Consider the following 51,441-nt stretch of genomic DNA (forward strand, 5'->3'; position numbering starts at 1 on the left):
CAGCTTGACGGTCGCGATGTTGGTGTAGGCGTCGGTCACTCGCCCGGTCATGAGCGCGCGCGCGTCGGCCTGCGCCTTGCCGACCTTGCCCAGGCGCGGCACGAAGTACACCAGCGAGGCGATGTACAGCGCCAGCCAGATGACGAAGGGCCACACCAGCTGCGCGTCGAGCACGCCCACCAGGATGATCATGGTGGCCACGTACACGCCCATGGCCACGAGCACGTCGGCCAGCACGAACACGGTCTCGCGCACGGCCAGCGCGGTCTGCATCACCTTGGCCGTGATGCGGCCCGCGAACTCGTCCTGGTAGAAGGCCATGCTCTGGCCCAGCATCAGGCGGTGGAAGTTCCAGCGCAGGCGCATCGGCAGGTTCACTGCCAGCGTCTGGTGCTTCACGATGGTCTGCAGTGCCACCACGCCGATGCTGATCACCAGGAACGCGGCCAGCCACAGCAGCGTGTCGCCGCGCTCGGCCCACAGCTTGGACGGCACCTGGCCGCCGAGCCAGTCCACGATGCGCCCGAGGATCGCGAACAGCGCGGCCTCGAAGGTCGACATCACCGCGGTGAGCACCGCCATCGCGGCGATCTTGCCGCGCACGCCGTGCGTGCAGGCCCACAGGAAGGCAAAGAAGCCCTGGGGCGGCAGCGTCGGTTCGGCGGCGGGGTACGGGGGAAGGAGTTTTTCGAAAAAGCGGAACAAGGAATCGGTCTCCAGCAGAGCCTTCGAATGTAGCCCTGCAGGCATGACCTTGCCCCGAAAAGGTGCGTTCGTGGCCGGTGCCTTCAGCAAGCCTTCAGCTGCGTCGTGTCTTGGTGTCGTCGGCCCGTGCTGCCTTTGTTTCCATGCCTCCCAGCCGCTCGCTCAGGAAGTCGATGAAAGTTCGCAGCTTGGGCGACATGTACTGCCGGCTCGTGTACACGGCGAACAGCGTGACCGGCGTGGCTTCGAACGCGGGCAGCAGCCGCACCAGCCGGCCCTGCGCCAGGTCGTCGTCGATGAGCCACACGGGCAGGTACGCGATGCCCATGTCGGCGCGCACCGCGTGCAGCGTGAGCGTGGTGTCGTCCGAACGCATCGCGGGCGTGAGCCGCAGCGGGAACATGCGCCCGCCCGGCCCCTTGAGCGCGAGGTTGTCCAGGTTCACGTAGCTGGGCACGATCGCGCCCAGCTTCGCGAGGTCGGCCGGCACCGCGGGCAGGGCGCCGTGGCGCTTCAGGTAGGCCGGCGTGCCCGTGAGATGAAAGGGCACGCGGCACAGCGGCCGCGCGATGAGCGCGGGCGAGGGCTCCTGCGTGGCGCGCAAGGCCAGGTCGTAGCCGTCGGCCGCAAGATCGACCTTGCGGTTTTCCAGGTGCATGTCGACCAGCACCTCGGGGTACGCCGCGCGGTAGTCGGCCAGCACGCGCGCAAAGCGCGGCGTGGCGCACCACACCGGCGCGCTCACCTTGAGCTGGCCGCGCGGTGTGTCGCTGGTCTGGCCGATGGCGGCCTCGGCCGCATCGAGCAGGTCGAGCGCGCGGCGGCTCTGCTCGTACCAGGCGGTGCCGGCCTCGGTCAGGCTCAGGTGGCGGCTGGAGCGGTGCAGCAGCCGCGCGCCCAGCGATTTCTCGAGTTGCGCCACGTGCTTGCTGGCCATCGGCGCCGACAGGCCCAGGCGCTCGGCCGCCGCCACGAAACTGCCGGCCTCGACGACCTCGCGGAACACGCGCAGGCTGGTCATGCGGTCCATCGATGATTTCCTGTGAAGAAAGGATTCGATGCATCGTAGCCTGTCGATTTCCTGAAAGGAAATGTCTACAGTCGATCCAACGCCTTCAAGGAGCATCGACTTGACCCACGACAACACCCCGCTTTCCCGCCTGCCCACGTACTTCATCTCGCACGGCGGCGGCCCCTGGCCCTGGATGAAGAAGGAGATGGGCGCCACCTACGACCAGCTCGCCGCTTCGCTGGCCGACATGCCGCACCAGATCGGCCGCACGCCGGCCGCGATCCTCATGATTTCGGCGCACTGGGAGTCGCCCGTGTTCACGGTGCAGGGCAACCCGCGCCCGCCCATGATCTACGACTACGGCGGCTTTCCGGCCCACACCTACGAGGTGCGCTATGCATCGCCCGGCTCGCCCGAACTCGCGCAGCGCGTGCAATCGCTGATCGCCGCCGCCGGCCTGCCGGCGCAGATCGACCCCGAGCGCGGCTACGACCACGGCATGTTCTCGCCGATGGCCGCGATCTACCCGAACGCCGACGTGCCGGTGGTGCAGCTGTCGCTGCGGCGTGGGCTCGACCCGGCCGAACACCTGGCGCTGGGCCGCGCGATCGCACCGCTGCGCGACGAGAACGTGCTCATCGTCGGCAGCGGCCTGAGCTATCACAACCTGCGCAACTTCGGCCCGCAGGCGCACGGCGTGTCCAAGACCTTCGGCGACTGGCTCGACGAGACGGCTGTGCAGGCCACGCCGCAAGCGCGCGTGCAACGCCTGCAGGACTGGGCCTCGGCCCCGTCGGCGCGCGTGGCGCACCCGCGCGAGGAGCACCTGATTCCGCTGATGGTCGCGGTGGGTGCGGCCGAGGGCGACGTCGGCGAGCGCGTCTACCACGAGGACGCCTTCATGGGCGGGCTCGTGGTGTCGAGCTACCGCTTCGGCGCGGCCTGAAGGCACGCGGGCCGCGCGGCAGAATGAAGCCATGCCCACGCCCGCTCTTCCCACCCCCGACGAATCCGCCGAAGCCCGGCGCCAGATCGCCCGCATCGAAGCCCTGTCCACCTCGCACGACCCGGTGCACGACGGCGTGCGCGTGCGCTGGCGCCGCTTCGGCACCGACACGACGCAGCCGCCCATCGTGCTGCTGCATGGCGGCCACGGCAGCTGGATGCACTGGCTGCGCAATGCCGAAGCGCTGTCGGCGCAGCGCACGCTGCTCCTGCCCGACATGCCCGGCTTTCATGATTCCGACGCGCTGCCGCGCGTGGCGCCCGGCGACGACGCGCTGGTGCCGCTGCTGGCCGCGCTCGGCGGCACGCTCGATGCGCTCGTCGGCGCCGGCACGCCCATCGACCTGGGCGGTTTCTCGTTCGGCGGGCTCACCGCCGCGCGCTTCGCGGTGCGGCGCGGCGCGATCCGCCGGCTGGCGCTGATGGGCAGCGGCGGCCACGGCACCTTGCGCCGCATGACGGTCGAGATGATCAACTGGCGCGCCGCCCCCGACCGCGAGACCGAGCGCGCCGCGCTCATGCACAACCTGGGCGCGCTGATGCTGCACGCGCCCGCCGCCATCGACCCGCTGGCCTTCGAGATCCACGACCTCTCGTGCCACGGCACGCGCTTTCGCAGCAAGGAGGTGTCCCTCTCGGGCGGCCTGCAGGCCGCGATCGACGCGCTGGGCGTGCCGACGCTGCTGCTGTGGGGCGAGTTCGACGTCACCGCCGATTCGCGCCCGCTGGTGGCGAAACTGGCCAGCGAAGGTCCTGGCCGCGAAGGCGTGGTGATCGACGGCGCGGGGCACTGGGTGCAGTACGAACGCGCCGACGAGACCAATGCGCGGCTGCTGAAGTTCTTCGGCTGAACTTCGCCGCCGCGACCCGTTACTGCTTCGTGAGGCCGAGCTTGCGGATGGTCTCGGCCCACTGGTCGTAGGTCGTGCGCGTCAGGTCGGCCAGTTGCTGCGGGGTCGACGATTCGGCTTCGTAGGCACCCTGGCGGAAGAAGTCGCGCGTGGCCGGCATCGCCAGCACCTGTGCCAGCGCGGCATTGAGCTTCGCGACCACCGGCGCCGGCATGCGCGCCGGGCCGTAGAAGCCGAGCCAGCTCGCCATGTCGACGCCGCTCACGCCTTGCTCGCTCATCGTGGGCACGTCGGGCAGCATCGCGCTGCGTTTGGGGGCCGCCACCGCGAGCATGCGCACCTTGCCGGTGGCCGTGTTCTGGATGGCGTTGGGCGCCGCGTCGAAGTAGTACTGCACGCGGCCCGCGAGGAAATCCTTCGCCGCATCGGCGCCGCCCTTGTAAGGCACGTGCACCACGTCTAGTCCGGCCTGCCGCGCGAAGGCCTCGCCGTAGATGTGCGACGAGGTGCCGGTGCCGAACGAGGCGTAGCTCATCTTCCCCGGGTTGGCCTTGATGTACGCCACCAGCTCCTGCACGTTGCGCGCCGGCACGCTCGCGTGCACCGTCAGCACCAACGGGCCGCGCGCGCCGAGCGAGATCGGCGTCAAGTCCTTGAACGGGTCGTAGCGCACCTGTGCCAGCGTCTGCGGGTTCTGCGCGACCACGGAAGAGGGCGCGTACATGAAGGTGTAGCCGTCGGGCGCCGCGCGGATCACCTCCTCGGTCGCGAGGATGAAGCTCGCGCCCGGTCGGTTCTCCACGATCACCGGTGTCTGCAGCACCTCGCCGAGCTTGTTTGCGACGAAGCGCGCCTGCGCGTCGGAGGCGCCGCCGGCCGCCAGGCCGAGCACGATGCGGATGCTGCGGCCCTTGACCGGAAAGTCCGCGGGTGAGGCGGCGAATGAAGACAGCGGCAAGGCGATCGCGCCCAGCGCAAGCCATGCGGCCGCGCTGCGTCGGGTGATGAAAGAAGAAGGGCTCATTGCTTGGCCAAGCCTACCTGCTGCACCATCGCGCCCCAGCGCTCGTAGGTCGTGCGCGTGATGCCGGCGAATTCTTCCGGCGTCGTCGCACCGGCTTCGTAGCCGCCCGTGCGATAGAACTCGCGCACCTGCGGCATCGCGAGCACCTGCGTGAGCGCCGCGTTGAGCTTGGCGACCACCGGCGCCGGCATGCGCGCCGGCCCGTAGAAGCCGAGCCAGCTCGGCAGGTCGAGCCCTGCGTAGCCTTGTTCGGCGAAGGTCGGCACGTCGGGCAGCGCCGGGATGCGCGCATTCGCCGCGATGGCCAGCACCTTCACCTTGCCCGTGGCCGAGGTGATGATGGCCGACGAGGCCGAGTCGAACATGTACTGCACGCGCCCGCCGATCAGGTCTTTCGCCGCATCCGAGCCGCCCTTGTAGGGGATGTGCACCGCATCGACGCCGGTCTTCTTCACGAAGGCCTCGCCGTAGATGTGCGACGAGGTGCCCGCGCCGAACGAGGCGTAGCTCACCTTGCCGGGGTTCGCCTTCACGTAGGCCACCAGCTCCTTCACGTTGTGGGCCGGCACCGAGGTGCTGACCGACAGCACCAGCGGCCCGCGCCCGCCCATCGAGATGGCGGTGAAGTCCTTGAACGGGTCGTAGGGCACCTGCGCGAAGGTGTGCGGGTTCTGCGCCATCGTGGAAGAGGGCGCGTACAGCAGCGTGTAGCCGTCGGGCAAGGCGCGCGACACCTCGTTGGCCGCGAGCATGGTGCTCGCGCCGGGCTTGTTGTCGACGATCACGCTGGTGCCCAGCACCTCGCCGAGCTTCTGCGCCACGATGCGCGCCTGCGCGTCGGTGCCGCCGCCGGCGGTGAAGCCCACGACGATGCGGATCGGTTTGTTGCGCGCCGGAAAGTCCTGCGCGAACGCGAGCGGCGCCAGGCCCAGCAGGGCCGCGGCACTCAGGGCCGAGCCGAACGCACGGCGGGTGCCGTTGAGTTTCTTCATCGATGTCTCCGTTGGAATGTTCTCCTGATATTGATTTAGAAAATCATAAAAATCCATATTAACTAGGGAATACCCCGAATAAACGCCTTTTCATGGCTTTTGTGTTTGACAAAATGAACATTGAAATCAAAATACGACGAAACAGCCCATCCAAGACAACCCTCCATGAAAACTGTCGTCCGCACCGACGAGCGCATCCTGTCCTCCGACATCTTCGACCGCGACAGCCGCGTCAAGCGCCCTGACCACGGCAGCTGGGCCGAGCCCGGCAAGAACATTCCGGTCTATCACCGCTGCGGCGTGCTGGTGGTCGGCGGCGGCCCGTCGGGCACCGCCGCAGCCGCTGCCGCGGCCCGTGCGGGCGCCGACGTGGCGCTGCTCGAGCGCTACAACCACCTGGGCGGCCTGTCGACCGGCGGCCTCGTGATCTGGATCGACCGCATGACCGACTGGGAAGGCAAGCTGGTGATCCGCGGCTTCGCCGAGGAGCTGTTCGACCGCCTGCCCGCCGACGCCATCGCCGGCCCGCAGCGCGCGGACTGGGGCTCGCAGGACGTGGCCAAGGCCGCGCACTGGTCGCAGCGCACCGCCGCCTACCACGGCATCGTCACCTGGTCGCCCACCATCGACCCCGAGCGCCTGAAGCTGCTCTCGCAGGAGATCGTGCTGGAGCGCAAGGTCAAGCTCATCTACCACTCGTGGGCCGCCATCCCGATCGTGCAGGACGGCGCGGTCAAGGGCGTGGTCTTCGAGAGCAAGGAAGGCCGCATGGCCATCATGGCCGACGTGGTGGTCGACGCCACCGGCGACGGCGACCTGTTCGCCCGCGCCGGCGCCGCCTACGTGAACGACATCGAAGAAGCCGACGTGCACCACTGCATGAACACCTCGTGGCTCTTCGGCGGCGTGGACATGAACCGCTGGATCGACTTCAAGGCCGGCCAGCCCGATGCGTTTGCCGGCTTCATGGCGCGCGGGCGCGAGCAGCTCGGCCTCTTCGAGCGGCCCTTCGTCTCGTGGCGCAACGACGTGGCGCTCTTCATGGGGCCGCGCCAGTCGGGCTACTCGGCGCTCGACGTGGACGACCTCACGGCCGTCGAAGTGCGCTCGCACCGCGCCATGGCCGCGCACCTCGATTACTTCAAGGCGCACGCGCCCGGCTTCGAGGACGCCTACCTGATGCTGAGCGCGCCGCAGATCGGCGTGCGCCATGCGCGGCGCCTCACCGGCGTGGGCGCGGTGCTGCGCAGCCAGTGGCCCGACGGCGTGGCGCTGGCGGACGAGATCGGCGTGACGCCCGCGGTGTCGCCGAAATTCCCGAACATCTCCATTCCCTATGGCGCGCTGGTGCCGCAGCAGCTCGACGGCCTCGTGGCCTGCGGGCGCCACATCTCGTGCGACCGCAACTCGCACGGCTTCATGCGCGAGATTCCGCAGTGCTGGATCACCGGGCAGGCGGCGGGCGTGGCGGCGGCGCTGGCGTCGCAGGGCGGCATCGCGCCGCGCTTCGTCGATGTCGGCGCGCTGCAGTCCGCGCTGCTGGCGCAGGGCGTGTACCTGCGGGCCGGGGCTGAAGGCGGGCAGGGCGCGGCCTCCGTCGCGGCCGAAGCCAGCGCCTGACCCGGCCCCTTTTTGCCATGAACCCGGCCGACCTCCTTTCGCGAGCCTCTACATTGCAGAGTCTTGCAAAGCGTTCAAAGGGTCCCTTCATGTCCACCGATAAAAACGACAGCTCTCTTTCCGCGGCCGATGCGTCCGATTCGCGCGGCGAACGTTCCGACACCGTGAGCGCGCTGGAGCGCGGCATCTCGGTGCTGCGCTGCTTCAGCGAAGACCGCCCGGTGCTCGGCCACGCCGACGTCGCGCGCATCACCGGCATTCCGCGCCCCACGGTCAACCGGCTGGTCGCCACGCTGCTCTCGCTGGGCATGCTCAAGCCCGCGCAGGCGCCCGACCGCTTCATGCTCGGGCCGGGCGTGGTGTCGCTCTCGCGCGTGTTCCTCGGCAGCCTCGATGTGCGCGCCGCCGCGCGGCCCAGCATGCAGGCGATGGCGGAGGAGGTCGGTGCTTCGGTCTACCTCGCCGTGCGCGACGGCATGGAGATGGTGCTGATCGAAGCCTGCCGCCCGCGCTCGTCGATGCTCTCGGCGCGGCTGGACGTGGGTTCGCGCGCGCCGCTGCCGAACTCGGCGCTCGGCCGCGCGTACCTCTCGGCGCTGCCCGATGTGCAGCGCAACCAACTGGTCGATTCGATGCGCCTGCTGCGCGGCCCCGAGTGGGACGGCATCGCCGCGCCCATGACGCGCGCCATCGGCGAAGCCAAGCGGCTGGGCTATTGCCTCTCGCTCGGCGAATTCCACCGCGAGATCAACTCGGTGTCGGTGCCGCTCATCGGCCCCGACGGCGAGGTGATGGCGCTCAACGGCGGCGGCGCCGCCTTCGTGTTCACCGAAGACAGATTGCGCAACGAACTCGCACCGCGCCTGCACGACATCGCACTCACCATTGCGCGCGACATCGGCGGGCATGTGCCTTCACCCTCGCCGGGTTAGCCGCCCGGCCGGGGACCATTCCCCACGACGACAGAAGAACGGAGACACAGGTCATGCACCTGAGCAACGAAGAAAAAGCCATGTACGACGGCCGCGACGGACCGGCCGTGCAGAAGGCGATGGACCTGCTGATGCGCTACGGCGAAGCCCTCGGCGCCGAGCGACTGGTCGAGACGCGCAACGTCTGCGCCACCATCACCTCGACCACGCCCTTCCAGCGCGACTTCGCGCTCGCCAAGGGCGGCGGCATGGACGCGGTGTTCTCCGAATTCAGCCTCGACAGCCAGGAGACCGTCGAGATTCCCAAGTTCAAGGTCTTCACGAGCCACCTGCAACTGGGCTTCGACCCCGGCCAGCCCGAGCGCATGGGCGTGAGCGAGGAGATCGTGCAGTTCTACAACCGCAGCGAACGCCATGCGGCCGGCCTCGGCGCGCAGATCATGAACACCTGCACGCCCTACCAGGTGGGCAACATCCCGACGCGCGGCGAGCACTGCGCGTGGATGGAATCGTCGGCGGTGGTGTATTGCAACTCGGTGCTCGGCGCGCGCACCAACACCGAGGGCCGCGAGAGCACGGGCGCGGCGATGCTCACCGGCCGCATTCCCTACTGGGGCTACCACCTCGAAGAGAACCGCCGCGCGACGCATGTGATCGAGCTCGACATCGAGGTCGAGTCGATGCAGGACTGGGGCCTGCTCGGCTACTACATCGGCGAGCACGTGCAGGAGCGCGTGCCGGTGGTGCACAGCCGGCGCGGCATCGGCCGCGTGCCGAACCTGCCGCGGCTCAAGCACTTCGGCGCGGCCGCCTCGTCCTCGGGCGGCGTGGAGATGTACCACATCGCTGGCGTCACGCCCGAGGCGCTGACGCTGGCGCAGGCGCTCGGCGGCAAGGCGCCCATCGAGGTGCTGCGCTACGGCGAGGCCGAGCGCCGCGCCACTTACGAAAAGATCAACGTCACCGGCAAGGACAGCGAAGTCCAGTACGTGATGCTCGGCTGCCCGCACTACACCATCGAGCAGATCTGGGAGGCTGCGCAGCTCATCGAAGGGCGCAAGGTCCACCCCGATTGCGAGCTGTGGATCTTCACGCCGCGCGCCATCAAGTCGCTGGCCGACCGCAACGGCTACACGAAGATCATCGAAGACGCGGGCGGCATCCTCATGACCGACAGCTGCTCGGCCATGAGCCGCGCCGTGCCCAAGGGCACGAAGACCGTGGCGCTCGATTCCGCCAAGCAGGCGCACTACCTGCCCGCCATCCTCGGCGTGCAGGCGTGGTTCGGCAGCACGGCCGAATGCGTCGATGCCGCTTGCACCGGTCGCTGGAACGGAGCCTACGCATGAGCGCCGCAGTCATCACCGAACAAACCATCGTGATCCGCGGCCGCAAGGTGGTCGGCGGCGTGGCCGAAGGCGAGGCGCTGGTCACGCGCGACCGCATCTCGGGCTGGGGCGGCATCGACCCGCGCACCGGCACCGTCATCGAGACGCGCCACGAACTGCGCGGCCAGAGCTTCGCGGGCAAGGTGCTGGTGTTTCCGGGGGCCAAGGGCTCGTCGGGTTGGTCGGCGATGTTCCACATGACGCGGCTCATGAACTCGGCGCCCGCGGCGTTCCTGTTCAACGAGATGACGACCAAGATGGCGCTCGGCGCCGTGGTCACGCACTCGCCCTCGATGACCGACTTCGAGCGCGACCCGCTCGCATGCATCGAGACCGGCGACTGGGTGCGCGTGGACGCCGACCGCGGCGTGATCGAGATCACCAAGAAGAACAACCACAAGACCGGAGACCGCCCATGACCCGCCCCCTGCGCAGCAACTTCCCGCGCGGCTCCTACCTCTGGTCGGTGCGCAATGCGCATTGGCGCGCGCTCGGCATTCCCGAGGAGGATTGCGAGAAGCCCAAGATCGCCATCGTCAACAGCTCCTCGGAACTGGCCGCCTGCTTCAGCCACCTCGACAAGGTGGCGGCGGAAATCAAGGCGGCGATCCGCGCGGCGGGCGGCGTGCCGTTCGAGATTCGCACGGCCGCGCCCAGCGACTTCATCACCGGCGCGGGCGCACGCGGCGCCTACATGCTCGGCGCGCGCGACCTCGTGACCAACGACATCGAAGTCGCGGTCGAAGGCGCGCAGCTCGACGGCATGGTCTGCCTCACCTCGTGCGACAAGACGGTGCCGGGGCAGCTCATGGCGGCCGCGCGGCTCAACATCCCGACATTGCTCGTGCCCTGCGGCTACCAGCCCAGCGGCGAGTACCGCGGCAAGCACATGGACATCGAGGAGGTGTTCATCGGCGCGATGCACGCGGTCACCGGCCACCTGCCGGTGGAAGAACTCGTGGGCATGAGCCGCGAGGCGATCCGCGGGCCGGGCGTATGCTCGGGCCTGGGCACGGCGAACTCGATGCACATCGTGTGCGAGGCGCTCGGCATGGCCTTGCCCGGCAGCGCGCCGGTGGCCGCGCTGAGCCCGAAGATGATGGACGACGTGCGTGCGGCAGGCACGCGCATCGTGCAGATGGTGCAGGACGATCTGAAGCCGCGCGACATCCTTTCGCCCGGCGCCTTTGCCAACGCGGTGCGCGCGGTGCTGTCGGTTGGCGGCTCGCTCAACACGGCCAAGCATCTGCAGGCCATATCGACCGAAGGCGAGTGCGGCGTCGACGTGTACGGCCTCTTCGAAAGCCTGGGCCCGACGACGCCGGTGCTGGCCGGTGTGCGGCCCATCGGCGAGCATTCGATCGAAGCCTTCGAGGCGGCGGGTGGTTGCCGCGCGCTGATGAAGCAGCTCGCGCCCTTGCTCGACACGGGCGCGCTCACGGTGACTGGCGGCACGGTCGCCGACAACCTGCGCAATGCCCAAGTGATGGATGCCGAGGTGATCCGCCCCATCGACCGCCCGGTCGCGCCGCTGCCGGCCATCGTGCTCTTGCGCGGCAACCTCGCGCCCGAGTCGGGCCTCATCAAGACCGGCATTGCCGAGCGCAAGGTACGGCGCTTCACCGGGCCGGCCGTGTGCTTCTGGACTTCGGACGCCGCCATCGCCGCGATCAAGAACCACGAGATCGTCCCCGGCCAGGTGGTCGTGATGCGCGGCGCCGGCGCATGCGGCGGGCCGGCCATGGGCGGTGGCGCATCGCGCGTGGTCTTCGCGGTCGATGGCGCGGGGCTCGGCGACCAGGTCGCGCTGCTGACCGACGGACATCTCTCGGGCCTGGTCTGCAAGGGGCTCGTGGTGGCCGAGGTGTCGCCCGAGGCGGCACTGGGCGGCCCGCTCGGCCTCGTGCGCGATGGCGATGTGATCACCATCGATCTGGACGCGCGCCGCCTCGACATCGCATTGACCGACGCCGAACTCGCCGCGCGCCGCGCCGACTGGCAGGCACCGCCGCCGGCCTTCGACACCGGCTGGCTGCAGCAGTACCGGCGCAACGTGAGTCCGCTGTCCAAGGGCGCCGTGCTCGTGCGCACGGAGCGGCCGCAGCCCGCCAGCTAGACCTTTTTTCCCCGGCCTTCGTCAACCGGTGCGAACCCCCGTTCGCACCCGGTGGCGCAGCCCTGCGCGCGATTCCAGAGTTTTTCAACCAAAGAGAAGAAGCAGGAGACAAAAAACCATGAAGAGAATCTTGATGTGGTCGGCCATCGGCCTTGCCAGCAGCGGCGCGGCGCATGCGCAATCGAGCGTCACGCTGTTCGGCGTGATGGACCTCGGCGTCCAGTACACGAAGGGCGAGGGCGGCGGCTCGATCAAGGCGCTGTCGAACGGCGGTCTCTCGACCAGCCGGATCGGCTTTCGCGGCACCGAAGACCTGGGCGGGGGCCTGCGCGCGGGCTTCTGGCTCGAAGGCAGCCTGAACCCCGACCTGGGCACCGGCCGGCCGAGCAACACCAACAACCAGACGAGCGGCGCGGGCCCGGCGGGACCGATCACCTTCGACCGCATGTCCTTCGTGAGCCTGTCGCACGATTCGCTGGGCGAAGTGCGGCTGGGCCACGACTTCATTCCCACGCACTACAACAGCATCTACTTCGACCCCTTCAACGCCAACGGCGTGGCGCGCGCGGGCAACCTCACCTTCGCGGGCGCGGGCACCGGGCCGCTGCCCACGGCCATCACCGGCAGCAACACCGTGAGCTACTGGCTGCCGGCCAAGCTGGGCGGCTTCTACGGCATGGCGATGATCGGCACCGGCGAGAACAACGCCACCGCACCGAACCGCGACGACGGCAACTTCGGCGGCGCGCGCTTCGGTTTCGCCTCGGGCGCATTCGACATCGCGGCGGCCGTGACGCGCTCGCACTTCAACGCCACCTCCACCATCGGCAACTACACGCACGCCAACATCGGCGGCTCGTGGGATGCGGGTTTTGCGAAGTTCTTCGCGCTCTACAACAAGGTGACGGTGAAGCTCGCGGCCGGCACGGTGCGCAAGAACACCGTCGAGATCGGCGCGCACATCCCGGCCTTCGAGGTCGGGCGCATCCGCGTGAGCTACGCCTACCTGGACGACCGCAGCGACGAGAGCCTGCGCAACGCCAACGGCATGCCGCGCAACCGCGACGACGCGCGCCAGTTCGGCATCGGCTACGTGCACAACCTCTCCCGGCGCACCGCGCTGTACGGCACCTACGCGCGGTTGATGAACAGCGGGCAGGCGCGCTACGTGGTGAGCGGCGGCGTGGCGCCGGCGGGCGGGATGCGCTCGTCGGGCTGGGAGTTCGGCGTGCGGCACCTCTTCTGAACAAGGAGGTTTTCATGCGACGCAGAACCTTGACTCTCGCGGCCCTCGCCGCCACGGCACTGCCCGGCGCGGCGGCCTGGAGCGCCGACGCGTACCCGAACAAGCCGCTGAAGCTGATCGTCGGCTTCGCCGCGGGCGGCGGTGCCGATTCGCTCACGCGCATCATCGCGGAGGGGCTGTCGCGACAGCTCGGCCAGCAGGTGATCGTGGAGAACCGCCCCGGCGCCGACGGCGTGCTCGCGGCGCAGGCCACCTCGTCGGCCAGGCCCGACGGCTACACGCTGCTGATGGGCACCAACACCGCGATGGTCGCCGCGCCCACGCTGCGGCCGACCTCGCCCTACGACCCGTTCAAGGCCTTCACGCCGATCAGCTCGGCGGGGCAGTTCTCGATGTTCCTCGTGGTGCCGGCCAGCCTGCCGGTGAAGAGCGTGAACGAGCTGCTGGCGCTCGTGGCGTCGAAGCCCGGGGCGCTCAACTCGGCCTCGAGCAACAGCGCCTCGGAGCTCGCGATGCTGCAGTTGCTGGGCGAGCGCAAGGTGGTCAACGCGCGCTACAAGGGCGACATGCAGGCCATGACCGACCTGCTGGGCGGGCAGATCCAGATGATGTTCACCACCGGCACGTTGGCGCCGGGCTTCGTGAAGGAAGGGCGCATCCGCGCGCTGGTCACGCTGCTGCCGCAACGCAGCGGCTTGCTGCCCGATGTGCCGACGGGCGGCGAACTGGGGCTGGGCAAGCTCACCATCACGCCGTGGGCCGGCTTCTTCGGGCCGCCGGGGCTGCCGAAGGAGATCACCGACAGGCTCTCGCAGGAGTTGCAGAACACGCTCAAGCGGCCCGACGTGCATGCGCAACTGGTGCAGCAGGGCTTCGAGGGCTACGGCATGAGCCCCGCGAAGTTCGCCGAGTTCTTCCGCACGCAGTACGACGCCTTCGGCGCGACCGTGCGGGAGCACAACGTCAAGTTCGAATAGAAGAGGCCTCGCGGCGCCAGAAGGCGGCATCGGGGAAGGTGCCGGCGCCGGCCGCGGCGTTGTCCGTCATGTGCTCCGCGCGGCCCGTGCCCGGGATCGTGCAGGTCACGGCCGGATGGCTCAGCACGAACTTCAGCAGCACCTGCGCCCAGCTCGTGCAGCCGATCTCGCCGGCCCAGGCCGGCAGCGGCTTGTCGCGCAGGCGCCGCAGCAAGCCGCCACCGCCGAAGGGCATGTTGACGATCACCGCCACGCCGCGCTCGGCCGCGAGCGGCAGCAGGCGCTGTTCGGCATCGCGCGCATCGAGCGAGTAGTTGATCTGCACAAAGTCGAGCTTCTCGGCGCGCAGCACCGCTTCGACCTCGTCGTAGGCCGAGGCGGTGTAGTGGGTGATGCCGATGTAGCGCACGCGGCCTTTCTCTTTCCAGCCGCGCAGCGTGGCGAGGTGGGTGCGCCAGTCGACGAGGTTGTGCACCTGCATCAGGTCGATCTCTTTCGTGCGAAGCCGAGTGAACGACTGTTCCATCTGCGCGATGCCCGCCTCGCGGCCCGAGGTCCAGACCTTGGTCGCGAGGAAGGGCTTCGTGCCCGGCTTCGCTGCGGCCAGCAGTTCGCCGGTGGTTGCCTCGGAGCGGCCGTACATCGGCGAGCTGTCGATCACCGTGCCGCCGGCCGCGAAGAGCGCGTCGAGCACGCCGGGCAGGCGCTGGTATTCGTCGGTGCCGGGGCGCTGGTCGAAGCCGATCCAGGTGCCGCAGCCGACGACCGGCAGGGCTTCCTTCGTGGAGGGAATGGGGCGGGTGGTCATCTGCATCGCGGGCCTGCGGGGTGGCTGCTGGGCGAAGGAGGGGAGCGCGGCACCTGCGCACAGGGCTGCGCCCAGTCGGAGCAACCGGGCGCGCGTGAGGGCGTAAGGGTGTGCGTTCGTGAGGGGCGTCGTCACGAACGAAATTCTGCGCCCGCCATGCCGGCGGGCGGAAGGGCTCAGCGCAGGTAGCGCCCGTCGGCCTTGAGCATCGAGAGCTCCGAGAAGGTCAGCCCGCGGTGCTCGCCGGGCCGGTACGACACGGCGATGCCGCCGAGGTCCAGCGTCTTGAACGACTCCAGGCCCTTCTGCAGCGACTCGGGCGTGGGGTTGGCGCCCGCGCGCTTCAGGCCCTCGACCATGACCTTGGCCGTGACGTAGCCCTCCAGGCTCGCGTAGCTGAATTCGGTCATGCCGATCTTCTTCATCGCCGCCTGGTACTCGGCAATCACCGGCATCGCGCTGTTCCACGGGTAGGGCACGACCTGCGAGATGACCACGCCGGCCGCGTCCTTCTTGATGTCCTGGAACAGCTTTTGCCCATTCAGGAAGGAGAACGAATAGAAGGCCGTCTCGCCGCCGGTCGCGCGGTAGGCCGCGATGAACTTCGCCGCCACGTCGTTGGTGGCCGACAGCACCACGGCCTTGGGCTTGAGCTTGGCCAGTTCGGCGGCGCGGTCGGCCGCGTCGGAACCGTCGTTCTTGATGGCCACGCTGCCGACCATCTTGTCGCCGCGTTCGGCAATGAACTTCTGCGTGCTCTCCATCGCCGAGCGCGCGCCGGGGTTGTCGTTGTGCGCGAAGGCGATGCGCGACAGGCCGATGGTGAACAGGTGGTTCACGATGCGGCTGTATTCCTCGTCGAAGCTGATGCGCACCGGAAAGCCGAACTCGCTGAACTTCACCACCGGGCCCGCGCCCGTGTAGGGGCCGACGACGGGAATCTTCAGCTCGTTGGCCGCCTTCAGTGCGCCGACCGCCGACGAGGTGCCGATGGGCATCAGCACGCCCACGGCGCCGTCGCGCGCGAAGGTCTTGACGTTCTCGGCGCCCTTGGCGGGGTCGTAGGCGTCGTCGAGCTGGCGCAGCTCGACCGGCCGGCCGTTGACGCCGCCGCTCGCGTTCAGCGCGGTGAACATGGCACGGATGCCCACCAGCGGCTCGGTCGACAGCGACGCGAGCGGGCCGGTCTGCACGTAGGTCTGGCCGATCAGGAGCGGCTTGGCGGGCTGGGCCGAGGCGGGCGCCCCTGCGAAGACGAGGGCGGCGAGGGCCAGAAGCCGCAGGTGAATCTTTTTGTGTCTCATGGTCACTAATTGTTAATAAACCGATCTTAAGGCGCGGGCCTTCGCAGGTAAATCGATCGCTGGTTGCGACCTGAGAAATACTGTATAAAAATACAGTTAACAACTGCAATCATGGGCCTCCCTTTCCTCGACTCCTTTTCCACCGCCGCGGGCCGCGGCGTCTGGCATGCCGACGAACTCGGCCTGGCCGACGCGCAGGTCGTGGCCACCGGGCATGCCGCGCTCGACGCCGAGCTGCCCGGCGGCGGCTGGCCCGTGGGCGCGATGACGGAGCTGCTGCAGGCCACGCCCGAGGCCCATGTCTGGCGCCTGCTGCTGCCCGCGCTGGCGCAGGCCGTGGAAGCGCGCGGCGGGCCGGTGGTGCTGGTCGGCGCGCCCTACGAACCCTGCGGCGCCGCGCTGGCGGCGCAGGGCTTGCCGGTGGAGGCGCTGATGTGCGTGCGCAGCGACGCCCCGGCCGCGCGGCTGTGGGCCTGCGAGCAGGCGCTGCGCTGCGCCGAGATCGCCGCCGTCGTCGCCTGGCTGCCGCAGGCCCGCGTGGGCGAGCTGCGGCGGCTGCAGCTGGCCGCCGCGCAGCACGAGGTGCTGCTGTTCGTGTGCCGGCCCGAGTCGGTGGCGCTGTCGGCTTCGCCCGCGCGCCTGCGCCTGCGTGCCGAGCGCTGCCCGGACGATCCGGCGCAGATCGCGCTGCACCTGCTCAAGCGCCGGGGGCCGCCGCTGGCCGCGCCGGTGCGGGTGCCGGCGCGCAACGCCCGCATGAGCGCGCTGCTGGCCGCCGCCCGCGTGCGGCGCCAGCTGCGCCTGCCGCCGCCCGTGGCACCGGCCGCCGCGCCGTCGGCCACGGTGGTGCGCATCGACGCATGGAAAGGAGGCCCGGATGCACTGGATCGCCTTGCAGTGGTCGTCTGAGTCCGAAGAAGCCGACGCCCCCGACATGCCCCCGCCCGAGGCCCTGGGCTGGTGGGCGCTGCAGTTCACGCCGCACGTCGCCTGGCAGGACGAGGCGCTGATGCTCGAGGTTTCGGCCTGCGAGCGCCTGTGGGGCGGTCGCGCACCGCTGATGCGCCAGCTGCTGGCCCTCAACCCCGCGCCCGACGCGCGCATGCGCGGCGCGCAGGGCGCCACCAGCCTGATCGCGCTGGCGCGGCTGCGCCTGTTCGCGCGCAACGAGCACCGGCCCGCCGAAGTGCCGGCCGGCCTGCCGCTGGACACGCTGACGGCCGCGCAAGGCCACCTCGACCTGCTCGCGCGCCTGGGCTGCCGCACCTGGGGCGAGGTGGCCGCCTTGCCGCGTGGCGGCCTCACGCGGCGCTTCGGCACCGGGCTGCGCGAGGCGCTCGACATCGCCTGGGGCCTGCGCCCCGAAAGCCACGCCTGGCTCACGCTGCCCGACGTGTTCGAGCAGAAGCTCGAACTGCCCGCGCTGGCCGAGACCGGGCCCGAACTCATGTGGTCGGCCAACCGCCTGCTCTCGGCGCTGCAGATCTGGCTGCGCGCCCGCCAGCGCGGCGCGCGTGCGCTCGAGCTGCAGTGGACGCTCGACCTGCGGCGCCTCAACGGCGTGACCCTGCCGCCGCACCAGCAGCTCACCGTGCGCACGGCCGAGCCCACGCAGGACATGGCGCACCTGCGCCGCCTGCTGTCCGAAAAACTCGCGCTCACCACGCTGGCCGCGCCCGCGAGCTGGCTGAAGCTGCGCACGCTCGAAACCGATCCGCTGGCCGGCGCCAGCACCAGCTTCCTGCCGGAAGACAACCGCAAGGGCGACAAGCTGCACGAGATGGTCGAACGGCTCAGCGTGCGGCTCGGCGCCGACCAGGTGGTGGTGCCGCTCGCGCAGGCCGACCACCGGCCGGAGCGCCAGCAGCGGTGGCGGCCCGCGCTGCAGAAAGAGAAAACGCCTGCACCCGACAAGGCCCGCCAGGACGCCGCCTCGCAGCCCGATGCGATCTATCCGCCCTGGCTGCTGCCCGAGCCCTTGCGGCTCGAGATGGACGGCGAGCGCCCGTGCTACTGCGGGCCGCTGCGCAAGCTGGTCGGGCCGCAGCGCGTCGAGGCCGGCTGGTGGGGCGGCGAAGAAGACGGCGGCCAGCCCGCGATGCGCGACTACTACGTGGCCGAAAGCCCCGAGGCCGGCCTGGTGTGGATCTTTCGCGAGCGGCCCGCCGCGCGCTTTTCGTCGGGCGAGGTGCGCTGGTATCTGCAAGGCTTCTATGCCTGACCTGAGCGGCAAGGAAGAGCGCAAGCGCCAGCCTGCCAAGGTGCATGTGCTGCCGCAGCGGCAGAAGCCGGTGCCGGGGTTGCCCGACTACGCCGAGCTGCACTGCCTCACGAACTTCAGCTTCCAGCGCGGCGCATCGATGCCCGAGGGCATGGTGGAGCGCGCCTATCACCTGGGCTACTCGGCGCTGGCGATCACCGATGAATGCTCGGTGGCGGGCATCGTGCGTGCCTATGTCGCATTGCGTGATCTGCCTGCGAAGCTCGACGCGTACGAGCGCGAGCACCCGGATGAACCACCGATCCCGCGCAACCCCGCCTTCCGCCTGCTGTTCGGCAGCGAATTCCACTTCGAGCGCTTCAAGCTCGTGGTGATCGCGAACGACACCGAAGGCTGGGGCAACCTCTGCGAGTTCATCACCGCTGCGCGCAACACCGAATTGCCCAAGGGCGAGTACCGCGTGAGCTGGGAGGGCAGCGACGTGGCTTCGCTGCAGGACTGCCAGGTGCTCTTCGTGCCGCACCGTCCGCCGGGTGGTATGCCGGATGCAGCCTCCTTGCAGGAAGACCTGGCAGCGGCCAAGGCGCTGTACGGCGACAGCCTCTGGCTGGCCGTGGAGCTGTTCAACGAGTTCGACGACGACCTGTGGTTCGTCACGCTGATGCAGGCGGGCGAGCAGACGGGCGTGCCGCTCGTGGCGGCCGGTGACGTGCACATGCACGTGCGTGCCTGCAAGCCGCTGCACGACGTGTTGACGGCCGTGCGCGAGGGCAAGACCGTCGCCGAGTGCGGCTTTGCGCTGCAGTCGAATGCGGAGCGGCACCTGCGCCAGCGGGTGCGGCTGGCGGCGCTTTATCTGCCCGACATGCTGGCGAACACGCTGGTGGTGGCCGGGCGGTGCAGGTTCGATCCGAAGGTGATTCGCGACAACTACAAGTACCCGCTCGAAACCGTGGGCAGCAGCGAGACACCCTTGCAGACGCTGGTGCGCAAGACCTGGGAAGGGGCGGCCGTGCGCTACCCGGACGGCATTACCGACAAGGTGCGCGGGCAGGTAGAGAAAGAGCTCGTGCTGATCGCCGAGCTCCAGTACGAGATGTTCTTTCTCACGGTGGAGGACATCGTGCGTTTCGCGCGTTCGCAGGGCATCCTCTGCCAGGGGCGCGGCTCTTCGGCCAACTCGGCGGTGTGCTACTGCCTCGGCATCACTGCCGTCAACCCCGACAAGGCCACCTTGCTGTTCGAGCGCTTTCTGAGCCGCCATCGCAATGAGCCACCCGACATCGACGTCGACTTCGAGCACCAGCGGCGCGAAGAAGTCATCCAGTACATCTACGCAAAGTACGGCCGCGAGCGCGCCGCCATCGCCGCCGTCGTCATCTGCTACCGCTCGCGCAGCGCCTTGCGCGACGTCGGCAAGGCCATCGGCATCGACGAGCGGCTGGTCGACGAATTCGCCAAGGACCACTACTGGTTCGACGACACCGCGCTCGGCGAACAGCTCGACAAGGCCGCCGCGCGCGTCGGCGTGAAGGAAGACCGGCTCAAGCTGGTCCAGTGGATCGAGATGACGCAGCGGCTCAAGGGCTTTCCGCGCCACCTGAGCCAGCACGTGGGCGGCTTCGTGCTCACGCACACCAAGCTCACGCGGCTGGTGCCGGTCGAGAAGGCGTCGATGGAAAAGCGCTCCGTCATCCAGTGGGAGAAAGACGACCTCGAGGCCATGGGCATGCTCAAGGTCGACGTGCTCGCGCTGGGCATGCTCAGTGCGATTCGGCGCGGGCTTGACCACATGAACCGCTGGCGGGGCTCGATGATGGAGATGCACCACATCCCCAACGACGACCAGAACGTCTTCGACATGATCTGCGACGCCGACACCATCGGCGTGTTCCAGATCGAGAGCCGCGCGCAGATGTCGATGCTGCCGCGACTGAAGCCGCGCACTTATGAAGACCTGGTGATCGAGGTCGCGATCGTGCGGCCCGGGCCCATCCAGGGTGGCATGGTGCATCCGTATCTCAAGCAGCGTGAGCGGGTGGCAAAGAAGCTGCCAATCATTTATGAGGATGACGAACTTCGCCCCGCACTCGAACGCACGCTCGGCATTCCGATCTTCCAGGAGCAGGTGATGCAGATCGCGATGATCGCGGCCAAGTTCACGGCAGACGAGGCCGATCAGCTGCGCCGCGCGATGGCGGCATGGAAGCGCAAGGGCGGTCTCGGGAAGTTTCACGACAAGCTCGTCAAAGGCATGACCGGAAACGGCTACAAGGAGGCCTTCGCCGAAGCCATCTTCAAGCAGATCATGGGCTTCGGCGACTACGGCTTCCCCGAAAGCCACGCCGCGAGCTTCGCGCTGCTGGTCACCATCAGCAGTTGGCTCAAGAACTACGAACCCGCCTGCTTCCTCGCCGCCTTGCTCGACTCGCAGCCGATGGGCTTCTACAGCCCTTCGCAGCTGGTGCAGGACGCGCGCCGCCATGGCGTCGAGGTGCGGCCGGTCGACGTCACGTGCAGCGAGATCGACACCACGCTCGAAGCCCGCGCGCCCGATGCACCGCGCATGCCCGCAGGCACCGACACGCGCTACGCCGAGCGCCTGGGCAACGACCACCAGCCTGCCGTGCGGCTGGGCCTGAACCGGGTCCTGAGCCTCAGCGACGCTGGCGCCAAGCGCCTGCTCGCAGCGCGTGCACAAGCGCCTTTCAGCAGCACCGAAGACCTGGCCCTGCGTGCGGAACTCGACGGCAAGGACATGGCCGCGCTCGCGGCGGCCGATGCATTGATGTCGCTCTCGGGCCATCGGCGCCAGCAGGTGTGGGACGCCACCGCGCAGCATCGCTCGTCGGCCCTGCTCAAGGGCGTGCCGATCCACGAACAGGCGCTGCTGCTGCCGGCCGCGCCCGAGGGCGAAGAGATCGTCGGCGACTACGCGGCGCTGGGCCTCACGCTGCGCCGCCATCCGCTCGCGCTGCTGCGCCCGCGCCTGGCGCGCATGAATCTCATGAGCGCGGTGGAGCTGCGCGCCGCACGCAGCGGCCAGACCGTGCGTGCCTGCGGCATCGTCAAGGGCCGGCAGCGGCCCGGCACCGCCAACGGCACCATCTTCGTCACGCTGGAGGACGAGACCGGCAACGTCAACGTGATCGTCTGGAGCCACGTCATCGAGGCCTGGCGCGAGCCGTTGCTCAAGTCGCACCTGCTCGCGGTGCAGGGCACCTGGCAGCGCGACGACGACAGCGGCGGCAAGGTGCAGCACCTGATCGCCACCGGCTTCAAGGATCTCACGCCGCTGCTGGGCCGGCTGGCGCAGAGCAACACCAGCCGCGACTTCCACTGAGGCATTGCGAATGCAACCGATCGTTCCATGCCTCGCACCGCCCCTCACTTTTCGCTAACCTGTTCCTCCCATGTCCGCACTCGCCGCAACCGCCGCAATCGCTCTTGCCGATGAGGTCGTCGCCACGCCGATCGGCCCGCCGCCGCCCGCGCCCGATGTGCCCATGCCGCCACCGCCGCCGCCCGTGCTGCCGCCCGAAGGCGATCCGCCGCCCGTCGTGCCCCCGGTGACGGACCCCGGTTTTCCGCCGCCGGTGAGCGACCCGCCGCCCCTGCAGACCGCCGTGCCTTTCGGCAAGCCGCACGCACGGCGGCTGCGCGAGATCTACCGCTCGGCCGGCTGGCCCTGCTGCGACACCATCGAGGTCGAGCTGCTCGCGGGCGGTTTTCTCGAACGCGTGCGCGGCGCGCTGGGCCACGAGACGCTGCGCGTGACCGACGCGGGCATTGCGCGCATCGCCACCACGCTCACCGTCAACCGCGCGGCGCTGTCGCCGCACGAGGCGCTGGTGGAACGCGTGGCGCGCGAGATGACGCGCGGCGGCCGCATCGCCTGGCGCGGCCTGGGCCTGCGCGCGCGCCTGCCGCCGCTGGAGGAGGGCGGCAAGCCGCGCTGGTGCATGGCGCGGCCCGACGTCTTCTCGATCCGCAACACCAGCGTCGAGGCCTATGCGCATCCCATCGTGCACGAGGTGAAGGTCAGCCGCGCCGACCTGCTGGGCGACCTGCGCAAGCCCGACAAGCGCGCGGCCTATCTCGACCTGGGCGGCGAGTGCTGGTACGTGCTGGGCAACGACGCCAAGGGCCGCTGCATCGCGTCGCCCGACGAGATCCCGGCCGAATGCGGCGTGATGGTGCTCGAGGGCGAACGCCTCGTGGTGGCGCGCGCCGCGGTGCACCGCGCCTTCGAGCGCCTTCCTTTTTCGGTCTGGCTGGCGCTGGCCAAGGCGCAGCCCGTGGCGGGCTTCGAGGACGACGCGCAGGACCTGCTGATCTGACCCGCGCTCGTCAGGTGATGGCGTCGTAGTCCCGGTGCGCGACGGCGACCACGTTGCCCGGCTCGAACTGGCTCGCCATCTGGCGCAGGCCTTCCTCGCGGTCTTCGCGGCTGGCCTGCGGGTCGAACATCTGGTCGCAGAACTCGAGCAGGTCGCGCACGATGCGTTCGTGGCGGTAGTAGGCGAGGGCGAGCGTGTCGATCGCCTCGTTTGTGCCGTAGCCCTGGAAGAACAGCGCTTCTTCGCGCGGCTGGTTCCACACGCCGCCGACCCCGCCGCCGATGAACATCAGGTCGCGCTCCTTCGGCGCGAGGATCAGCGTGTCCCAGTCGACGATGCACAGGCGGTCGTCGTCGCCCAGCAGCACGTTGCCCGCGTGCAGGTCGGCATGGCACAGCACCTGCGGCAGCGACTTCTCGAGCAGGATCGAGGCAAGCTGTTCGCTGCGGTAGACGATCGAATCGATCTCTTCGTCGTGCGCGTCCCAGAAGGCGAGGAAACGCTTGACCAGATCGTCGCCCGCCACGCCGTTGATGAAGCGGCGCTGGTAGCGGCGCACGCCTTCGCGCCAGTGGTGCGAGTAGCTTTCGCGCGGCAGGCCCGCGCGCAGCGATTCGGGCAGCTCGGTGCGGTGGATGGCGTTCAGCGCGGTGCCGAGCAAGGTCCATTGCCGGTCGGTCGGCGTGCGCGTGAAGCCGTCGACGCCATCGAAGAACGGGTAGAGCGCCCAGTCGAAGCCATGGTCCTGCACGCTGAGCCGCCGCGTGCGCGTGAGCAGCGGGGCCATCACGGCGTCGATGTCACAGGTGTGATGCAGCACGGCCGGCACGTCGACCACGGCGGGCGTGAAGCCGCCTCGGCGCAGCTTGAGGAAGTACGCGCGGCCATCCGATGCCTCGATGCGGAACGCGGCCGAATCGACGTCGGCGCCCAGCGGCAGGAATTCCGCGCGTGTCACCTGCAGGTCGTAGGTTTCGGCGAGACGCGCTTGAACGGCGTCGGGGGCGATATCGGGTGGTGTCAGCATGCGGCGGGCGTGGCGTGGGTTCGATGGGCGCCGAAAATTGTCTCACCCGATCAGGCCACGAAAGCCGGCCCGCCGTTGTCAGACGGCGTCTTCTTTGTCTTCTTCGTCGGCCTCGTAGGTGGCCAGCACCTTGTGCTCGACGGGATGCGACGTGAACGAGCGCACGAGCAGGAATTTCCTCACGTGCCACGGGATCGGCGGCAGGCGCATCGGGTAGGCCGCACCCTCGGTGCGGCGGGCGATGGTGATGTGCGGTGTGAACGTCGGCGTTTCCGTGACGATGCCCGCCTTCTGGACGGCACGGCCGATGTCCGCATGCAGGGTGCGCAAGGCGCCGTGCTCGGCGGGCTGCAGCACCGCGATGTCGTTGCGCCATGTGCGCGAGCTGTCCAGCACGAGGCTCATGGGCCGCACCCGAACCTGGGCGAGCGCTTCACGCAGGCGTTTCTCGACCTCCTTGGGCTGGTCGCCGAAGCAGTGGAGCGTCAGGTGCAGTCGCGGGCTGCGAGGAAAGTAGTGGCCCTTGGGCCAGATCCATTCCTTGCGGTGCGCTTCGATCGCCGCTTGCACCTCGGGCTCGGGAAACAGCGCGATGAGAAGGTGGCGTTGCCTCTCGAAAGCGGGGGAATCCCAGTCGGGTTCGGGCCCGTTCGCAAACGCATCGCCGCGGTTGAAGTCGTCCATTGCAGTTCTCCGGGGGAAGAAGGATGAAAAGGCGGTTCAGGGCTCCGGCGGCCACCAATGCGCGGCCGTCGTCCGGATGACGCGCGCCGCCTGAACGCGGATGTCATCCTGCTCGTTGCTGTCGTCGTGGCCGTGCTCCCGCGTCACGCGGAAGGGCCAGTTCGAAATCCGGCCTGTCTTGCCGGTGGTGCGCGGACGCGACTGCAACGGATGCTGTCGCGAGGAGAAAAAAAGCACCTGCGCCGAGGGCGCAGGCGGGTTGGCGGTGGTCATGGCGTCGCCTCGAATGTTGTTCTTGGAGACGAGCCATTCTAAAGAAAAGACTGTATTTATGTACAGTATATTTGCAGTCTATCGAAGATCGTTGCCGAGCAAGGCGTCGAGGTCGATGGCCGCCGCCATCGCCCGGTAGCCGGCGTCGCCGGGATGCAGGTGGTCGCCCGAATCCATGGCGGCCTTCAGCCGCGCAGGCCGGGCCGGGTCGCGCAGCAGTGCGTCGACATCGACCACTGCATCGAAGGCGCCGCCTTCGCGGATCCAGCGGTTGACGGCCTGGCGCACGGTGTCTTTCTCGGGCGAGTGGTGGCCGGCCAGCGGCGTGCCTTCGAGTGCACGTTCGTTCGGCGGAATCGTCGCGCCCACGATGCGCACGTTGTGGGCATGGGCCATCTCGATCAGCTGGCGAAAGCCCTGGATCACGGTCTCGGCGCGCACCGCGGGTTCCTGCGGCGCGAAGGGGCCGCCGGGCCAGCCGATGTCGTTGGTGCCCAGCAGCACGATCATCGCGCGCACGCCGGGCTGCGCGAACACGTCGCGGGCCGCGCGTTCGAGCGCCGCGCGGCCCATGCCGTCCTTCAGCAACCGGCCGCCCGAGATGCCCGCGTTGAGCACGCCCACGCCGCGCGGCGCGAGCCGTTCGGCCAGCGCGTCGGGCCAGCGCGTGTGGGCGCCGGGCGTGGACCCGTTGCCGTCCGTGATCGAGTCGCCCAGCGCGACGACGGTGACGGGCGCTTGCGGCGTCTCGACGATCAGGCCGCTCACGTAGACGCGGGTGCTCCACGAGGTGGCGGCGGCCGGCAGCCGCGCGGCGGCGCTCAGGTCGCCGTCGGCGATGTACAGCGTCTGCCGCGCATCGAAGTGAAAGCCCGCGGGCTGGCTGGGTTCCGGCAGGTAGAGCGACACGGCCACCTCGCTCAGTGCGGGCAACGGCAGGTCGACCGGGTCGCTCACGAGGCGCGCGCCGGGCGGCAGCGTCACGTCGCTGCGGCCACCGAAGCGCAGCACGCGGTCGGAGCCTTCGACGACCGCCGAGCCGCTCGCATGGCGGGCCACGCGCGCGGCGCCGATGTGCAGCGGCGTGGTGCCGCCTTCGTTGCTGATCACCACGCGCAGCCGCGTGCCGCCAATGCTCAGGCGCGCCACCTGGCGCAGCGTCTGCCGCTCGAAGCGGGCGGGAATGCCCAGGGGCAGCACGAAGCTTTCGTCCCACAGCGGCTGGGTGGCGGCCATCCAGCTGGGGCTCCAGTGCGTGGGCGCTGCAACGGAGGCGGTGGCGGCGCCCGCGAGGGAAAGGGCGAGCGCGCCTTGGCGCAGGAGGGAAGTGAGTCGCGAAGCGGTCATGTGAATGTCCTCAGGTGAAAGAAGTGTCGATGGGCGAACTTTCTTCCATTCGAATCGCGAGGGGTAGAAGGCAGAATGGCATGCATAGCATTCCTGAATCGAATGACCCCATGGACACCCTTCGCGCACTCTCCGCCTTCGTGCACAGCGTCGAGCTCGGCAGCCTCTCGGGCGCGGCCCGCGCGCTCGACACCACGCAGCCCACCGTGAGCAAGCTGGTCGCGGGGCTGGAGCGATCGCTGGGCGTGCGGCTGCTGCGGCGCGCAGCCACCGGCCTGAGCCTCACGGAGGAGGGCCAGCGCTTTCACGAACGCGCGCGCCGCATGCTCGAGGACTACGGCGACGCCGTGGCCGATGCGCGCGCGCAGGTGCAGCAGCCGCGCGGCCTGTTGCGCGTGAGTGCGCCGGTCACGCTGGGGCAGCGGCATCTCAACGCGATGGCGGTCGAGTTCCTGCGGCTGTACCCCGACATCGAACTGGAGCTGGTGCTCGACGACCGCTTCGTCGATCCGCGCGAGGAGCGCATCGACGTCTCGCTGCGCGTTGGCGGCGCGCTGCCGCCCGACCTCGTCGCGCGCCACTTAGGAAGTTGGCCGCGCGTGCTCGTCGCCTCACCGGACTACCTGGCCGCACGCGGCAAGCCGCGCAAGCCGCAGGACCTGCTGGCGCACGACTACCTGCGTTATGCGTCGGGCGACGACGGCGTGCTGCTCACGGGCCCCGACGGCGCGGTGACCGTGCCGGTGCGCAGCCGCTACCGCGTCAACAACGCCGTGGCGTTGCTCGACAGCGTGCTGGCGGGCGCGGGCGTGTCGCTGCAACCCACGTGGATGGTCGCGGACCTGCTCGCGCAAGGGCGGCTGGTGCGCGTGCTCGCGCGGCACACGGGGCCCGCGCAGGAACTGCATCTGCTCTATGCGCCGCGCCGCCAGTTGCCGCTGCGCGTGCAAGTGCTGGTCGACTTTCTGGCGCAGCGTGTGGCGGCGCTGCCGGGGGCGGTGCGAGGGCGGGCGAACAGCGGTCGATGAACGCACCCCTGAGAGCACTTGGGCAGAACTGCGGTGCGTTGTCGTGCGAAAGTTCTCGCGCGGGCCGACCTGTCGAATTGGTTACAAAGCAACCCGTCCGCACTGCATTTCCGGGGTCACTACGACCTAGACTGCGCCTCGTTTCCTGAGGAGCTTTCCCATGCCCATGGATTTTCTGGAGCGCATCGAAGATGCGTCGTTCCCGATGGCCGTCCGCGACGAAGCCGACATCCACTGCGCGACCCTGCTGGTCGCCGCGCATCTCATCGAAGCCGTGCTGCCACCGGCCGCCAGCGGCGCGGGTGGGCGCGTCGCGGTCCTCCTGCTCATCACGCCGAAGGGGCGCGCCGCACTGCGGCTGCGACGGGACGAATTGCAGACCTGAGTCCAGACGGCGCTCAAGGGAACTGACGGTAGAATCCGCGCCTGCTGCGGGTGTAGTTCAATGGTAGAACCTCGCCCTCCAGTGAAAACACCGCTGCTTCACTGAAACCTACGCCAAAAGCTACGCCAGAGATTGTCGACCAATTCAGGCTGCCGCCGGCGCACCAGCACGACCATAGCCGCTGTTCTTGGGCGGCAGGAGGTCGGATTCCGGTCGATCGCGCCCCCAGTTCTCGAGGTCCTCGACAAGCCATGCCGTGCGCCCCGCGCTGAGCTTGCGGGGCTTGGGCAGATCGCCGCGCGAGACTAGGTTGTCCAGCGTGCTCTCCGAGATGGCCAGGAAGGCAGCCGCGTCAGGCCGCGCGAGATAGAGGGGGCGGATGTGGACTATCGGTGCAGCCGCTGGCTTCTTGGCCTTGGCCAGCGCTTCGGTGCTTGCGCTCATCCCATTTCTCCCCCATCGCGAGTCCGCCCGATCTCGGCGGCGGCTCTGGTGATTGCGCGTCGAGTGGCGGCCATGGGGTCGTCGCCGTACGGTTCCATCACGTAGACGATGCGCTGGTCTTTGGGGTAGCCGACGAACACCGTCCACTGCCCATCGTTGATGGAGTGGTAGACCTCCAGCCCAAGTTTTACAGCCAGCCGCAGCGCGTCGCCGTCGTCGGTGAGCGGGTTCCACCAATTTTTACTTCCATACCGACAAAGTAGCGCCCAGTGTGTGCCGTCTGGTGCTACGTCGCCCGTGATTTGCGACGTGAACAGCGGGGCGGACAGATGGAGCTGGCACACATCCTTTGGCGATTCGGCCTCTACGCAGAGAATGCCGTGCAGCTCCATGCGTGCCTTGTCGTCGGGTGAAAGCTGGCCGCGCGGGAACACGACGATCAGAGGTGCGGGCGCCTCGAAGGCTTCGGTGGTGGTCATGGATTACCCCTTCAGCACTTTGCCGCCAATGCCCTTGAGCAGCGCGGATAGGTCTTCGAGCTTGTCCTTGGGGATGCTACACAGCACGTTCGCGTGCGTCTGAGCGCGCTCCCATGCTCGGAAGTGGCGGATCAAGTCTTTGCCTTCGTGGTCGTTATCGTCGGCATAGACGACTCCGCAAGTGACCTCCACGACTGCGTCATCTTCGGGGTCGCCATCAAATGTCTCACCGTTGATCGACTCATCGTGATCGTCGTACCACTGGCCGTCAGGCCACGATGCGAGGTACGCTTTCCAGGTTGCTCCGTTGGTCTTCATTTCGTCCCTTCCTTCATTGCGCCCTCTGCTCGGGCCTGATCGATGGCGGCGCGGATCTCGTCGGCAGCGAGCATCACCACGCCTCTGTCGTTTGCCTTGGCCTGCTTTCTTGCGAACCGCCAAACGATCTCGTGCGCCTGATTCAATGCTGTGATCTTGGCGCTCTCGATCTCCGCGTCACGGGCCTTGAGGGCGGATTCGGCGTCGGAGAGGCGGACGAGAGCCACATCCCAAACGCCTTGAACGAAGGTCTCGTTGAGCATCCGCATGCGGGGCGTGTGCTCTTTGCCGGCCTTTGAGTAGGCCACGATGGGCAGGGTTGTCATGCAACCTCCAGTTGGAACTGATCGGCGTTGCCCCACTGCTCGGCCATGGCTTCGGCTATACCTTGTAGGGTGGTGCTGCGCTCCTTCCAGCGGTCCGGGCCTGGCGCAGCGTAATGAACTCGGCTGCGCAGCTTCATCGGGAGCGCGAGCATTTCCTGCTTCACGTCATTCGTCGCCCTGAGTCTGGGCAAGCCCTTGAGCCAAAGCCCGGTGGACTTCGTTTCCGGGTGGCCAAACATCCATGGCTGAACATACTGGTCGGCAGGGCGAATGCGTGTTCCGATAGCACCAGGCGGGTTCTCGATGGCGATGAGGGGGATCGGCGCATCCATCAACAGCTGCACGAAGTCCAGAGCCTCCTGTTGCTCAGCCTCTCGGCCTTTCCACCAGCGAGCGCCCGCGCGCGTGAGGTACGTGCAGGGCGGGTGCGCTACCATCAAATCCCATCCGCGTTCAAGCTCCTTTCGCACATCGCCCTCAACGTGGTACGACTGACTGCTATCCGAGGGCAGCAGGTCGCATGACCAGGCGTCGTGTCCCATTGCACGAAAGGCATCCCGGACGCGCCCGCTGTATTCACAAGCTACGAGCACTCGCATCACTCGCCTCCAATCCCGCCAGCAGGAGCGATGCCCGGGAAGGCTGAGCGCAGGTGTTTGCGCCACCAGTACAGGCCGCGTTCGCCGAGTGGACGGTCGCCGAATCCACATCCGTCTAGGTTGCCCAGGCCATAGAGAAACAGCAGCACTGCGATCTGCTCATCCGTCAGCGGCGCCCGCCCTGGCGCTGGTGATGCGGAGCGGGTGTTCCAGTCTTTGACCAGAAGCTCGCGCTGCTCATCGGTCTGAGCAACGTCGAACGGACGGCCAAGCAGCATGCAGTCCTCGTGATGATCGACATCAGCGTCAAGACGCCACCAGTCGCGGCCAACTGGTGCAATCGTCATCTGTGCACCGCAGAACGGGCACAGGGATAGCTTGGTGGCGCTTTTCATGCATCCCCCTCGGGGGGGCTCGCGCCCTTGAGTGCGGCGCTGAGCAGGGCCACTCCCTTCGGCAACACGTCGAAGCGTGAGCACTCCAGCAGCCCCATGTTCGCCCAGCGCAGAAGCGTCTCGTAGTCGGTAACCGTTTCGCCGCACTCCTCGAACTGATCGACAGTCATCTCGAACAGCTGCAACTCGTCCGCATCCAGCGCATCTCCCGCCCCTGCCTGAGTGGGGGCGGCGAGGGAATCAGCAGCGGCTTCACCATCAAGGCCCGCAAGCACGCGGAACTGCGTGGCGAAGTCGTAGGCCTGCCGTTCGGTGATGTGTTGCGCCTCGTCGTCCAGATCGTGGGAGAGGCGGACCACCGCATCCCAACGCTTCTCTCGTGCGGCTACCGCTTCTGTGGCGCCGAGCACGTAGCGCTCAGCGGTCTTCCAATCGTCTTCATCGAGGTGTGTTGCCAGCCAGTCGCCGAGTTGACGCAAGGGCTCCGGGGCACGGCAAATGATGTCGGCGAGGTACTTCTCCGCACCGTCTTCCCACGCCACCGCCTGCTGTGCTCCTGCCTGCACGGGCGCGGCGAGAAAACTGCGAGCCCGCGTTAGCACATCAGACCACGCGCTTTCGATGTAGCACCGATGTTCGGGCGCATTGTTCTGCTCGTCGTCGTAGATGTCGATCAGCGCGGCCAAGAGCGAATGGGCCGTTGCGGGCTTGCCGTTGATCGTTGCGGGCTGCACGGGCGCGGGCTGGGCGAGGGCGGCGAGCATCGCCGATTCGGCTGCAGCCACGTCGTCTTCGGTGACGGGCTTTTCACGGTCACGATTCCACGCTTCGTTCCATTCGGTTCGAACGTTGAACCAGTGGTTCGCAGCGCGCATCAGGTTGGAGGCATGCCCATACTTGGCTTCGAAGGCTTCACGCATTCGCTTGGCCGCAGGATGCTCGTTCTCATAGGCAGCATCCGCCGCGCTCGGTGCGGCCGGTGTCGCTGTGGCCTGCGTGCCGGCAAAGGCGACGATGGTTCGGATGCGGGAGAGTGGCGAGTCAGGCAGATCAACCTCGGACCATTCGTCCACGACAGCACGCACTTTGCGAATGACTCTCAGGTACTTCACCGCCCGCGAGCCCTCGCTGTCGGCCAGCGCCTTCGCTTCGGCAAGGGCGACCTCCATTGCCGCTGGTGCTGCCTCGGGTGAGGCGGCGAGCATGGCGCGAGCATTCCAAACGGAGACGGCCTCGGCACAGGTGGCGTAGGTTGCACGAGTGGTCGGATTTCCGTAGCAGTTCACCGTGCCGCACTTCACTACAAAATGCTGTCGCCACACCCCAGGCGTTCCTTCGGGCATTGCCGGCACCGCCCCGCAGAATGGGCACCGTGCGGGTGCTCCGTCCGGAAGGCAGTCGGCGAACTCTGGGCGCTCTGCCAACTGGCCTGCGAAGACATCCGCCGTCAATCCAATGCGCTTGGCCTCCTCGAAGAACTGGTCGAGAGTCATCGGCGCTTGCTCTGCCGCCACTACCTGCTCGGGCGCTACGGGGGAGGTGAGGGCGGCGGAAAGATCCGCAGCGATTTTTTCCGCGATGACCTCGCATTCGGCGATGCTTAGGCGACGGTCGTTGCCATCGAAGCCGGGCTGAACCTGCGCGGACCAAAGATTCGAGGGGATGTGACGGTCGTTGAGCACGTAGAGCGTCGATCCAACAACCTGGATGTTCGCGGTCAGTTCGAGCGCTCTGCTGTCTGTGGGGGGCATGGTGGGCCTCAGGCAGCTTGAAGAAGTTCGGCGACCGAATGCGAGCGGTCGAACTCAGCGATCACCTCGGCCATGTAGGCGCGGGCGTGCATCACCTTCTGGAACATCGCGGCTTCCTTGTCCAGGTCGCGCGTGACGGTCCACGAGGTCAGGCGCATGTTCTCGGGGATGTGCCCGACGACGTGCATGGCCAGCGGCTCGAAGCCGATCAGCTTCTCGGGCGTGTCGACGAGGCAGTAATTCACCTCCCACTCGTCGGCGTTCCAGAGCGCCATGTAGCCGCGCATCTGCCACTCGTAGAGCTTGTCTTCGCAGTCCACAGTGGCGATCGGGAAGGTCGCGATTGACCACGACGATTTCGTGTCATGACCACGGCGCGCCGGCGCATCGAACAGGTCGCACTCGCCGGTCAGGAAGTCATTCGAGCGGCGCTCGGTGTTCTTCGTCAGCGCCAGGCCTCGGACGCGGTTCAGCAGGTCGATGGAGTCCTGCTCGACCAGGATGCCCTTTTCCATCTGCTTGCTCGACACCTCGAAGTCGACGCCGAAAATCTCCTGCGCGGCGAGCTCGCGGATGTAGGTCTTGGCGCCCACGGACAGCGGGCCCTCCTTCTGCGTCTTGGGCTCAGTCATCAGCTTGCCGATGGAAGAGCAGCGAAATTTGAAGTCACGCATGGGCGGCCTCTTTGTGTTCGTGGGTCTGGGGTTGTGCCGAGCTCTTGAGCACGGCGCCGCGGGTCTGCACGGCCTTGGCAAAGGCGGAGTAGCCGTCCTTGTCTCGAGCGGCCTGGAAGACTTTCACGCCCTCCTGCATGACCTTGCGCAACTCGCCCTCATTCGTTGCGCCGGCGGCCTTGGCGGACCATTCGTCGCGGACCAGTTGCATCTGTCCTTCGCGCTCGTCTTCGGCGAGGTGGCGGACCAGCTCGGCATCGAGGTCTTCGAGATCCTGGCTGAACATGTCCGATGCAGCGGTGACGTTCAGGACCATCGCGATCTTGGCGCGCTTGCAGGCCATCTTCAGGACGGTGTTCGCAAGGTCGGCCGGCTCGGTGCGGATCTGCTCGACGGTGTAGTGGCCGCCTTGCTTGCGTCCGTACTTCACGCGGCGCATCTCTGGGGAGGTGGCCTCGAATTCCTCTTTGCAGACCGCCTTGCGCCAGCGGTACTTCTCTTCATCGGTCGAGCATTCGCCCAGGCCCGAGCCGAGGATTTCGCCGGTTTGCTGGTGCTCGGCAATGCAAGTGACGCGGTAACGGATGGACCCGGCCGCCGACAGGTCGGTGACTTGGTACTTGTCGGCGATGCGGAACGTCATGCAAAGCACTTCTGCGCCCGACTTCAGTAGCGTGGGCTTGTCGCCCGCTCCGGGAATCGTTCCGTAGTGCACGTTCGACTTCATGACCGACTTCATGACCTCCTGCACGGTCTTGGCGTGCGAGAGGACCACGGCTGCAGGGTTAACGCTGGCGGCAGACACCATGCCGCCGCGAGGCATTTCGATCAGGTCGTTCATGCTGCCTCTCCTTCGGCGATGGCGGCGCGGGCTTCGATGAATTCGGCGGTTTCCCGATCGGCAACGCGCACGACGCCCTTCAGTGCAGCCAGAAGGCGGGGGCCGGCTTTCTGTGCAGCGGCGAGCTTTGCGGCCGCCTCGGCGTCGGTCTTGCGCTTCTTTTCGGCGGCTGCAGCTTCTGCGGCCATCTCATCCATGACTCGCTTGTGTTCGGCTGCGCGGGCTTCTTCGTTGACTCGGCGGGCCTCGGCTGCTTCATCGTCCAGGCGCTTGCGTTCTGCTGCGGCCTCGGCATCGATGCGAGTTTGTTCGGCTTGCCGTGAGGCGCGCTGCTCGGCTTCCAGTGCCGCGCGGGCGTCGGCGATGCGCTTGTCTTCGGCGGCACGCGCTTCGCGGGCCAGTCGGTCTTCTTCGTCGCGGCGGGCGCGATCGGCATCCTCGCGCTTCTTGGCTTCGGCTCGGGCAGCGGCCTGCTCCTTCTCGAAGGCGGCGCGTTCGGCGGCCAGCTTTTCGGCCTGCGCCTTCTGCTCGGCAGCGGCACGGGCGCGCTCAGAGGCTTCGCGTGCTTCCTGCTCGGCACGCAGGCGAACCAACTCCTCGCGCTCGGCCTTCATTCGGGCCTGCTCGGCTTCGTGTTCCTGCACCTGGTCGAGGATCAGGTCGAGGCGATCCAGCGTCTGTTGCTTGGCCTGTGCAGCTTCGCCGGCACAGTCGCCGAACTCGTCGAGGGTGATCTCGATGGAGCGCAGGCCGTCGATCAGTGCCTGAATCCCTGCAGAGGGGAGGCCGGTCGCGGTCACGGCGATGTGGCGGAAACTGTCGATACGTTCGCGGATCACTGCGAGAGCCTTGCGCTCGGCCTCTTCGCGCGCCGCCTTCTCGGCCGCCTTGCGTGCTTCCTCGGCCTTGATCTGCGCGTCGATAGGCTGCTCAAGCTCGAGCAGCTCGGCGGTCAGCGCCTTGGCCTCGGCGTCGATCAACCGCGAGCGCTCCAGCGCCGGCGCCTTGAGCTCGACGCGCTTGGCTTCCAGCGCCGTGCGCAGGCTGCGGACCTCGGCGCGGTCCTTCTTGGCAATGTCCATGCCCTTGCCGGTGGACAGGTCATAGACCACGTCAGCCATGCGGGCGCGCAGGTCTGCCAGCGCGGCAGCCGTAGGGGAGTATTCGGCGATGGCCAGAGTCGGCCGCTCAAGAACTTCGGTCATGCTCAACCTCTGATGAAATGAATAGCCGCGGCAGCAATGCAAGACACGGCAAAGATGGCAGCAGCAAGGCCGCTGATAGCGGTGGAAAGGGGAGTGCGGGGCAGCTCGTCGGCTGCGTCGGCAGAATCCCCGATGGGGCTGTGGATGATGTTCACGGTCACTTCTTGTTCGCCGCGATGGCGGTGGTTTGGGGCGCCGCCTGAGGCGCGGTTGGCGCGTCATCGAACTTGATGACGACGAAGATGGCGATCACGAACGCGATGTAGAGCGCGAAGTCGGCAGCAGTGGGGCCGTCGCGGTCATCGGGCATGGGCTCGATCTCGCACTGGCTCGAGCGGTTGTAGGGGCCGAAGGCCTCATCGGTGGTGCGCGGGTAGCGACGGGTGTTCATGCGACACCTCCGACGGGCGGCTGCGGAATGTCGAATCCCTCGGGCATGTACTCGCGCCAAATCGCACCATCGGGGTCCAATTCGGTCTGCAGAACCTGCAGCGCCGCAAAGTGCCGAGCGCCATGGTTGTGATGCTCCGAGCGGTCGGCCATCCGATAGCCCCACTCGGTGCGCGTGGTGGCCGCCAGCTTGGCGCGGTACGCACGCACCCGCTCGTCGTGCTCGGCAGCGGGTCGGCCGACGATGGCCAGGCGAACCTTGGGGAACGGACGCACGGCCACGTCGGAGAAGTTCGGCGCGAGCATCAAGACACCTCGAGCGACAGTTCGTCGCCAGCCAGGCATTCCGCAACGAAAGCCATTGCAGCCTCGTCATCCGGATGCTCGGTAACCGTGACTTCACACTCTTCCTGGAAGAGCTGCGAGTCAATCAGCAGCAGAGAGTCCATGTTCTTCACTCCAAGAGGCAGCGGGGTGCTGCGTTGGGATGAAATGTACCGAGAACGGTATGAAATGGCAACCGAAATCGGTATGCTGCATCGATGAATTATTTGCTCACATCCGTATTCGGTATTAGTTTCACGCTATCGATTCGGCGTCGAGCAGCAGAGGCGCGCGCCTCGTCTTGCGCGCGCCATGGTCTGCGCGCACAGTGCGCCGATGGTTCACCCCATCATTCAGCTATTTGAGGAGCGGGCCGGTCTGCTCGACATGCTGCGAAGTAGGGCAGGCCTAGACGACGCCATTGCCAACTTGGCGGCCTGGATGGAACTCGCCCGCGATCACCTCACAGAAGACGACTGGGCGGTCCTGGGGGAGGTTGGAGCTGTGCTGTACCGGGAGGGGGCGGGTAGGCGGCGCCTGTGAGGAAACACTCGCTGGGCGCCTGCAACTCTTGCATCGCCAGCGTGGCAGCTCGGCGAAGGTTCCCAACTTGGTTGAACCTCACGCTCTACTCAAAAGAGCCTGGGCACCTTCTTCAGCGGTGTGAACTGGGAGCAGGCGAATGTCTGAGGCGTCCGCCTCTCGCGTGATCTCCAAGGTGTTTTCCTTGATTTGAGTGCGTTGGCGATCTCCAAGCGTCGCGTCGTCAAGTCGAGGAACTGCAGTGATCAAAGCGGCTGAACCAATGCCCGTCATTTCCACAACTCGTGCAAGTTCCCAGAGTCGCGCGCGCGCATCGCGCACACTTGCGCTTTGACGTGCAGGGTGCAGCACGCTGAAATGCGCTACTAGCACCGACGACAGGTAGCCAAAGCGTACAACCTGCCCGCCGTTGATCAAAGGACCGCCTCGCCCGAAGTTCGATGCCAATTCTGGCCGTCGGGCAGTGACGATCTCTTTAACTTCAGTGCTGAACCGGCGATTCACCTCTTCGGGCAGCGGAGCGTCAGATTCTTCAGAGGAATCGAGCTTGTCTAAATTTGCGAGGGATGAGTACAGAAGTGCTGCAACCCTCAGTAAGTCGCTGATGCTTGTTGCTGAAGTGGCGCGAACATCGCCTGGATGCAAGCCGAGAAATGGACTGGCGGCGGCTGCAATGCCGGCGGTGCGCGCCGCAGTCGCCAGCATGAGCAGGCCTGTATCCAGCAGCTTTTTCACGCCTGCACTTGACTGCGGTCCGTACAGACTATCCAGTACGTCGTCTCGCAAGATCCGCGAGTGTCCGACTTCACCGTTGAACTGATAAATGACGCCGGCCATGATGCGCTCGCCTGTGCCGCTGACCGGCTCCCAGAACACTGGGCGCCACGGATGCGTGGTCAAAGCAAGGGCGTCAGTCATGGTTTGATAATAGGTCGTTTGGTGCCGGAAAGCGACTGAGGATTCGATTGCCGAGCACGGCCATTCGATTTGCCACAAACGCCGCAAGGTGCGGCGCATCGACTGCAGTGCTTGCCTCTGTAACGCGGTCGCGCGGCAGGGAGAACCACGTTGCAAGTGCGGATGCGGACATGGCCTCATGCGCGCCGACGGCGCAAGCCATCAAAGCCAACTTGTTTTGGTCCACGTCGTTGGGGAAGAGGCCCAATGCACGCTCGTGGTCAATCCAAGCTGCTTCAGTACCATCCCATAGTATGTTGCCGAGATTCCGGTCTCGATTGTCGATGGCCTCGTCAGCTACGATGGCTAACGGCGTCTGCGTTAGATTTACCACGATGCCACAAGCCAGGGCGGTCATCTGATTTTTCAGTTCACCCTCAGGCAGCGATCCTATGCCTAGGCGTTGCTTGAGACTTGGGTACGCGGCATCAGCGCTGCCGAAGCTAACGGTATTGGATTCTTGGACCAAAAATGGCTCAGGAACATTGAGCCCCCAACCACGTAGCAGTAGCGCGCTGAAGGCCTCAGCCACAACTGAGGCTAGTGGCAGGCGCTTAAGAATTGCAGCCCTCAAAGCGCCATCTCCGAGTTGGAGCACGCACCGCATTGCATCGGTAACGCCGTCTCCTGCCGGAGTCTCACTTCCCACTACTACGGTGGCAGTCTGTATTTGCATCGGAGCTTCTCCAGGGCAGGGTGGTTTCGCAAATTCTTGTTTGTCGCTTGGCTAACCTCGATCACTGCAAGGCCGCCTTCGCGCAATGGGCACTCCCACTTGTCCCGCCGGAAACCTCTTCAGGGCGAGGAGGGCGGCATTTGCTCAACAGGCGTCAGAGCTTCGATGCCTCGGCCTTGGCGTCATTGACGTCGTCTTGAATCTTCTTTTGGCCAAGTGGACGGTACGAGAACGCGACTCGAGAGCGGTCGATCCGGCCGGCTCGTTCCGAGAGCAATATGAGGACTCTAGGCCCCTCCCATATGCTTTCCTCCGAGTCGAGCACTGCTCCGCTATTTGCTGTTACGGTTGCAGCCGACACCCGGTGAGGCTGACCGTATCGTTGGGTGAGGATCTCCTTGAGCCGTCGATAGCTTTCGTCGTGGCGGACGGCCAAGCTAATGAGCTGCACGCGGTCATCGACGAAGCGAACATTGCCGCCGCCCAAGATGAAATTCAGAGGCAGTCCCCACAACGTGCCAATCGATGGGTCCGAGGTGCTTACCTCTAGGCAGGGCGCCGTAGCTTGAAGCGCTGCATCGCCTGGCGGGCAACGCGGGATCGCATCCCTTCGGCCGCCGAGTTCAACTCCCATTACTGAAGTCGGCTCCGAGGCCCACTGGGCGTTGGCGATCGCACTGATGGCCAAGAGCCCCGCGCCAATGAAGGTTCGCATCGATATTCTCCTTAGAGCTCGGCGCCCATCCACACAGCGCGCCCAATGACCTCAAAGTCCTCGGCGCGCTGGTAGATGACGTTCTTCGGCCTGAAGTCAGAGTTCTCTGCTGTGGCGATGATTCCGGCCCCTTCAAGGCGACTGAGGCGCTTGATGAGCAACTCGCCATCGACACGGAAAGCGAAGAAATCGCCATTCAGGTTGTCGCGGTCGGAGTTGTTCACGAGCACGACCGCGCCAGGCAGGATCTTGGGGTAGTTGCTTTCCCCGACAGCGTCGACCACGACGCCCTTGCCTGGCGGGATGCCGAGCTTTCGAAGGAAGTCGGCCCGGAACGAGAGGGGCGGCCTCCCGTCTTCTTGGTAGACGATTTGCCCGTGGCCGTTGGAGAACTTGACGTCGACGCGCTGAATCTCGACGAACTCCGTCTCTTCTGCCTCGCCACGTAGCAACTCATCGAGCTGCAGACCGGCATACGACGCCAACTTCTTGATCGAGTCGATCCGCACGCCGGTGTCGCCCTTGGAGAGCCGCTGGAGGGTGCCTTGGCCGATGTCGTACCCAGCCTCCTTCATATCGACGCGCAGGCGGTCGATTGACCGGCCGTTGGCGATCCGCTTGAAGTGCTCGGCCAGCGACAGGTAGCCCTTCTTCGGGGTGGCCGCGGGAGTTTTTGACATGGGCGGATTCTTGCGCTTGTCATACCGTTGTCGGTATGCAATACTTGGACCGAAATCGGTATGAAAGAGGCCCATGTCCCCCATTGAACCCATCACTGAATTCCTCAAGCGCCGCCTGCGCGACGCTGGCCCAGCCAGGTTTGACGCGATTGCGGCGGCAGCGGGCGTCACTCCCAGCTTCATCCGCAAGTTCGTCTACGGCTCACGGGAGAACCCGCGAGTTCAAACGATTCAGCCGCTGGTCGACTACTTCGTAGAGGTGGACCGTGGCGAGCGTGACCTCCCAGTGTTCGCCGAACCCAAGGCCGCCATCGGGGAGGGCGCCTAAGCCATGGCCTCCATCCCCATGTGGCTCCAGATTCCGTTCGTGCTCATCGGCGCGGCCGCGCTCTCCGGCGCTGCACTCGCGGTGCTTTCGAAAGAGGACTGACATGCATCAGCCCTCAGCCCTCATCACCCAACTGCGCACCGCGCTTGGCTTCGAACGCGAGCCAGTGGATCTTGATGACGGCGGCCTCGCCTTCGTCGGATTCGTGCGTTTCGCGTGTGGCGATTCCGATGAAGCCCACGCCCTGCAAGCGTGCTGGTTCAACGCGAGCGGAAACGCTCCACGTCACGACACGCCCGCCACTTCTGCGGAGTGTGGCCAGTACATCGATTGGCTGATTCAGACCCATTGGGGCGAGGCGGGCGTTTCGGCCGCCACGGTTCACTGAGCTTGCGGCCATCACCTCCACGAGCGAAGCCATGAGCACGTCTGCATCTACCTCTACCGGTGTTGCTGACCAGTGCGCTTCGCTGATTTGTTTCGTTTGCATGCACGCAGTCTCGGATTTCTCGCTGCGCTGCAACACATCCATCTAAGGACCGAACGGATATGAACACCGCTGATGCACTGAAGCTCATGGTCAAGACCTTTCCCGGTGGCGTCGACACCGTGGCCGGTCGCATCGGCAAGAACTCCGAGACGCTGCGCAAAGAACTGTCGGGCACCGACCCGAAGTTCAAGCTCGGCGAGGGCACTGCCCAGCTGATCTCTGACCTGTGCGTCGAGAGCAAGTCGCCGAACTGCATGGCTTACGTCAATGCGGTGAACGCCAGCAGCGGCGGCTTCGTGCGTCTTCCCGTGCTGGAGGCGCCGCCTGCCGTGAACCTGCACAAGGGCCTCGCCGAGATCGTGCAGGAGATGTCGCACGTCGTTACCGCCGTGACCGAGAGCGATGCCGACGACGTGATCTCCGACAACGACCTGCAGCGCAGCCTGCGCGAGATGGAAGAGGCCCGCAGCGCGATCCAGGCGCTCGAGCAGGCCGTGCGCAGCAAGCACGCGGCCGGCAAGCGCAACCACCTGAGGGCTGCGTGACTGCAGCCACATGAGTACCACCACACGGAGAACACACCATGGCTAAAAGTCTTTTCGCTCCCTTCAACGCGTCCGCCGTCTACGGCATGTTCGGCTACTCCGGCTTCTGCTGCGATTCGGCAATCAACACAGACAACCCCGACATGGCTGAAGAGTGCTGGCGTCGTGGCTGGATGGACGGCGACACGCAGACGCTGCTGGGGACCGTGATGCAAAAGTGCGAAGCCAAAGCGCCCAAGGTTGCCGAGCGGCTGCGCGCACTGGGACCGACGCAAGTTGAACCCGAAATGGTGGGCTAGCAACCCGATGACCCCCGCACTCACCGACGAAATGGTTGCCGGCATGGACGACACCGCCGACTTCATGCACGCGAAGCCGGCCTTCGCTTTCGCGCCCTCAGGCATCAAGCACGAGCGCGCCCCCAAGGTCGTCCGCATCAAGGGCCTGCAGTCGATCCACCGCCACGGCATCCCCATCACAGGCCGCGCGCAGGGCGAGGTGGACATGCACCGTCGTGACGCTATTCGCCGAGGGGGCATCTAGCCATGCAACACGCCATCGACTTCACGGGGGCGCCAAAGGCGCGCCGCCGCGATCCCATCACGAGCCATCTGGCAGCCGAGCAGGCCGCGGAAATGGCGCAGCGTCACCATGCCCTCATCCTCGCCGTTCTGCGCGAGCACGGGCCGCTGGGCAAGGACGGCATCGCCTCCCGCCTGCGCGGTGTTGACGGTGTGGCCGTCTGCCGCCGCCTGACCGAGTTGCAGCGCCATGGACAGATCGAAGAGACGGGCCGCCTGGTCAAGAGCAGCGCTGGCCGTGCTGAGCGCGAGTGGAGGGTTGCTTGAGCGATCTTCCGTCACCGCTGACACCGGCCGGCTGCGACCTGCGCGACTTCCCGCACACGCCGCTGTTCCGGTCGCGCCTGTTCGGGTCGTCGTTCCATGCGCGCGCCACGGATGGTGAGTGGCGCGCGGGCGTCACGCTCTGGCTCAAGTCCTGGGATCAGGTCCCCGCCGGCAGCTTGCCTGACGATGACATCGAGCTGTGCCGCTTGGCCGAACTGGCGCGCGATCTCAAGGCCTGGAAGAAGCACAAGACAGGCGCTCTGCGCGGTTGGGTGCTCTGCAGCGATGGTCGCCTCTATCACCCCGTGGTCGCTGAAGGCATCAACACGGCGCTCGAAGCCAAGATCAAGCAACGCCTGAAGACCGCAAAGGCTCGCATCGGCGCGCTCGAAAAGCATCTGAAGGAAGCCAAGACAGACGGCGAGAAGGCGCGTATCACAGAGGAGATCAGGAAGGTCCAACAGACTCTGTCACAGGGTCTGTCACAGACTCAGTCACTTGATCCAAGAGAAGGAGAAGGGAAGGAGAAGGGACTTAATACAGACCCTAACGGGTCTGGCGGCAAGCCGCCGCTGACCACCGACGAGATCATCTTCGGCTACGGCGTCCCGTTGCTCGTCAACGCCGGCACGGCCGACAAGTCCGCCCGCTCGTTTCTCGGCGGATTGCGCAAAGGCCACGGCGACGAAGCCCTGGTCAACGCCTTGCGCAACTGCCTTCGCGAGAAGCCGCTGCAGCCGCTCGAGTGGCTCGCCGCCGCTCTCCCGCCTGCTGGCGCCGCCGGCAAACCCAACCGCCAAGAGGCCATCGAGCAGCGCAACCACGCTGGCGCCGAGGCCTGGGCAGCTCAAGGAGACCACCATGCAACCGTCTGAACGGCTGGAGTTCGCTCGCCTGTTCGCTGACGTGATGGCGTACTACCGCCAGGACGTTTCCGACTTCACGCGCTCGTTGTTCTGGACGGCCTGCGAAGGTGCATCACTTGAGCAGGTCCGCAAGGCCTTCGACTGGCATGCCAAGGACCCGGAGCACGGGCAGTTCGCGCCAAAGGTTGCCGACCTGGTGCGCATCATCGCGGGCACGCACACCGATCGCGCGCAGCTCGCCTGGGGCAAGGCGCTGGAGGCGATGGGCAGCGTTGGCGCCTACACCGATGTCGTCTTCGACGACCCAGCCATCCATGCCTGCATCGAAGACCTGGGCGGCTGGCCGAAGGTGTGCCGCACAGAGACGAAGGAGCTGAGCTACCTGCAGCACCGCTTCTGCGAGTCGCACAAGGCGTACACGGGGCGCGGCCAGTTCGCGTACCCGCGGCGCCTTTCGGGCGACCGATCGCCGGATTCTGAGTACGAGAAGAAGGGTCTGAAGCCACCGCGGCCGGCGCTCATCGGTGACGCCGCGCGCTGCAAGCTGGTGTACCAAGGCGGCAGCGCCGCCGGCAAGACGGTCATCGGGTACGCATCTTTTGCCGAACTGGCGTCTGCAGGCGTCATGCACGGCATCGAAGTCGAAGGGGCGCACTGATGTCTCGCCGTCACGCTGCCATTCAACTCCTGCGCCTCGGATCGCTGACCTTCGGCGAGTTCGTGACGATCACCGGCTGGCCCCACAAGACCGCGCGCCAGACCATCTCCCGCCTGCTCGAAACGGGGCACATCTACTACCTCGGCGAGCGCCCGCACGGGGTCTACGGAGCCTATTGATGAACTACCACCCCTGGCCCGGTATTGGGCTTTCCGAGACGCCCATCAACTGGGTGAAGGAGTTGGGCTCGGCGACGCTGAGCGCAAAGAGTACTGCGAACGTGGAGCGCCGTCGCAAGACCGGCAAGGACCACAGCACCTTTCGCGGCATGAGCATGAAGTCGGACGAGTCGGGCCTGCGCGGCGTGCCGAAGATGATGCGCGGCAGACGAAATGCATCGACGGGGTTTGGCAACGCCGTCCGGCCCGAGAGCAACAGCGGCCGCATCCGCGCGGCGCTGGCCCACGGCCCGATGAGCCGTGCGCAGATCTGCGCCGCTACTGGCGTCAAGGCCACCCACATCTACGCCTACCTGAAGAACGACCTCGAAAAGGGTCGCGTCATCAAGATCGTGAAGCAGGGCGAGTACCAAAAGTTTGCGCTGGCGGAGGGCGTATGTGCGTGAACTGCGCAGCGGCCATCAAGCAGGCCGACTACCCGCTGTACGACGCCAACTGCAAGACCTGCACCGTTCGTGCGATGGCTCACGGGCTGCCGTTCTGGCAGTCGAAGGAGGCGGGCGCGCTGGTGCCGGCGTACAGCCAGGCCATGCAGGCCGCCTTCGGTACGGAGTGGCGCATCTGGCACGAGAAGGTCAAGGCCGAGAGCGACCGCATCGGGAAGGCGAGGGCGCAATGACCGAATCCCTATCCATCGAACTGCACAACCGCTCGCAGGCCTGGGCCGTCATCAAGGACCAGCTCTTCCCGTTTCTCGCCCAGGTGCTGCAGGGCGGACACCGCTGGGTGCTCACTGTCTCCAAGCGCAAGCGCACGAAGCCGCAGAACCGCCGCTACTGGGGGAAGGGCGTGCTCGCCCAGATCGCCGCGCAGGCAGCGCCGAACGGACGGCTGTACTCCGCAGAGACATGGCACGAGCAGTTCAAGCGCATGTTCATCGGCGTCGAAGAACTGCCGAGCGGGGAGGTCATCGGCAAGAGCAGCACGGAGCTGTCGACGGCTGAGTTTTCGGATTTCTGCTCCCAGGTCGAGGCCTATGCGGCTTCGGAATTGGGCGTCACGTTCTACGAATTGGAGGCTCCATGAGGCGCGCCGCCAAGATCGATACCAACCAGACGCAGGTCGTCTCGGCCCTGCGCGCGGCCGGCGTGTCTGTGCAGAGCCTCGCGGCCGTCGGCAATGGCGTCCCCGACCTGCTGTGCGGCTTCCGCGGCAAGCTCTCGCTGCTCGAGGTCAAGGACGGCAGCAAGGTGAAGAGCGCCCGCAAGCTGACCACAGCGCAGACCGACTGGCACGCCATCTGGGCCGACATGCCGCTGTTCGTGGTGGAGACGCCAGAGCAGGCGCTCAAGGCGCTGGGGGTGATCGCATGACGTTCGCCCGCAAGCCTTACGTACGCAAGCAATCCAGCGTCATGGCAATGGCTGAGCGCGCCGGCCTGGGTAAGAAGCCTTCGATCGTCGCGCGCGGCGTCATGGCGCACTGCGCCGCTGCTGGCCAATCGCAGCCGAAGACGGAGATCGTCCGCAGCGAGGCCTACCGCCGGCTGGTGGCCGCCATGCCGTGCATCGCCTGCGGCTGTGGCCCATGCCAAGCGGCGCATCCGAACACCGACAAGGGCATGGCGATGAAGACGGACGACCGGCTGTGTTTCCCGCTGTGTGGCCCGCAACCAGGCCGGCCCGGCTGCCACGCGCTTTTCGATCAGGGCGCCATGTTCTCGAAGGCCGCGCGCCGCGCCATCGAACCTGCATGGGGCGCCGACACGCGCCGCCGCATCCTGGCCAGCGGGCAGTGGCCCCAGCGCCTCCCGCTTTTGAACACCACGCCCGAAGGGCAGAAAGAAGACCATGACCAACAAGACCTCTGACGAAATGATGGTTGGCGCTGCTGCCGGCGTACTCGCCCTGATCTTGGGCGTGCCCTTCGTGGCAGCGATCGTCGCGATCTCAGCTATCTGGAGCGGCTATGTGTTCCACCTGCTGTGGCTCTGGTTCATCGTGCCGACCTTCGGGCTTCCCGCGCTATCCATCCCGCTTGCCATTGGCGTGTCGCTCACGGTCGGCTTCATCGCTCGCGGCCGCGCTCCCGACGAGAAGGGAAAGGCGTGGTGGAAGACGGTTCTCGAAGTTCTGCTCCGACCGGCGCTAGTGCTACTCGTCGGCTGGGTTGTCACCAGATTCCTCTGAGGAGGCGTGCGATGAACTGCAAACCCGGAGAACTAGCCTTCATCGAGCGCACTGGTGCCGATACTGGGCATCTTCATGGACGCTTCGTCACTGTGATTCAGTTGGCGCCAATACGCCTCCATGGTCTCGCCGTGTGGGAGTACGAGCCGCCGCTATTCGCGGCGGATGGAAAGCGGCTCACGTATCTCGAGGACTTCTGCCTGCGCCCCATCCGCGACCCCGGAGACGACGCCGTAGACGAGTCGACCGCGTGGCTGCCGCCTGTGCCTCTGCCAGCCATCGACCCGACTCTGCTGCCGGAAAGGGCGGATGCATGAGCCAGTCACCGTACGGGCCAAGCCCGCTTGATCAACTGACCGGGCATCGTGAATCTGTAGAGGCGCGACGCCGAGCAGCTGCTGCCGCAATGCAAGAGCGCCCGCGTGCGCGGACTTCGACCGCCATCGTCGTCGCCAAGAACCCCACATCCGCCACCGTCGAGCCTATTGCGGTGGTGGACTTTTATCCCGAACCGAAGGACTCCGATGTCGATCACTGACCGCTACGCCACCGCCATCCGCTCTTCGTGCCTGACGGTCGATGCGCGCACCTTCCGCAGCGACACCGACGTGCTCGCAGGCATGGGCTGTGCTGACCGCGCACTGAGCCGAGGCAGGGACTTTCACGGGCGAGACACTCCGAAGGCGCCGCTCGCCGTCGCGCTTCAGCGCTTGTTCATGGGCGACAACCACGCCTCGCGCGAGATCGTGGCGTTGCTAGCGGAGATGGTCTGGAAGAGGGCGCGCAGCACGCGCGTGAAGCTGGCGCGTCCGGCGGCTGAAGACATGGCCAGGGCATGCCTCGCATGGCACAGGTCCGGTGTGTGCAAACCGTGCGGCGGGCACGGCGTGCTGGTCATGCCTGGGACGAAAACCCTTGGGGCCCAAAAGTGCAGCGCCTGCCGCGGCGAGGGCGCGGTGCCATTCGAGCGTCAGTTTCCCCATGAGCTTCGCGAACTCGCGCGTTGGCTCGTGGCCGAAATGGAGCGCGATCAGGCGAAGGCCGGGCCCGAGGCCATGAAGTGGATCGCTCCATCGCTGGAGTTCTGACCACTGGATGGATACCCCTTGCGAAGAGGGTATCCGTCTGATACGCTTGCCCTGTCGTATAAATTCAGGGTGTTCCTGAAAAAACAATAGCGGCCCAACCCTGATGGCGGAGCCATATTCAAAATCAGGGGCATCACGAAGAGGTTCACGTCGCAGCGGAGGCCAACTGGCCAAAGGGGAGCGTGAGCCGGGGAGTCTCTTCGTGATGGTGAACGCGCCGAATTTCGAAACGGCGGCGCAAACAGCCGAACATGCGAGGGGTAGCGACCTCGGGCAGATAGCGAGATGCAACACCAGGCGGCCGAAAGGCGGGAGTTGCACTTTGTGGAGCACGTCAGACAGTGCTATCCGGGGTAGCGTCCGGCCACCATCAAAGAGTCCGTCCAAAGACATGGTGATAGCGGCGTGCGCCGCATGATCCACAAGCCGCCCGGGTGCAAGCCTTGGCGGCTTTTTTGTTGCCCGTGACGACGAGGCTGCAAAGGAAAAAAGCAGGGCGAGTGGTTCCGGTGCGTCAACACCTTTCCCACCCGCCTCCGCCGTGATTGCGCACGGCATTAGCCGAAGACCCTGCCACCTGTACAGGCCGGGGGATTATGGACGATGCCGCACATGGAAGAGATCCGTTGCGCTGGCTGCAAACGCAAGCTGGCGATGGGCAGTTTTACCCACCGTGAGATTAAGTGCCCCCGCTGTGGGGCGATCAATATTCTGAGGGCCACGGCAACAGCCGAGAGCCCCAATCCAGAGCGCCAACGAGTGCCTTCATTAACTTTGAAAGGTACTTATGGCTTACACCCCTCAAGAACGCGAGGACATGCGGACCCTGGCAGCGGGGATCTGGACCCAGTCCATCGCTGACACCCTGGACATGAACGACGAGGTCATTGATGTGATCTCGAAGGCTGCTGGCGAAGCGCTGCAATGCTCTCTCGCCTACGCACTCGTGCCGATGCCGATGGGATTCCCTCCGGCGAACCTCACCGTTTGGCTGCTGCTGAACGCGGCGTCGGTCCTGCTCCGCCTCAACGGCGTTCGTCAGCACCAGACCTTCCGACCTTGCATCGTCACGGCCGCGGCGAACTGGCGCACGCCCCTCGAGCTGGCTTCGCAGGGCATCTGAGATCGACTACCCTGCGAGGATGGGTGAACTGCTTTACTTCTGGCTGTCGAGAATCGCTGGCGCCATGCTCGAGCTTCGGCTCCTGCGCGCCGACGACGGCGGAGCCAAGATCGGTTTCATCCTTGCAGGGATCGTCATCCTTGTCTGCGTGATCGCAATGTCGATCTACGCATAAAAGGGCATTCGCCCTCAGGCCGCCAGGTAGAAATGCTTGGCGGCTTTTCTATTTCCGATGTCTAGGAGTTCGCTTCCTGGCATCGAGAGCCGGCTACGTCGCTGGGCAAGACTCAGCCAGTCAGCTCCATGTCGTCCCCATTGATTGAGGCTATGCCATGAAAAGGCTTAACGCGAGTTTCTTCTTATCCGTCGCGCTTGCAGCATTGCTGTCCGCGACTCCCACGTACGCGCAGTGGCAGGTCCCCAGTAATTCCGTCCCAGTGGGGCGCGGAACCGGGACTGGTTTCAACAGCGCGGCGCCAGGCGCGGCTGGGCAGGTGCTGACGAGCAATGGCGCCTCTGCCGACCCCTCGTTCAAGAGTCTCCCGAACCTCGACACCCGGATCAATGTTCGATCCTATGGCGCGCTGGGCAATTCGAATGGCACGCACGGAAACGGCAATGACGATACGGCCGCCATTCAGGCGGCGATCAATGCTGCAGCTGCACAGAAAAACGCGCAGAACCAGACGGGCGGTGTCGTGTATCTCCCTTGCGGGACGTATCGCATCACCGCATCGCTATCGGGAGCAAATCCTGACACGAGCTACCACTTCAAGGGCGATGGTGCTTGCTCGCAGATCTACAACGACAGCTCGGCACCAGCTTCGACGCTTGTATTCAATCCTCCGACCAATTCTGGTTGCTGTGTTGCGCCAGGATTTTCCATCGAGGATGTCTATTTCATCAGGCCGTACAACCCCAACGTAAGCGCCTACGCGATCCAGCTAGCCAACCTCAGTAACCCGGTCTTTCGCAACCTTACGATCAATGGGTATGGGCGGGGCATTAGTCTGCAGGCCTCCTATGGCCCGAAAATTCTCTCGAACGTCTTTTCGAATTTTCAGGGAACCGCGCTCAACTGTACGCTCGACGAGTCGTGCAACAACGCCAACATTTGGGGCAATAGCATCTATTTTGTAGGCAATGACATTAGTGAAGCGTCGCTCAAGATTGGTCCGGGGGCTGCGAGCTGTCTGCAAAATGCCAACAACGTTTCTCTGATCGGCAACAACATTGAGAAGTCATACAGCGGTCCGCAATTCAATGGTGTGTGTGGCGCCACACTTCAGGATAGCTACATCGCTGAAAATACTACTCACCCGTTCCTGTTTACGAGTGCTCTCAATCGAGCAATCAAGATCAGCGGCAATTACTTTGCCTTGAGTGTTGCTGGCGGAGGCACTCTACCGCTGTCAAACGTCACAGGGGTCGATTTTGGTCCGAACTACTGGTTTAACCAGAGTCTGTCCTATGGCGCGAACCTCGCGTCGATAGGTTGGTCTGGCTATCAGAACTTGGCAAATGGGGCCACCCTTGCCGGCTATTGCAGCGAGACGATGAACTGCAGCTACATGGGCAACGGGTGGCTTCGTCAGTGGGGCTACACGACGACTTCGGGCAATACGGCTGCGGTGACGTTCCCGATCGCGTGCCCCAACCAAGGACCGTCTGAGGTCAATACGACGAGCGGGTCCGGCTCGAACATGACGACGTGGTACAGCGCCACCACGAAGACTGGCATGTCGGTGTGGACTTCGGCCTCAACTGGTGCCGTAGCCTGGAGCATCACCTGCAAATGACCGGGCAGCCCCTCCCGCTTGGCCTTAGGCAGGCTGGGTGGGAGCGGCAGGTCGACTGCACGATTTAGATTTCGCCCCCGGTTCATCCCTGAACGTGACAGGGCGCGCCACGAGGCCAATTTGGCGCGACTCTCCAGCGAATGCATCACCGTCATCACGAGGGATGCGAACAGCAGCACCCCAGCCGTGACCACCACGGTAGCCTGATGGGGTGCCTCATTCGAAAGGTCCGGCCATGGCGCTGACTCCCAAGCAACAGCGTTTCGTCGCCGAGTACCTTATTGACCTGAACGCAACCCAAGCCGCTGTGCGGGCCGGGTACAGCGCCAAGACCGCTCTGCAGCAGGGGCCTCGCCTGTTGGGAAATGTTGGAGTTGCCCGCGCGATCACAGAGGCCAAGACGCAGCGCGCGGAACGCACCGAGATCGATGCTGACTGGGTGCTTAAGCGCTTGGCGCGCGATGCAACCGCCGACCTGGCCGACCTCTATGACGACCACGGAGGCTTGAAGCCGGTCAAGGAATGGCCGCTCGTGTGGCGGACTGGTCTGGTCGCTGGCGTCGAGACTGTGCAAGAGCGATTGGGCGATGACCCTGATGGCGCTCCGACCTTCGCGACGGTGCGCAAGCTGAAGCTGCTTGACCGCACGAAGCTGGTCGAACTCATCGGCAAACACGTCGATGTTGGCGCCTTCAAGGAGAAGGTCGAACACTCTGGATCGATTGCCACACCTGAACTGAAGTTGGTGCTCCATGGAACTGCACCTCCACCCGCGGCAGACTGAGGCGTTCCTCTCCACAGCGACGGAAATCCTGTACGGAGGCGCGGCCGGCGGTGGCAAGAGTCACCTGATGCGGACGGCGGCGATCGCGTGGTGCACGGCGATTCCCGGGCTGCAGGTCTACATCTTCCGGCGCATCTCGGACGACCTGGCGAAGAACCACATGGAGGGCCCGACGGGCTTTCCCGCCATGCTGTCGGAGTGGATCGAGCAGGGCCACGCGAAGATTAATTGGTCCAAGAACTCCATCGAGTTCTGGAACGGGGCAAAGATTCACCTTTGCCATTGCCAATACGAGAAGGACAGGTTCAAGTACCAGGGCGCGGAAATCCACGTCCTGATGATCGACGAGCTCACGCACTTCACGGACGTGATCTATCGCTACCTGCGCGGGCGGTGTCGCCTTGGCGGGTTGCGGGTGCCGCCCCAGTACATCGGGTTGTTCCCTCGCATCGTGAACGGGTCGAACCCGGGCGGTGTCGGGCACAACTGGGTGAAGGCGACATTCGTCGATCAGGCGGCGCCGATGGCGATCACGCAGATGGGCAAGGAAGAGGGCGGCATGCGCCGGCAGTACGTGCCTGCCAAGCTGGCGGACAACCCGACGCTCACCGAGACCGATCCCGACTACGTCGACCGGCTCGAGGGTCTCGGCAACGCCGCGCTCGTGAAGGCGATGCGCGATGGTGACTGGAACATCATCGCTGGTGGCATGTTCGATGACCTATGGGACCAGGACACGCATGTCCTCCAGCCCTTTGCCATCCCGGCCAGCTGGCGCATTGACCGCGCGTTCGACTGGGGCAGCAGCAAGCCGTTTTCGGTGGGATTCTGGGCCGAGTCGGACGGGACCGAGGCAGTCATGGCAGACGGCACGAAGCGCGCATTCCCGCGCGGCACGCTGTTCCGCATCGGCGAGTGGTACGGCTGGAACGGGCGCCCGAATGAGGGCCTGAAGATGAGCGATGCAGGCATTGCCGATGGCATTGTGAAGCACCAGGTTGACATGGGCCTACAGGAGCGAATTCGACCCGGCCCGGCAGACAGCAGCATTTTCGACGAGACCAATGGCGACAGCCCCGCCAAGATTCAAGAACGCCACAAGGTGCGCTGGGAGAAGGCGGACAAGTCGCCCGGCTCGCGCAAGCGGGGGTGGCAACTGATGCGCGGACGGCTTCAAGCGGCTCGCGCGGAACGCATGGAAGAGCCTGGCCTCTTCGTGTTCGATACCTGCCGGCAGTTCATCCGGACGATTCCTGTTCTGCCGCGCAGCGACCGCGACCCTGATGACATCGACACCGATGCCGAAGACCACATCGGCGACGAAGCGCGATACCGCATCCTGGCGGTGAAGCGGACAACGACGGTCGAGCCACTGCGTATGTGACGCGGAAAGACAAGCGCATGGCCCTCAAGGTACAAGATCAATCGCCAGAAGTCGCCGCGATGGCGGTGAACTGGCCCATTGCTGAGGCGCTCCTTGGCGGCACCGTGGCGATGCGGGCCGCCGGCCAGACCTATCTGCCGAAGTGGCCGAACGAGGAGCAGCCCAGCTACAACACGCGCCTGAGCGTGGCGACCCTGTTCCCGGCGTTCGGCCGCACCATCGGCGTGATGAGCGGCAAGCCGTTCTCGAAGCAGCTGACGCTGGCCGACGACGTGCCGGCGAAGATCAAGACTTGGTGCGACGACGCTGACCAGCAGGGCAACAACCTGCACTCGTTCTCTGCTGTGGTGATGGCTGAGGCGCTTGGCTTCGGCATCTGCGGCGTGTTGGTGGACTACCCAAAGGTGGGCGATACCGTAAGGACGCAGGCTGATGAGCGTTCTGCCGGCGTGCGCCCCTACCTCGTCTTCGTCCGCCACGCGCAGATCCTCGGCTGGAAGAGTGAGCGCGCCGGCGGCGTCACCCGCCTGACGCAGCTTCGCCTGGCCGAGACGAAGG

The 51,441-nt window shown here is 66.2% G+C and carries 68 protein-coding genes (2 of these 68 cut by a window edge); 40 read left to right on the forward strand and 28 right to left on the reverse strand.

Translation table 11 applies throughout. The features are described from left to right. Together AC07OH_RS03400 and AC07OH_RS03405 are read right to left on the reverse strand one after the other, a co-directional pair. A protein-coding gene (locus AC07OH_RS03400; RefSeq protein WP_495299585.1) for an ABC transporter ATP-binding protein crosses the window boundary here: on the reverse strand, positions 1-705 show its start. 1,152 nt of this gene lie to the left of the window's left edge; 705 of the gene's 1,857 nt are visible here — the first part of the coding sequence; it begins with the start codon at positions 703-705; the stop codon falls past the left edge of the window. Positions 706-799: 94 nt separating this feature from the next. After that, positions 800-1,735, reverse strand: coding sequence for a LysR family transcriptional regulator (locus tag AC07OH_RS03405; protein ID WP_495299586.1), 936 nt, complete (start codon positions 1,733-1,735; stop codon positions 800-802). A gap of 100 nt (positions 1,736-1,835) precedes the next feature. On the opposite strand from AC07OH_RS03405, the gene AC07OH_RS03410 reads away from it, so the two are divergent. Beyond that, positions 1,836-2,663 (forward strand): DODA-type extradiol aromatic ring-opening family dioxygenase, encoded by an 828-nt coding sequence (locus AC07OH_RS03410; RefSeq protein ID WP_495299587.1) that lies wholly within the window; start codon positions 1,836-1,838, stop codon positions 2,661-2,663. A gap of 31 nt (positions 2,664-2,694) precedes the next feature. Further along, positions 2,695-3,573 carry an alpha/beta fold hydrolase gene (locus AC07OH_RS03415; RefSeq protein WP_495299588.1) on the forward strand — a complete coding sequence of 293 codons (879 nt, stop codon included), beginning with the start codon at positions 2,695-2,697 and terminating at the stop codon, positions 3,571-3,573. 19 nt (positions 3,574-3,592) lie between these two features. On the opposite strand, the gene AC07OH_RS03420 is transcribed toward AC07OH_RS03415, so the two are convergent. Further along, positions 3,593-4,597 carry a Bug family tripartite tricarboxylate transporter substrate binding protein gene (locus AC07OH_RS03420; RefSeq protein ID WP_354347678.1) on the reverse strand — a complete coding sequence of 335 codons (1,005 nt, stop codon included), beginning with the start codon at positions 4,595-4,597 and terminating at the stop codon, positions 3,593-3,595. Then, complete coding sequence (locus tag AC07OH_RS03425; RefSeq protein ID WP_495299589.1) at positions 4,594-5,589, reverse strand: Bug family tripartite tricarboxylate transporter substrate binding protein; 996 nt, start codon at positions 5,587-5,589, stop codon at positions 4,594-4,596. The genes AC07OH_RS03420 and AC07OH_RS03425 overlap by 4 nt, the downstream gene beginning before the upstream one ends. A 165-nt stretch (positions 5,590-5,754) precedes the next feature. Between AC07OH_RS03425 and AC07OH_RS03430 the strand changes: the two genes are divergently transcribed. The 7 genes from AC07OH_RS03430 (at position 5,755) to AC07OH_RS03460 (ending at position 13,868) form a co-directional block, all read left to right on the forward strand. Further along, complete coding sequence (locus AC07OH_RS03430; RefSeq protein WP_495299590.1) at positions 5,755-7,209, forward strand: FAD-dependent oxidoreductase; 1,455 nt, start codon at positions 5,755-5,757, stop codon at positions 7,207-7,209. Between the two features lie 89 nt (positions 7,210-7,298). Further along, complete coding sequence (locus tag AC07OH_RS03435; protein ID WP_495299591.1) at positions 7,299-8,141, forward strand: IclR family transcriptional regulator; 843 nt, start codon at positions 7,299-7,301, stop codon at positions 8,139-8,141. A gap of 53 nt (positions 8,142-8,194) precedes the next feature. Next, on the forward strand, positions 8,195-9,490 hold the full coding sequence (locus AC07OH_RS03440; RefSeq protein ID WP_495299592.1) for an aconitase X: 1,296 nt from the start codon (positions 8,195-8,197) through the stop codon (positions 9,488-9,490). Further along, positions 9,487-9,948, forward strand: a complete 462-nt coding sequence (locus AC07OH_RS03445; RefSeq protein ID WP_495299593.1) for an aconitase X swivel domain-containing protein — start codon at positions 9,487-9,489, stop codon at positions 9,946-9,948. The genes AC07OH_RS03440 and AC07OH_RS03445 overlap by 4 nt, the downstream gene beginning before the upstream one ends. Next, on the forward strand, positions 9,945-11,645 hold the full coding sequence (gene ilvD / locus AC07OH_RS03450) for a dihydroxy-acid dehydratase (RefSeq protein ID WP_495299594.1): 1,701 nt from the start codon (positions 9,945-9,947) through the stop codon (positions 11,643-11,645). The genes AC07OH_RS03445 and ilvD overlap by 4 nt, the downstream gene beginning before the upstream one ends. 118 nt (positions 11,646-11,763) lie before the next feature. Beyond that, entirely contained in the window at positions 11,764-12,891 is a 1,128-nt protein-coding gene (locus AC07OH_RS03455; protein WP_495299595.1) for a porin, read from the forward strand. Positions 12,892-12,905: 14 nt separating this feature from the next. Continuing rightward, positions 12,906-13,868: a Bug family tripartite tricarboxylate transporter substrate binding protein gene (locus AC07OH_RS03460; protein WP_495299596.1), complete on the forward strand. Its 963-nt coding sequence runs from the start codon at positions 12,906-12,908 to the stop codon at positions 13,866-13,868. Here AC07OH_RS03460 and AC07OH_RS03465 read toward each other — a convergent pair. Together AC07OH_RS03465 and AC07OH_RS03470 are read right to left on the reverse strand one after the other, a co-directional pair. Next, positions 13,855-14,682, reverse strand: coding sequence for an aldo/keto reductase (locus AC07OH_RS03465; RefSeq protein ID WP_495299597.1), 828 nt, complete (start codon positions 14,680-14,682; stop codon positions 13,855-13,857). The genes AC07OH_RS03460 and AC07OH_RS03465 overlap by 14 nt on opposite strands. 170 nt (positions 14,683-14,852) lie before the next feature. Further along, entirely contained in the window at positions 14,853-15,980 is a 1,128-nt protein-coding gene (locus tag AC07OH_RS03470; RefSeq protein ID WP_495299598.1) for an ABC transporter substrate-binding protein, read from the reverse strand. Between the two features lie 111 nt (positions 15,981-16,091). On the opposite strand from AC07OH_RS03470, the gene imuA reads away from it, so the two are divergent. The 4 genes from imuA to AC07OH_RS03490 all read left to right on the forward strand — a co-directional run bounded on the left by imuA (position 16,092) and on the right by AC07OH_RS03490 (position 22,541). Next, on the forward strand, positions 16,092-16,889 hold the full coding sequence (imuA, locus tag AC07OH_RS03475) for a translesion DNA synthesis-associated protein ImuA (RefSeq protein WP_495299599.1): 798 nt from the start codon (positions 16,092-16,094) through the stop codon (positions 16,887-16,889). Further along, positions 16,858-18,201, forward strand: a complete 1,344-nt coding sequence (locus AC07OH_RS03480; protein WP_495299600.1) for a Y-family DNA polymerase — start codon at positions 16,858-16,860, stop codon at positions 18,199-18,201. The genes imuA and AC07OH_RS03480 overlap by 32 nt, the downstream gene beginning before the upstream one ends. Continuing rightward, on the forward strand, positions 18,194-21,544 hold the full coding sequence (locus tag AC07OH_RS03485; protein WP_495299601.1) for an error-prone DNA polymerase: 3,351 nt from the start codon (positions 18,194-18,196) through the stop codon (positions 21,542-21,544). Before AC07OH_RS03480 ends, AC07OH_RS03485 begins: the two co-directional genes overlap by 8 nt. Positions 21,545-21,614: 70 nt before the next feature. Beyond that, entirely contained in the window at positions 21,615-22,541 is a 927-nt protein-coding gene (locus AC07OH_RS03490) for a hypothetical protein (protein WP_495299602.1), read from the forward strand. 10 nt (positions 22,542-22,551) lie between these two features. Here AC07OH_RS03490 and AC07OH_RS03495 read toward each other — a convergent pair whose 3' ends face one another. The 4 genes from AC07OH_RS03495 to AC07OH_RS03510 form a co-directional block, all read right to left on the reverse strand. Next, complete coding sequence (locus AC07OH_RS03495; RefSeq protein ID WP_495299603.1) at positions 22,552-23,568, reverse strand: phosphotransferase enzyme family protein; 1,017 nt, start codon at positions 23,566-23,568, stop codon at positions 22,552-22,554. A gap of 78 nt (positions 23,569-23,646) precedes the next feature. Beyond that, the gene (gene thpR, locus AC07OH_RS03500; RefSeq protein WP_390344644.1) at positions 23,647-24,252 is read right to left on the reverse strand and encodes an RNA 2',3'-cyclic phosphodiesterase; all 606 of its coding nucleotides are present in this window, start codon (positions 24,250-24,252) and stop codon (positions 23,647-23,649) included. A 36-nt stretch (positions 24,253-24,288) separates the two neighbouring features. Then, the gene (locus tag AC07OH_RS03505; RefSeq protein WP_095744954.1) at positions 24,289-24,525 is read right to left on the reverse strand and encodes a hypothetical protein; all 237 of its coding nucleotides are present in this window, start codon (positions 24,523-24,525) and stop codon (positions 24,289-24,291) included. A gap of 78 nt (positions 24,526-24,603) precedes the next feature. Beyond that, a complete protein-coding gene (locus tag AC07OH_RS03510; protein WP_495299604.1) occupies positions 24,604-25,872 on the reverse strand; it encodes an SGNH/GDSL hydrolase family protein in 1,269 nt (422 codons plus the stop codon). Between the two features lie 110 nt (positions 25,873-25,982). Here AC07OH_RS03510 and AC07OH_RS03515 point away from each other — a divergent pair, with 110 nt between their 5' ends. Beyond that, a complete protein-coding gene (locus AC07OH_RS03515) occupies positions 25,983-26,900 on the forward strand; it encodes a LysR family transcriptional regulator (protein WP_495299605.1) in 918 nt (305 codons plus the stop codon). A gap of 160 nt (positions 26,901-27,060) precedes the next feature. Beyond that, entirely contained in the window at positions 27,061-27,285 is a 225-nt protein-coding gene (locus AC07OH_RS03520) for a hypothetical protein (RefSeq protein ID WP_489057113.1), read from the forward strand. Positions 27,286-27,429: 144 nt separating this feature from the next. Here AC07OH_RS03520 and AC07OH_RS03525 read toward each other — a convergent pair whose 3' ends face one another. The 18 genes from AC07OH_RS03525 to AC07OH_RS03610 form a co-directional block, all read right to left on the reverse strand. Then, complete coding sequence (locus tag AC07OH_RS03525) at positions 27,430-27,729, reverse strand: helix-turn-helix transcriptional regulator (RefSeq protein WP_495299606.1); 300 nt, start codon at positions 27,727-27,729, stop codon at positions 27,430-27,432. Beyond that, complete coding sequence (locus AC07OH_RS03530) at positions 27,726-28,208, reverse strand: hypothetical protein (protein ID WP_495299607.1); 483 nt, start codon at positions 28,206-28,208, stop codon at positions 27,726-27,728. Before AC07OH_RS03530 ends, AC07OH_RS03525 begins: the two co-directional genes overlap by 4 nt. Before the next feature lie 3 nt (positions 28,209-28,211). After that, positions 28,212-28,526 carry a hypothetical protein gene (locus tag AC07OH_RS03535; RefSeq protein WP_495299608.1) on the reverse strand — a complete coding sequence of 105 codons (315 nt, stop codon included), beginning with the start codon at positions 28,524-28,526 and terminating at the stop codon, positions 28,212-28,214. Further along, positions 28,523-28,852: a hypothetical protein gene (locus tag AC07OH_RS03540; RefSeq protein WP_495299609.1), complete on the reverse strand. Its 330-nt coding sequence runs from the start codon at positions 28,850-28,852 to the stop codon at positions 28,523-28,525. The genes AC07OH_RS03535 and AC07OH_RS03540 overlap by 4 nt, the downstream gene beginning before the upstream one ends. After that, positions 28,849-29,196: a hypothetical protein gene (locus AC07OH_RS03545; protein ID WP_495299610.1), complete on the reverse strand. Its 348-nt coding sequence runs from the start codon at positions 29,194-29,196 to the stop codon at positions 28,849-28,851. Before AC07OH_RS03545 ends, AC07OH_RS03540 begins: the two co-directional genes overlap by 4 nt. A 254-nt stretch (positions 29,197-29,450) precedes the next feature. Beyond that, entirely contained in the window at positions 29,451-29,846 is a 396-nt protein-coding gene (locus AC07OH_RS03550; protein ID WP_495299611.1) for a hypothetical protein, read from the reverse strand. Next, positions 29,843-31,597 carry a Lar family restriction alleviation protein gene (locus tag AC07OH_RS03555; protein WP_495299612.1) on the reverse strand — a complete coding sequence of 585 codons (1,755 nt, stop codon included), beginning with the start codon at positions 31,595-31,597 and terminating at the stop codon, positions 29,843-29,845. Before AC07OH_RS03555 ends, AC07OH_RS03550 begins: the two co-directional genes overlap by 4 nt. Before the next feature lie 8 nt (positions 31,598-31,605). Beyond that, the gene (locus AC07OH_RS03560; protein WP_495299613.1) at positions 31,606-32,271 is read right to left on the reverse strand and encodes a hypothetical protein; all 666 of its coding nucleotides are present in this window, start codon (positions 32,269-32,271) and stop codon (positions 31,606-31,608) included. Then, the gene (locus tag AC07OH_RS03565; protein ID WP_495299614.1) at positions 32,264-33,112 is read right to left on the reverse strand and encodes a hypothetical protein; all 849 of its coding nucleotides are present in this window, start codon (positions 33,110-33,112) and stop codon (positions 32,264-32,266) included. The genes AC07OH_RS03560 and AC07OH_RS03565 overlap by 8 nt, the downstream gene beginning before the upstream one ends. Further along, on the reverse strand, positions 33,109-34,317 hold the full coding sequence (locus AC07OH_RS03570) for a hypothetical protein (protein WP_495299615.1): 1,209 nt from the start codon (positions 34,315-34,317) through the stop codon (positions 33,109-33,111). Before AC07OH_RS03570 ends, AC07OH_RS03565 begins: the two co-directional genes overlap by 4 nt. 2 nt (positions 34,318-34,319) lie before the next feature. Then, on the reverse strand, positions 34,320-34,472 hold the full coding sequence (locus AC07OH_RS03575; RefSeq protein WP_495299616.1) for a hypothetical protein: 153 nt from the start codon (positions 34,470-34,472) through the stop codon (positions 34,320-34,322). Between the two features lie 2 nt (positions 34,473-34,474). Beyond that, a complete protein-coding gene (locus AC07OH_RS03580) occupies positions 34,475-34,708 on the reverse strand; it encodes a hypothetical protein (RefSeq protein WP_495299617.1) in 234 nt (77 codons plus the stop codon). Further along, on the reverse strand, positions 34,705-35,013 hold the full coding sequence (locus tag AC07OH_RS03585; protein ID WP_495299618.1) for a hypothetical protein: 309 nt from the start codon (positions 35,011-35,013) through the stop codon (positions 34,705-34,707). The genes AC07OH_RS03580 and AC07OH_RS03585 overlap by 4 nt, the downstream gene beginning before the upstream one ends. After that, the gene (locus tag AC07OH_RS03590; RefSeq protein WP_495299619.1) at positions 35,013-35,156 is read right to left on the reverse strand and encodes a hypothetical protein; all 144 of its coding nucleotides are present in this window, start codon (positions 35,154-35,156) and stop codon (positions 35,013-35,015) included. The genes AC07OH_RS03585 and AC07OH_RS03590 overlap by 1 nt, the downstream gene beginning before the upstream one ends. Before the next feature lie 496 nt (positions 35,157-35,652). Further along, positions 35,653-36,492 carry a hypothetical protein gene (locus AC07OH_RS03595; RefSeq protein WP_495299620.1) on the reverse strand — a complete coding sequence of 280 codons (840 nt, stop codon included), beginning with the start codon at positions 36,490-36,492 and terminating at the stop codon, positions 35,653-35,655. After that, on the reverse strand, positions 36,485-37,000 hold the full coding sequence (locus tag AC07OH_RS03600) for a hypothetical protein (RefSeq protein WP_495299621.1): 516 nt from the start codon (positions 36,998-37,000) through the stop codon (positions 36,485-36,487). The genes AC07OH_RS03595 and AC07OH_RS03600 overlap by 8 nt, the downstream gene beginning before the upstream one ends. A gap of 361 nt (positions 37,001-37,361) precedes the next feature. Continuing rightward, positions 37,362-37,922 carry a hypothetical protein gene (locus AC07OH_RS03605; RefSeq protein WP_495299622.1) on the reverse strand — a complete coding sequence of 187 codons (561 nt, stop codon included), beginning with the start codon at positions 37,920-37,922 and terminating at the stop codon, positions 37,362-37,364. Between the two features lie 11 nt (positions 37,923-37,933). Then, positions 37,934-38,602 carry a S24 family peptidase gene (locus AC07OH_RS03610; RefSeq protein WP_495299623.1) on the reverse strand — a complete coding sequence of 223 codons (669 nt, stop codon included), beginning with the start codon at positions 38,600-38,602 and terminating at the stop codon, positions 37,934-37,936. A 73-nt stretch (positions 38,603-38,675) separates the two neighbouring features. Here AC07OH_RS03610 and AC07OH_RS03615 point away from each other — a divergent pair, with 73 nt between their 5' ends. The 25 genes from AC07OH_RS03615 to AC07OH_RS03735 form a co-directional block, all read left to right on the forward strand. Further along, positions 38,676-38,930 carry a hypothetical protein gene (locus AC07OH_RS03615; protein WP_495299624.1) on the forward strand — a complete coding sequence of 85 codons (255 nt, stop codon included), beginning with the start codon at positions 38,676-38,678 and terminating at the stop codon, positions 38,928-38,930. Positions 38,931-39,033: 103 nt separating this feature from the next. Then, complete coding sequence (locus AC07OH_RS03620; RefSeq protein WP_495299625.1) at positions 39,034-39,318, forward strand: hypothetical protein; 285 nt, start codon at positions 39,034-39,036, stop codon at positions 39,316-39,318. Between the two features lie 161 nt (positions 39,319-39,479). Beyond that, the gene (locus tag AC07OH_RS03625; protein WP_495299626.1) at positions 39,480-39,965 is read left to right on the forward strand and encodes a phage regulatory CII family protein; all 486 of its coding nucleotides are present in this window, start codon (positions 39,480-39,482) and stop codon (positions 39,963-39,965) included. Positions 39,966-40,003: 38 nt separating this feature from the next. Next, the gene (locus tag AC07OH_RS03630; RefSeq protein WP_495299627.1) at positions 40,004-40,264 is read left to right on the forward strand and encodes a hypothetical protein; all 261 of its coding nucleotides are present in this window, start codon (positions 40,004-40,006) and stop codon (positions 40,262-40,264) included. Between the two features lie 7 nt (positions 40,265-40,271). Then, complete coding sequence (locus tag AC07OH_RS03635; RefSeq protein ID WP_495299628.1) at positions 40,272-40,508, forward strand: hypothetical protein; 237 nt, start codon at positions 40,272-40,274, stop codon at positions 40,506-40,508. 2 nt (positions 40,509-40,510) lie between these two features. Then, complete coding sequence (locus AC07OH_RS03640) at positions 40,511-40,813, forward strand: hypothetical protein (protein ID WP_159275216.1); 303 nt, start codon at positions 40,511-40,513, stop codon at positions 40,811-40,813. Continuing rightward, positions 40,810-41,688: a DUF1376 domain-containing protein gene (locus AC07OH_RS03645; protein ID WP_159275215.1), complete on the forward strand. Its 879-nt coding sequence runs from the start codon at positions 40,810-40,812 to the stop codon at positions 41,686-41,688. Before AC07OH_RS03640 ends, AC07OH_RS03645 begins: the two co-directional genes overlap by 4 nt. After that, positions 41,675-42,337, forward strand: coding sequence for a DUF6475 domain-containing protein (locus AC07OH_RS03650; RefSeq protein WP_495299629.1), 663 nt, complete (start codon positions 41,675-41,677; stop codon positions 42,335-42,337). The genes AC07OH_RS03645 and AC07OH_RS03650 overlap by 14 nt, the downstream gene beginning before the upstream one ends. Continuing rightward, on the forward strand, positions 42,337-42,516 hold the full coding sequence (locus AC07OH_RS03655) for a hypothetical protein (RefSeq protein WP_495299630.1): 180 nt from the start codon (positions 42,337-42,339) through the stop codon (positions 42,514-42,516). The genes AC07OH_RS03650 and AC07OH_RS03655 overlap by 1 nt, the downstream gene beginning before the upstream one ends. Further along, positions 42,516-42,962 carry a hypothetical protein gene (locus AC07OH_RS03660; RefSeq protein WP_495299631.1) on the forward strand — a complete coding sequence of 149 codons (447 nt, stop codon included), beginning with the start codon at positions 42,516-42,518 and terminating at the stop codon, positions 42,960-42,962. The genes AC07OH_RS03655 and AC07OH_RS03660 overlap by 1 nt, the downstream gene beginning before the upstream one ends. Then, positions 42,959-43,195 (forward strand): hypothetical protein, encoded by a 237-nt coding sequence (locus AC07OH_RS03665; protein WP_495299632.1) that lies wholly within the window; start codon positions 42,959-42,961, stop codon positions 43,193-43,195. The genes AC07OH_RS03660 and AC07OH_RS03665 overlap by 4 nt, the downstream gene beginning before the upstream one ends. After that, positions 43,192-43,602, forward strand: a complete 411-nt coding sequence (locus AC07OH_RS03670) for a recombination protein NinB (protein WP_495299633.1) — start codon at positions 43,192-43,194, stop codon at positions 43,600-43,602. The genes AC07OH_RS03665 and AC07OH_RS03670 overlap by 4 nt, the downstream gene beginning before the upstream one ends. Further along, positions 43,599-43,889: a hypothetical protein gene (locus AC07OH_RS03675; RefSeq protein WP_495299634.1), complete on the forward strand. Its 291-nt coding sequence runs from the start codon at positions 43,599-43,601 to the stop codon at positions 43,887-43,889. Before AC07OH_RS03670 ends, AC07OH_RS03675 begins: the two co-directional genes overlap by 4 nt. Beyond that, on the forward strand, positions 43,886-44,386 hold the full coding sequence (locus AC07OH_RS03680; protein ID WP_495299635.1) for a hypothetical protein: 501 nt from the start codon (positions 43,886-43,888) through the stop codon (positions 44,384-44,386). Before AC07OH_RS03675 ends, AC07OH_RS03680 begins: the two co-directional genes overlap by 4 nt. After that, positions 44,367-44,705 (forward strand): hypothetical protein, encoded by a 339-nt coding sequence (locus tag AC07OH_RS03685; protein ID WP_495299636.1) that lies wholly within the window; start codon positions 44,367-44,369, stop codon positions 44,703-44,705. The genes AC07OH_RS03680 and AC07OH_RS03685 overlap by 20 nt, the downstream gene beginning before the upstream one ends. 11 nt (positions 44,706-44,716) lie before the next feature. After that, a complete protein-coding gene (locus AC07OH_RS03690; protein WP_495299637.1) occupies positions 44,717-45,022 on the forward strand; it encodes a hypothetical protein in 306 nt (101 codons plus the stop codon). After that, positions 45,019-45,243, forward strand: a complete 225-nt coding sequence (locus tag AC07OH_RS03695) for a hypothetical protein (RefSeq protein WP_495299638.1) — start codon at positions 45,019-45,021, stop codon at positions 45,241-45,243. The genes AC07OH_RS03690 and AC07OH_RS03695 overlap by 4 nt, the downstream gene beginning before the upstream one ends. Continuing rightward, the gene (locus AC07OH_RS03700; RefSeq protein ID WP_495299639.1) at positions 45,230-45,793 is read left to right on the forward strand and encodes a hypothetical protein; all 564 of its coding nucleotides are present in this window, start codon (positions 45,230-45,232) and stop codon (positions 45,791-45,793) included. The genes AC07OH_RS03695 and AC07OH_RS03700 overlap by 14 nt, the downstream gene beginning before the upstream one ends. A gap of 612 nt (positions 45,794-46,405) precedes the next feature. Then, positions 46,406-46,654: a Com family DNA-binding transcriptional regulator gene (locus tag AC07OH_RS03705; RefSeq protein WP_495299640.1), complete on the forward strand. Its 249-nt coding sequence runs from the start codon at positions 46,406-46,408 to the stop codon at positions 46,652-46,654. A gap of 10 nt (positions 46,655-46,664) precedes the next feature. Beyond that, on the forward strand, positions 46,665-46,916 hold the full coding sequence (locus AC07OH_RS03710; RefSeq protein WP_495299641.1) for a hypothetical protein: 252 nt from the start codon (positions 46,665-46,667) through the stop codon (positions 46,914-46,916). A gap of 19 nt (positions 46,917-46,935) precedes the next feature. Continuing rightward, positions 46,936-47,091, forward strand: coding sequence for a hypothetical protein (locus tag AC07OH_RS03715; RefSeq protein WP_495299642.1), 156 nt, complete (start codon positions 46,936-46,938; stop codon positions 47,089-47,091). 157 nt (positions 47,092-47,248) lie between these two features. Next, the gene (locus tag AC07OH_RS03720) at positions 47,249-48,715 is read left to right on the forward strand and encodes a glycosyl hydrolase family 28-related protein (protein WP_495299643.1); all 1,467 of its coding nucleotides are present in this window, start codon (positions 47,249-47,251) and stop codon (positions 48,713-48,715) included. A gap of 235 nt (positions 48,716-48,950) precedes the next feature. Beyond that, positions 48,951-49,499 (forward strand): terminase small subunit, encoded by a 549-nt coding sequence (locus AC07OH_RS03725; protein WP_495299644.1) that lies wholly within the window; start codon positions 48,951-48,953, stop codon positions 49,497-49,499. Then, on the forward strand, positions 49,468-50,883 hold the full coding sequence (locus tag AC07OH_RS03730) for a terminase large subunit domain-containing protein (RefSeq protein ID WP_495299645.1): 1,416 nt from the start codon (positions 49,468-49,470) through the stop codon (positions 50,881-50,883). Before AC07OH_RS03725 ends, AC07OH_RS03730 begins: the two co-directional genes overlap by 32 nt. Positions 50,884-50,900: 17 nt before the next feature. Next, positions 50,901-51,441: the start of a DUF4055 domain-containing protein gene (locus AC07OH_RS03735; protein ID WP_495299646.1), read on the forward strand. The gene runs 890 nt beyond the window's last position; only the first 541 of its 1,431 coding nucleotides appear in the window; its start codon is at positions 50,901-50,903; the stop codon falls past the right edge of the window.

This window comes from Variovorax sp. GW821-FHT10C12 (assembly GCF_059415405.1).

Excerpts from the sequence above, each read along its gene's own strand:
- AC07OH_RS03405 (WP_495299586.1), bottom strand. The coding sequence starts at position 1,735 with ATGGACCGCATGACCAGCCTGCGCGTGTTCCGCGAGGTCGTCGAGGCC.
- AC07OH_RS03415 (WP_495299588.1), top strand. The coding sequence starts at position 2,695 with ATGCCCACGCCCGCTCTTCCCACCCCCGACGAATCCGCCGAAGCCCGG.
- AC07OH_RS03420 (WP_354347678.1), bottom strand. The coding sequence starts at position 4,597 with ATGAGCCCTTCTTCTTTCATCACCCGACGCAGCGCGGCCGCATGGCTT.
- AC07OH_RS03425 (WP_495299589.1), bottom strand. The coding sequence starts at position 5,589 with ATGAAGAAACTCAACGGCACCCGCCGTGCGTTCGGCTCGGCCCTGAGT.
- AC07OH_RS03430 (WP_495299590.1), top strand. The coding sequence starts at position 5,755 with ATGAAAACTGTCGTCCGCACCGACGAGCGCATCCTGTCCTCCGACATC.
- AC07OH_RS03435 (WP_495299591.1), top strand. The coding sequence starts at position 7,299 with ATGTCCACCGATAAAAACGACAGCTCTCTTTCCGCGGCCGATGCGTCC.
- AC07OH_RS03440 (WP_495299592.1), top strand. The coding sequence starts at position 8,195 with ATGCACCTGAGCAACGAAGAAAAAGCCATGTACGACGGCCGCGACGGA.
- AC07OH_RS03445 (WP_495299593.1), top strand. The coding sequence starts at position 9,487 with ATGAGCGCCGCAGTCATCACCGAACAAACCATCGTGATCCGCGGCCGC.
- ilvD (WP_495299594.1), top strand. The coding sequence starts at position 9,945 with ATGACCCGCCCCCTGCGCAGCAACTTCCCGCGCGGCTCCTACCTCTGG.
- AC07OH_RS03455 (WP_495299595.1), top strand. The coding sequence starts at position 11,764 with ATGAAGAGAATCTTGATGTGGTCGGCCATCGGCCTTGCCAGCAGCGGC.
- AC07OH_RS03460 (WP_495299596.1), top strand. The coding sequence starts at position 12,906 with ATGCGACGCAGAACCTTGACTCTCGCGGCCCTCGCCGCCACGGCACTG.
- AC07OH_RS03465 (WP_495299597.1), bottom strand. The coding sequence starts at position 14,682 with ATGCAGATGACCACCCGCCCCATTCCCTCCACGAAGGAAGCCCTGCCG.
- AC07OH_RS03470 (WP_495299598.1), bottom strand. The coding sequence starts at position 15,980 with ATGAGACACAAAAAGATTCACCTGCGGCTTCTGGCCCTCGCCGCCCTC.
- imuA (WP_495299599.1), top strand. The coding sequence starts at position 16,092 with ATGGGCCTCCCTTTCCTCGACTCCTTTTCCACCGCCGCGGGCCGCGGC.
- AC07OH_RS03480 (WP_495299600.1), top strand. The coding sequence starts at position 16,858 with ATGCACTGGATCGCCTTGCAGTGGTCGTCTGAGTCCGAAGAAGCCGAC.
- AC07OH_RS03485 (WP_495299601.1), top strand. The coding sequence starts at position 18,194 with ATGCCTGACCTGAGCGGCAAGGAAGAGCGCAAGCGCCAGCCTGCCAAG.
- AC07OH_RS03490 (WP_495299602.1), top strand. The coding sequence starts at position 21,615 with ATGTCCGCACTCGCCGCAACCGCCGCAATCGCTCTTGCCGATGAGGTC.
- AC07OH_RS03495 (WP_495299603.1), bottom strand. The coding sequence starts at position 23,568 with ATGCTGACACCACCCGATATCGCCCCCGACGCCGTTCAAGCGCGTCTC.
- thpR (WP_390344644.1), bottom strand. The coding sequence starts at position 24,252 with ATGGACGACTTCAACCGCGGCGATGCGTTTGCGAACGGGCCCGAACCC.
- AC07OH_RS03505 (WP_095744954.1), bottom strand. The coding sequence starts at position 24,525 with ATGACCACCGCCAACCCGCCTGCGCCCTCGGCGCAGGTGCTTTTTTTC.
- AC07OH_RS03510 (WP_495299604.1), bottom strand. The coding sequence starts at position 25,872 with ATGACCGCTTCGCGACTCACTTCCCTCCTGCGCCAAGGCGCGCTCGCC.
- AC07OH_RS03515 (WP_495299605.1), top strand. The coding sequence starts at position 25,983 with ATGGACACCCTTCGCGCACTCTCCGCCTTCGTGCACAGCGTCGAGCTC.
- AC07OH_RS03520 (WP_489057113.1), top strand. The coding sequence starts at position 27,061 with ATGCCCATGGATTTTCTGGAGCGCATCGAAGATGCGTCGTTCCCGATG.
- AC07OH_RS03525 (WP_495299606.1), bottom strand. The coding sequence starts at position 27,729 with ATGAGCGCAAGCACCGAAGCGCTGGCCAAGGCCAAGAAGCCAGCGGCT.
- AC07OH_RS03530 (WP_495299607.1), bottom strand. The coding sequence starts at position 28,208 with ATGACCACCACCGAAGCCTTCGAGGCGCCCGCACCTCTGATCGTCGTG.
- AC07OH_RS03535 (WP_495299608.1), bottom strand. The coding sequence starts at position 28,526 with ATGAAGACCAACGGAGCAACCTGGAAAGCGTACCTCGCATCGTGGCCT.
- AC07OH_RS03540 (WP_495299609.1), bottom strand. The coding sequence starts at position 28,852 with ATGACAACCCTGCCCATCGTGGCCTACTCAAAGGCCGGCAAAGAGCAC.
- AC07OH_RS03550 (WP_495299611.1), bottom strand. The coding sequence starts at position 29,846 with ATGAAAAGCGCCACCAAGCTATCCCTGTGCCCGTTCTGCGGTGCACAG.
- AC07OH_RS03555 (WP_495299612.1), bottom strand. The coding sequence starts at position 31,597 with ATGCCCCCCACAGACAGCAGAGCGCTCGAACTGACCGCGAACATCCAG.
- AC07OH_RS03560 (WP_495299613.1), bottom strand. The coding sequence starts at position 32,271 with ATGCGTGACTTCAAATTTCGCTGCTCTTCCATCGGCAAGCTGATGACT.
- AC07OH_RS03565 (WP_495299614.1), bottom strand. The coding sequence starts at position 33,112 with ATGAACGACCTGATCGAAATGCCTCGCGGCGGCATGGTGTCTGCCGCC.
- AC07OH_RS03570 (WP_495299615.1), bottom strand. The coding sequence starts at position 34,317 with ATGACCGAAGTTCTTGAGCGGCCGACTCTGGCCATCGCCGAATACTCC.
- AC07OH_RS03580 (WP_495299617.1), bottom strand. The coding sequence starts at position 34,708 with ATGAACACCCGTCGCTACCCGCGCACCACCGATGAGGCCTTCGGCCCC.
- AC07OH_RS03585 (WP_495299618.1), bottom strand. The coding sequence starts at position 35,013 with ATGCTCGCGCCGAACTTCTCCGACGTGGCCGTGCGTCCGTTCCCCAAG.
- AC07OH_RS03590 (WP_495299619.1), bottom strand. The coding sequence starts at position 35,156 with ATGGACTCTCTGCTGCTGATTGACTCGCAGCTCTTCCAGGAAGAGTGT.
- AC07OH_RS03595 (WP_495299620.1), bottom strand. The coding sequence starts at position 36,492 with ATGACTGACGCCCTTGCTTTGACCACGCATCCGTGGCGCCCAGTGTTC.
- AC07OH_RS03605 (WP_495299622.1), bottom strand. The coding sequence starts at position 37,922 with ATGCGAACCTTCATTGGCGCGGGGCTCTTGGCCATCAGTGCGATCGCC.
- AC07OH_RS03610 (WP_495299623.1), bottom strand. The coding sequence starts at position 38,602 with ATGTCAAAAACTCCCGCGGCCACCCCGAAGAAGGGCTACCTGTCGCTG.
- AC07OH_RS03615 (WP_495299624.1), top strand. The coding sequence starts at position 38,676 with ATGTCCCCCATTGAACCCATCACTGAATTCCTCAAGCGCCGCCTGCGC.
- AC07OH_RS03620 (WP_495299625.1), top strand. The coding sequence starts at position 39,034 with ATGCATCAGCCCTCAGCCCTCATCACCCAACTGCGCACCGCGCTTGGC.
- AC07OH_RS03625 (WP_495299626.1), top strand. The coding sequence starts at position 39,480 with ATGAACACCGCTGATGCACTGAAGCTCATGGTCAAGACCTTTCCCGGT.
- AC07OH_RS03630 (WP_495299627.1), top strand. The coding sequence starts at position 40,004 with ATGGCTAAAAGTCTTTTCGCTCCCTTCAACGCGTCCGCCGTCTACGGC.
- AC07OH_RS03635 (WP_495299628.1), top strand. The coding sequence starts at position 40,272 with ATGACCCCCGCACTCACCGACGAAATGGTTGCCGGCATGGACGACACC.
- AC07OH_RS03640 (WP_159275216.1), top strand. The coding sequence starts at position 40,511 with ATGCAACACGCCATCGACTTCACGGGGGCGCCAAAGGCGCGCCGCCGC.
- AC07OH_RS03650 (WP_495299629.1), top strand. The coding sequence starts at position 41,675 with ATGCAACCGTCTGAACGGCTGGAGTTCGCTCGCCTGTTCGCTGACGTG.
- AC07OH_RS03655 (WP_495299630.1), top strand. The coding sequence starts at position 42,337 with ATGTCTCGCCGTCACGCTGCCATTCAACTCCTGCGCCTCGGATCGCTG.
- AC07OH_RS03660 (WP_495299631.1), top strand. The coding sequence starts at position 42,516 with ATGAACTACCACCCCTGGCCCGGTATTGGGCTTTCCGAGACGCCCATC.
- AC07OH_RS03670 (WP_495299633.1), top strand. The coding sequence starts at position 43,192 with ATGACCGAATCCCTATCCATCGAACTGCACAACCGCTCGCAGGCCTGG.
- AC07OH_RS03675 (WP_495299634.1), top strand. The coding sequence starts at position 43,599 with ATGAGGCGCGCCGCCAAGATCGATACCAACCAGACGCAGGTCGTCTCG.
- AC07OH_RS03680 (WP_495299635.1), top strand. The coding sequence starts at position 43,886 with ATGACGTTCGCCCGCAAGCCTTACGTACGCAAGCAATCCAGCGTCATG.
- AC07OH_RS03685 (WP_495299636.1), top strand. The coding sequence starts at position 44,367 with ATGACCAACAAGACCTCTGACGAAATGATGGTTGGCGCTGCTGCCGGC.
- AC07OH_RS03690 (WP_495299637.1), top strand. The coding sequence starts at position 44,717 with ATGAACTGCAAACCCGGAGAACTAGCCTTCATCGAGCGCACTGGTGCC.
- AC07OH_RS03695 (WP_495299638.1), top strand. The coding sequence starts at position 45,019 with ATGAGCCAGTCACCGTACGGGCCAAGCCCGCTTGATCAACTGACCGGG.
- AC07OH_RS03700 (WP_495299639.1), top strand. The coding sequence starts at position 45,230 with ATGTCGATCACTGACCGCTACGCCACCGCCATCCGCTCTTCGTGCCTG.
- AC07OH_RS03705 (WP_495299640.1), top strand. The coding sequence starts at position 46,406 with ATGGAAGAGATCCGTTGCGCTGGCTGCAAACGCAAGCTGGCGATGGGC.
- AC07OH_RS03710 (WP_495299641.1), top strand. The coding sequence starts at position 46,665 with ATGAACGACGAGGTCATTGATGTGATCTCGAAGGCTGCTGGCGAAGCG.
- AC07OH_RS03715 (WP_495299642.1), top strand. The coding sequence starts at position 46,936 with ATGGGTGAACTGCTTTACTTCTGGCTGTCGAGAATCGCTGGCGCCATG.
- AC07OH_RS03720 (WP_495299643.1), top strand. The coding sequence starts at position 47,249 with ATGAAAAGGCTTAACGCGAGTTTCTTCTTATCCGTCGCGCTTGCAGCA.
- AC07OH_RS03725 (WP_495299644.1), top strand. The coding sequence starts at position 48,951 with ATGGCGCTGACTCCCAAGCAACAGCGTTTCGTCGCCGAGTACCTTATT.
- AC07OH_RS03730 (WP_495299645.1), top strand. The coding sequence starts at position 49,468 with ATGGAACTGCACCTCCACCCGCGGCAGACTGAGGCGTTCCTCTCCACA.